Here is a 55,585-nt window from a genome sequence, read left to right as displayed (position 1 = left end):
CTACAACGTCGGTGCGCTGCCGCTGGCCGCCGCGGGGCTGCTGAACCCGATGATCGCGGGTGCGGCGATGGCGTTCTCGTCGGTCTTCGTGGTCGGGAACAGCTTGAGGCTGCGGGGATTCAAGCCGCTGTCCTGAGAGGGTTTCCCGCGATTTCTCCACACGTTTCCCCCGCCCCGGTGCGAGCGACCCGGCTCGCGCCGGGGCGTTCTGCGCGTAGGCTGTCAATTGGACTAGACCTATGTGGCCGACGTGTGCGGCCGACCTGTGTGGCTGTGACCGGGACCGCGACCAGAAGGAAGAGACATCCATGAGCAAGCGTGCAGTCCTGGAGGTGATCGCCCTCGACGCCGAGGACGCCGTCGCCGCCCAGGCCGGCGGAGCTGACCGCCTCGAGCTGGTGACCGACATGGCCGCGGACGGCCTCACCCCGTCCCGCGGGACCTTCGCCGCGATCCGCTCCGCCGTCGACATCTCGCTGCGCGTCATGCTCAGGCTGACCGACGGATTCTCCGCGGGCGACGAGCGCGACCTCGACGCACTGCTGCGCCGCACCCGCGAACTGCGCGATGAGGGCGCCGACGAGTTCGTGCTCGGCTTCCTCGACGAGGCGGGCGGCGCCGACATGACCGCCGTCGAAGCGCTGGTGGACGCCCTCGACGGCTGCCGCTGGACCTTCCACCGGGCCATCGACCGCGCCGCCGACCGCGACGCCGTGCGCAAGCAGCTCGCCGACCTGCCCGGCCTCGACACCTACCTCACCGCGGGCTCCGCCGACGGCGTCGACGACGGCCTGCCGACCCTGCTCGCCGAGGCGGCCCGGCGCGGCGAACCCGGGTACGAGCCGCAGCTCCTCATCGGCGGCGGCCTGCGCCTGGACCACCTGCCGCGGCTGCGGGCCGCCGGTGTCGACGCGTTCCACATCGGCGGGGCCGCGCGCCCCGACGGCTGGTCGGCGCCCGTCTCCGCCGCCGCCGTCGCCCAGTGGCGGGCCGCGCTCGACGGCTGACCGGTCCCCCGCGTGATCGTTCCGCTTTCCCGCCTGATCGTTCCACCGCGGGACGCGATAGAACTGGGTCGACACTGAGGGGACTTCATGCCGACACCAGAGAACACGCGTCCCGCGGAGCGGATGCTCGCCGCCGGAACGCTGCCCGTGGCCGCGACACTGCTCACCGGAACGATCGCGCTCTACATCGCGCTCGTCGCGTTCGGGAACATCACCGACTTCGAGACCAACCAGCAGTTCGTACGTCATGTCCTCGCGATGGACACGACCTTCAAGGACAACGGACTGAAGTGGCGCGCGGTGGAGTCCACCGCGCTCCAGGACGCGGCGTACGTCGCGATCATCGCCTGGGAGACCCTGGCCGCGCTGGTCCTCGGCACGGCGACGGTCCTGTGGGCGCGGGCCCTGCGCCGCCCCGCGGAGCGGCGCAGGGCACAGCTGACCGGCAGCATAGGCCTGCTGATGATCCTGCTCCTCTTCGGAGTCGGCTTCATCGGGATCGGCGGCGAATGGTTCGCCATGTGGCAGTCGGACGCCTGGAACGGGCTCGACGCGGCCATCCGCATGATCACGTTCGCGGGCATCGTGCTCATCGTCACGCACCTGCCGGCGGCGACGGGCGGCGCGGTGGACGGCGGGGCGGACGCCCGCGCCCGCAAGGAGGACAGACCCTAGACCGGCAGACCTTTAGGTCAACTGCTCCGGCAGATCGGCCGCGTGGACGACGATCAGGCCCGACACGGCACGGGTCAGCGCCACGTACAGACGGCGCAGGCCCGTGCGCTCGTCGGGTTCACCGGCCACGACGGCCGACGGCTCGTCGAGCACCACGTAGTCGTACTCCAGACCCTTCGCGAGGGACGCGGGCACGAGCGTGAGGCGGGTGTCCGGCGTCGTCTCCCGACCGGGGTCGAGATACGTGATCCCGGCGGCGGTCAGCGCGTCGGCGAGGGCGGGAACGCGGGCGTCGGCGGCGATCAGGCCGACGGAACCCTCCTGCCGCAGCGACTCGACGCAGGCGTCGAGACAACCGGCGTCGAGAGCCGCGCCGCCCCCGTCCGCCGCCACCCGGCGCACCGCGAGCGACCCCGGCGCCTCACGCACCGAGTCGACCGCCGTCAGACCGGGCGCGATGTCCGGCAGCAGCCGCGAGGCGTACGCGATGACCTCGCGCGGTACGCGGAAACCGGCCGTCAGCTCCTCCACCACGGCGCCGTCCTTGCCGAGGTGCGCCAGCGCCTCGTCCCAGCTCCGGGTCGCCCACGGGGTGGTGCCCTGGGCGAGGTCGCCGAGGACGGTCGCCGAGCCGGTCGTGCAGCGGCGGCCCACCGCGCGGTACTGCATGGGCGACAGGTCCTGCGCCTCGTCGAGCACCACGTGACCGAGGGAGTGGGTGCGCGCGACGAGGTCGGTGGCCTCGTCGATGAGGACGGCGTCCGCGGCGGACCACTTGGCGGACTTCACGCTCCGCGCGGGCCTGCTCCAAAGAATCGCCTTCTGCTCCTCCTCGCTCAGCACCCCCGCCGCGTGCGCGGCGAGGAACTCGGCGTCGGAGAGCAGCCGCAGCACGAGCTTCGCGGGCTCGACGGCCGGCCACACCGCCTTCACCGCCGCCTTCACCGCCGCGTTGCGGGCCACGGCGTCCTGCACACGGTCGTCCGGCGCCTCGCCCGCCTGCTCCATGCGGACGAGCACGGCGTGCGCGATGCGCTGCGGCAGAGCGTCGCGGGCGGCGCCGTACCGGATGTCCCGCGCGAGCAACTCCCGGACGATCTCCTCCAGTTCGTACGCGGGAATCCGCCACCTGCGCGAACCGCGCACGACCACGACGGGCTCGGTGGGCAGGGTGACGTGCGAGCGCACGGCGTTGCGCAGCACCTCGGCCATGCGGGCGTCGCCCTTGACGAGGGCGGCCGTGGGATCGTCCGTGCCGCGCACCTCCACGTGCGCGACGAGGTCGTCGACGGTGGCCTGCTTGACCTCCAGCTCGCCGAGGGCGGGGAGCACCTGCTCGATGTAGTGCAGGAAGGACGCGTTCGGCCCGATGACGAGGGTGCCCGTGCGGGCGAGGCGCTCGCGGTGGGCGTACAGCAGGTAGGCGACCCGGTGCAGCCCGACGGCGGTCTTCCCGGTCCCGGGCCCGCCCTGCACGCACACACTCCCGCTCAGCCCGCTCCGGACGATCTCGTCCTGCTCGGGCTGGATGGTGGCGACGATGTCCCGCATCGGCCCGACGCGAGGCCGCTCGATCTCCCGCTGGAGCAGCGCGCTGGTCCGCTCGGCCTCGTCCGGGTCACTGAGGTGCTCGTCCTCGTACGCGGTGAGGTCGCCGCCCGTGTACCCGAAGCGGCGCCGCAGCGCGATGTCCATCGGGTCCTTCTTCGAGGCGCGGTAGAACGGCTGCGAGACGGGGGCGCGCCAGTCGATGACCATCGGGTCCCCGTCGGCGTCGTGCACGTGCCGCCGACCGATGTAGAACTGCTCCCCCTCGGCACCTTCGGCCTGCTCGGCGCCGGGCGCGTGCAGGTAGTCGAGCCGCCCGAAGAACAGGGGGGTGTGGGCGAGATCGGCGAGGGACTTGATCCGCTCGTCGAGCTGCCGCGACAGGACGGCGGCGTTCACCCAGTTCGCGGTGACATCACGGATGTCGAGGGCCTCGGCGTCCTCGCGCATGGCGCGGAGGGCGGCGCGGGACGCGGCGAGGTGCCGGCGTTCCCTGGAGAGGGGGTCGGGGTGGACATCTTCCTGGGCGTGCACGGGGTGCCTCCGGCGGTTCTGCGGTGGGGTCAGCGGGCCCTCTGCTCTGCGGCTGCTCGCAACCAGCTGCCTGCTGGTTGCTGCTCGCAACTCGCTGCCTGCTGCTCGCTGCTCGAACGAGGTGGTCGACCGGTTTCCGTCCGGCCGACGGCGCTCCGCGGGGGGAGGCGGGAAGGGGGCATCCTAGGCGGGGGACGGCTGCGGGGGCCAACGAATTACCGGACCCTCCGGACGCGGCCGGACGTGCCCGCACCGTCGTGCCCGCCTCGTCTTCTCTTCCGGCCACGACGGGCCCGCACCCAGTCGACCGCGGGCCGGCACCGCCAAGACGGCGTCAGCCACACCGCTCAGTCGTCCGCGAGCTCCGCCACCCCCGTCACCCGGTGCAAGGGATACGTGCGGACCTCGTCCGCCGTGTGGTCGTACGCCGTGACGAACCCGCCCTCGACCCGAACCGGGGCGATGACCCGCTGGCTCGCCGTCCCCTCCGCGTTCACGTAGCCGATCCAGAGCGCCTCACCCGTGAGGACCGCCGCCTGCATCGTGGCGAGGGTCTCCGCGGCCGTCGTCCGAGGAAGACGGCCGTCCGACGGCGACGTGGACGTCGGCGCCTCCTTGCGCGGCGCCGTCGACGCCAGGTCGCCCGCCCGGATCGCCCGCACCGCCGCCCCGATGAGCGTGTCGCCGGGCAGCGGCGGCCCGTCCGGCACCGGCTCGGGGGCCGTACGGGGAGGCGTGCGGTGGGCGTGGGCGCGGGTGATCAGGACGTCGCCCTCCGCGCTCTCCGCCGCCGGTGCGAACCCCATCGCGCGCAGCCCGTCGAGGAGCGTGCCGGGGTCCGCCTGGGCGGCGAGCACGGTGGGCGCGAGGCGGCGCAGCCGCAGGCTCTGGGCGCGCTTGTCGGCGAGGATCTCGTTGAGGAGGGCCTCGTCGTCGCAGCGGACGTACGCGGAGGCGGCGCCGATCCTCAGGTGGCCGTGTTTCCGCGCCACGTCGTCGATGAGGTACGCGAGGGGCTGCGGGACGGGGGTGCGGGAGTGCGCGGCCAGGAACGCGTGCAGGTCGGACGCGGACTGTCCGGCGTCGAGCGCACGGCGTACGGAACCGGGCGTGAAGCGGTAGACCGTGGCGCCGCCCTTCGACTCCACGTCGGCGAGGACGGCGAGGGCGTCGGCGAGCGGCCGCTCCAGCGGGCCGGGGGCCACGGCGGTGAGGTCGGCCTGGAGCAGGACGTGGTCGAGGGGCTCGGGAAGAAGGGGCGCGAGGAGCCGCGCGGCGCGCGCAGCGGCGAGGCTCTGCTCTGCTGCCGTGCCCTCGGAGTCGGAGCCATGACCAGGTCCGTGTCCGTGATCGTGTCCGGACAGCAGTGCCCGCCCGTGCGAGGACACCGCCCCCCTCCCCGTGACACCCAGCAACTCCGCCTCGTTCAGCGTCCACTGTGCGATGCGGGAGCGCAGGTCCTGCGGGGGCGGGGGATCGGACGGGTTCGCGGCGCCGTCCGGGGTGGCGGGGCGGCTGCCGCGGGAGGCGGAGGGGCGCTCCCAGCGGAGGCGGGACAGGAGGGACTCGGGGGCGGGCGCCGTGCCCTCCGGCAGCGTGGCGGCGAGCGCGAGCACCCGGTGTCGTACCTCGGGAGCCGTCGAGCGGTCCAGGTGCGGGCCGAGCGCGGAGAGCGTGCGGTCCTTGCCGTCGCGGCCCCCCACGAGCCCCGCCGTGCGCGTGGCCGCGAGCCAGGCCGTGGCCAGCGCCGACCAGCGCTCGGCCGCGGGCAGCTCCTGCCACGCGTCGTACGCGGGCGTCGCGGCGTACCGCTCGTCGGCCTCGCCGTCGGAGGCGAGCAGCCCCGCCGCGTAGGCCAGTTCGACCCAGAACGCGGCGAGCGGCTCGGACGTGTCGAGCGCCACCGCGGTCCGCTTCAGGTCGCGCACGCTGAGACCGCCCGCGCGCAGCACCGCGGGCCCGCCCTCGTCCCAGTCCTTGAGGAGCTCCTCGACGGTGGCGAGGGCGGTGTAGGCCTGTCCCGCGGCGGCCGCGTCCACAACCTGTGGACGGTATTCGCGGGCGGCCTCGACGGGCGGCGGCACCGGCTCCGGCGTGCGGTGGGCGCGGCCCGCGCGCAGGTGCAGGGCCGCCTCGCGGGGCAGCACGACCGTGCCGGGTGCGGTGGGCAGGAGCAGGCCGCGGTCGAGGAGCCAGCGCAGGTGGCGTGCGGGGTCGGCGGTGACCTGGCCGTAAGGAGGGCCCCACACGAGGCGGGACAGCACCTCGACGGATTCCGCGGGCGCCTCGTCGAGCAGCGCCGACATCCGCGTACGGTCCGTGAACAGCGCGGTCAGCGACTGGACGGCCGACACCGGGTCGTGGGTGGTGGGCAGCCCGGCGGCCGTCACGATGTCCTGGACACGGGTCGGTGACATCCCGGCGGTGGCCTCGGTGACGGTGGGGCCGAGACCGGTCGGGGACGGGTGCTGCGGGGCGGGGGCGAGGAGCTCGCGGGCGGTGCGCACCAGACGCAGGCGGTCGTCGGGTCCCCACACCAGCGCCTGCTCGTGGAGGGTGGCGAGGGCGCGCGGCAGGGCGGCCTCGACGGCGGCGTCCCCGTCGTCGCCCGCGAGCAGGCCGCGCACTTCGTCGTACGAGGTGGGGTCCGACGCCACGGCGAGCGCCTCGGCGACCTGCTGCGCGAACCGGTCGAGCCGCTCCAGCGCACGCACCACGGAGGCGCGGGTGCCCGCGCGGGTGGCGAGCTGTGTGAGGTCGTTCGGCACGGGGTTGAGGAGGTCGGGCCTGGCCCGGAGCAGCCCGGCGAGCGCGTCGTCGTCCCGCGAGCGGAGCGCTTCGGCGAGGGATCGGGGCGCGTCCGCGCCACGCGACGGTGCGGGGGCGCTCGCGCTGTCCGTGGGCTGCGGCTGGGTGCTCATCCGGTTCACGGTAGCGGGTCGGGCCGGATCCCCGGTGTGCTGACGCCCGTGCGGGACCGTCCGCACACACGCGCCCCCCGGAGCCCCTACCCCTGCCGCCCGTCCAGCGGCCCGAACACCGCGAGCGCCTCCGTGTCGCTGTCGCGGGCCCGCAAGTAATGGTCGGCCCACTCCGCGACGCCGGGGTAGTCGCACTCCCGGGTCAGGCGGGTGACGGCGGCGTCGATGTCGTACGGCGTGGTGCGCAGGTCGATGCCGGGGCCCAGGAGGGCCCAGTGGGCGCCCGCGCGGCCGTAGGGCATGCCTACGCTGCCGGGGTTGACGACCGTGCGGCCGTGGGCGAGGCGGACGAACGGCATGTGGGTGTGGCCGCAGACCACCGTGCGTACGGCCGGGTCGACGCCGTCGAGGACTTCCGCCCACCGTTCGGGCCGGGAGTCGACCAGGACGACCTCCTCGTCGTCGCGGGGCGTGGCGTGGCAGAACAGGACGTCGCCGAGGCCGGCGAGTGTGAGGCGCGCCGACCGCGGGAGCCGGGCCAAGAGGTCCAGGTGGCCGGCGCGGAGCCGACCGGCCGCCCACGGGCCGATCGGGTCGGGGATCGTGTCGCGGTGGCCGCGGCGGTATTCGAGCAGCTCGCGGTCGGCGTTGCCGCTGATCAGGACGGCGCGGTCGCCCAGCTCCGCCAGCCGGTCGAGGACCTCGGCGGGCTGCGGGCCCGCCGTGATGTCACCGGTCAGCACCACCTTGTCCGCCGCCCGCACCTCCGGCTCCGCGAGGACGGCTTCGAGGGCGGGCAGGACGCCATGGATGTCGGAGAGGACGGCGACTCGGGTCAGCATGATCACCACCATGCGACGGCGCCCCGTCCCGGTACAGCCGCTTTCGCTCCGCGCGTACCGCCGCCGGTGCGGCACACTGGACGTTTGGCCTACGGAAAGGGCGCTCGCGTGAACGGTCCCCTCATCGTCCAGTCGGACAAGACCCTCCTGCTCGAGGTCGACCACGAGCAGGCGGAGGCCTGCCGTCGTGCCATCGCGCCGTTCGCGGAGCTGGAGCGGGCGCCCGAGCACATCCACACCTACCGGGTCACCCCGCTCGGGCTGTGGAACGCGCGCGCCGCCGGGCACGACGCGGAGCAGGTCGTGGACGCGCTCGTGGAGTTCTCGCGGTACCCGGTGCCGCACGCGCTGCTCGTCGACGTCGCCGAGACGATGGCGCGGTACGGACGCCTCACGCTCTCCAAGCACCCCACGCACGGACTCGTCCTCACCACCACCGACCGGCCGGTCCTGGAGGAGATCCTGCGGTCGAAGAAGGTGCAGCCGCTCGTCGGCGCCCGCCTCGACCCGGACACCGTCGCCGTGCACCCCTCCGAGCGCGGCCAGATCAAGCAGACGCTGCTGAAGCTGGGCTGGCCCGCCGAGGACCTCGCCGGATACGTCGACGGCGAGGCGCACAAGATCGACCTGGACGAGGCGGGCTGGTCGCTGCGCCCCTACCAGCAGCAGGCCGTCGAGGGGTTCTGGCACGGCGGCAGCGGTGTCGTCGTCCTGCCCTGCGGTGCGGGCAAGACCCTCGTCGGCGCGGGAGCCATGGCGCAGGCCAAGGCGACCACGCTCATCCTCGTCACCAACACGGTCTCCGCCCGCCAGTGGAAGCACGAACTGGTGAAGCGGACCTCCCTGACGGAGGACGAGATCGGCGAGTACAGCGGGACGCGCAAGGAGATCAGGCCCGTCACCATCGCCACGTACCAGGTGCTCACGACGAAGCGGAAGGGCATCTACCCCCACCTCGAACTCTTCGACTCGCGCGACTGGGGCCTCGTCATCTACGACGAGGTGCACCTGCTGCCCGCGCCCGTCTTCAAGTTCACCGCGGACCTCCAGGCGCGGCGCCGTCTCGGGCTCACCGCGACGCTCGTGCGCGAGGACGGGCGCGAGTCCGACGTCTTCTCGCTCATCGGGCCGAAGCGGTTCGACGCCCCGTGGAAGGAGATCGAGGCGCAGGGCTACATCGCGCCCGCCGACTGCGTCGAGGTGCGGGTCAACCTCACCGACAGCGAACGGCTCGCGTACGCCACGGCGGAGGCGGAGGAGAAGTACCGCTTCTGTGCCACCACCGCCACCAAGCGGAAGGTGACGGAGGCGCTCGTCAGGAAACACGCGGGCGAGCAGACCCTCGTCATCGGGCAGTACATCGACCAGCTCGACGAGCTCGGCGAACACCTCGACGCGCCCGTCATCAAGGGCGAGACGACCAACGCGCAGCGCGAGAAGCTCTTCGACGCGTTCCGCGAGGGCGAGATCTCCGTCCTCGTCGTCTCCAAGGTCGCCAACTTCTCCATCGACCTGCCCGAGGCGACCGTCGCCATCCAGGTGTCCGGCACGTTCGGGTCGCGGCAGGAGGAGGCGCAGCGGCTCGGGCGCGTGCTGCGGCCCAAGGCCGACGGGCACGAGGCGCGCTTCTACTCCGTCGTCGCGCGCGACACCATCGACCAGGACTTCGCCGCCCACCGCCAGCGGTTCCTCGCCGAGCAGGGTTACGCCTACCGCATCGTGGACGCGGACGAGCTGCTGGCCGGGGGCTGAGGGGCGGCCGGGACGGAGAAACGGCGGGGGCTGCCGGCGCGTTTCCCGGCCGCCTCCCGCGTAGGGCGTCCTTCGACAAGGCCGTCGAGATGCTCGCGCGCGATCCGTGCACCGAGCACTCCCGGCCGATCGGTATCGGCGAGCAGGACCGGGAGATCCGGCTGACCTCACAGCTCGTGGCTGAGTACACGGTGTCGCGCGGCCGCCCGCTCCTCGTCGTCCTTCGGGTGTTCGGCGACGCGGACATTCTGCTGCCCGAGGACTGAGGCCCACAGCACCGGCCAGGCCGCCAGTGCGAGCAGCGCGTAGGGGGACGCCAACGCCTGCTGCCACCACGGCAGGTGGAGGTCCAGGGCGCCTTCGTGCGGGAGCAGCCAGAACGTGCGGGCCGTGAAGAGGAGGGCCACCGTCGCCGCCGGGCGGGGGCGGCCCTCCGCGAGCAGGACGGCCAGGAGCGGTACGCACCACACCCAGTGGTGCGACCAGCTGATCGGGGAGACCAGCAGCGCCGTGAAGGCGGCCAGGAGCAGCGCGCGCGGCTCGTCCGGCGCGCGGCGGACCAGCCAGAGGCCGACGAGGGCCGTCACGGCCGCCGGGACCGCCCACGCCGCGCCCGGCTGCGCGTCGTGCAGGAGACGCGCGACGAGGCCCTGCAGCGACTGGTTGTCGACGATCCACGCCTTGCCGACCCGGCCCGTCTCGAAGACCCGCCGCGTCCAGAAGTCGACGCTCGCGCCGGGCAGCACCAGCGCGCCGAGCAGCACGGTGCCGACGAACGCGGCGGCTGCCACACCCGCCTCGCGCACGCGCCCCCGCAGCAGGAGATAGCCGATGAACACGGCCGGCGTCAGCTTGATGCCGGCCGCGACACCGACCGCGAACCCCTTGCCGACGGCGCCGGGCGGCCGGGTGAGGTCCCACAGGACCAGGCAGGCGAGCGCGAGGTTGATCTGGCCGAACAGGACGGTCTGGAAGACGGGTTCGAGCCACAGGGCGAGGGCGGTCGCGGCGCAGAGGAACGGCGCGCGGACGGGAAGACCGGCCAGCCTGCAGGAGAGGCGGACCAGGAGGGCGAGGAGGGCGACGTTGCCGACGAGGAAGACGGTCTTCAGGGCGCCCAGGGGCAGCCAGGTCGTCGGGACGAAGAGGATCGCGGCGAACGGCGGGTAGGTGGCGGGCAGTTCCCACTCGGTGACGGTGAACCCGTACAGGTCGCTGCCGTTGGCGACGGCGGCGCCCTCGGCCCGGTAGACCAGGGTGTCGGCCATCGGGACGTGCTGGACGGCGCAGAGAACGGCCAGGGCGGTCAGGGAGACCGCGAGCAGCACGCAGGCCGCGGGGAGTGAGCGAGTCGTCACGATCCGTGCTTTCACGGCGTGACTTTAGTGGACCGGGGTCCGTGGGCGGCGGTGGACGGGTCGGGCGTGCCCCGGCCCGGCGGACCGTCAGCGGGGCCGTACGCCCGCTTCCTCGGCGAACTCGCCGAGCACGACGACGCCGAACGCGGCGCTCACGAGGACCTTGGCGGCGCGCAGCGCGCCGCCGATGCCGCGCGGATGCGGGGCGCCGTGCGGCACGGATCCGGGGTCGGCGGACGGCTGGACGGACGCGGGGGTGAAGGTGGTTGCGCTCATGTGTCCATGATGGTTTTCGCGCGTCCCCCGCGCATCGGCCTGCGGTGCAACCCGCTCCTCGGCCTGGGGTGCAACCTGCGGGGGAGCCCGTACACCTTGAGACGGAGAGCGACCCCTAGGGTCCCCGGAGAAGGTACCGTCGAGAGCGCTGGGTGGTACAACCGCGGCGCGTCAACGCTGCCGCCCCGGAGGGGACTTCGTGGGGATCGAGAGCGATCAGCTGGTCTACGACTATCTGAGCCGGGTCGGAGACCTGGCCCAGCAGCGGCAGTTGCCGTCCGGCGACCGGATGCGGCTGGTCGCCGACCTGCGGAACCGGATCGACCGGGGCAGGGGCGGGGCCACCGGTGACAGCCCCGCCTCCGTCCGGCGCATCCTCGCCCGTCTCGGCACGCCGGAGGAGGTCGTGGAGGCGGCGGGCGGCACGTCCGGGGACGCAGCGAGTGACGTACCGGGACACACGCCGGGGACCACCCCCGGACACACGCCAGGTCACGCGCCCGGCGACGTACCGGCGAAACCGCGCGCCCTGCGCGTACCGAAGCCCCGCCGCCCCGCCAGAAGGGCGCCACGGACTCAAGGGGCCACGGAGACCACGGAGACCACGCAGGCCGCGCAGGTCCCCGACCCGCGCCGCGCACCGGACCTCTTCGAGGGCGCCGCGCCACCGCACCTCGCGGGCGTCGACGAACTGGGGCCCAGCGACGCGCAGCCCGACTGGTGGCGCGTGGACAGCAGCCCGTTCGGCCACGCCGACAGCGTCCCCGGCTTCGTCGGCGGCATCGAGATCCCCGAACTCCTCAAGCCCCCGGCCAAGGCGGGCGCGGGCGCCAGGAAGGCGGTCGAGGACGAGGAGGCGGCCGAGGAGGAGGAAGAGGGCGAGGAGGAGGCCGCGTACGAGGAAGCCGTGGAGGAGCCGGGCCGGCGCCGGTGGCGGCTGCCCCGGGTGCGGACCGGCGCCGACACGGGGCCGACGTTCAGCAATCCGCTGCTCCTGCTGGCCGCCGCGCTCCTCACGGTCGGCGCGGTCCTCGGCAACCTCGTGGTCCTCGGCGTCGGCTGGCTGATCGCGTACGCCTCCCGCAGGCTGACCCGCGCCGAGGTGAAGTTCGCCGTGATCGGGCTGCCGGTCCTCGCGGTGGCGGCGGGGATCACCTGGCTGTGGGGGCGGAGCGACGGACGGTGGGGCGACCCGGTCAGGGACGGGCACATGAGCGACGCCATCGCGGACACGTGGCCGTGGGTGGTGCGGGGGGCGGCCGTCGCCTCCGCGCTGTTCCTGCTGTGGAGGTCGCAGCGGCAACGGCCGTGAGCGGTCGCCCCGCTACTTCTTCTTCGTGAGGTCGGCCTGCATCTCGTCGAGGATGCGGTCCGCGGCGGTATAGCCGATGCCCTGGATCCACAGCTCGTCGTCGACGGTGTGGACGTTGCCGGACCTCACCGCCTTCATGTTCTTCCACAGGCCGCTGCCGACGGTCTGCGTCTCCTTGGACTTCTTCGGATCACCGTACGTGGAGCGGAAGATGACGTCGGTGTCCGCGAGGTCGATCTTCTCGGGGGACAGGTCGTAGGAGAAGCCGTCCTTGGCCTTGGCGGAGATGGGGGCGCGGCCGAGGCCGACGTCCTTGAGGAGGGTCGCGATGTAGCTCCGGTCGCCGTAGAGGCGGATGTCGGCGCCCTCGATGAAGCGCAGGACGTTGACCTTCGTCTGCTCGGCCTTCGCAGGCCCGCCGATGGCCCTGGTGACCTTCTTGGTGTGTGCCGTGTAGTCGGCGACGACCTTCTTCGCCTCGGCCCGCTTGCCGAGCGCGTCGGCGTGCACCTGGAAGTTCTCCTTCCAGGGGTAGCCGGTCGTCTCCGTCATGACGGTCGGGGCGATCGCCTTGAGCTGGTCGTACTTGGCGGCGTGCCGGATCTTCGACGTCAGGATCAGGTCGGGCTTCAGGGCGGCGATGGCCTCCATGTTGGGCGTCATCATCTCGCCGACGTCCTTGACGCCGCTGACCTCGTCCTTCGGCAGGTAGCCCGGGAAGCCGGACGACGCCTCGACGTGCGTGGCGCCGACCGGTTTCACGCCGAGGGTGATCGCGGAGTCCAGTTCGGCGGTGTCGAGGACGACGACGCGGCGCGGGTTCACGGGCACTTTCACGTCGCCCATGGCCGTCTTGACGGTGTGGGTCCCGCCGGAGCCCGCGGCCGTGCCGTTCCCGTCGGAGTCCGACGAGCCGCAGGCGGTCAGCGCGAGCGCGCCGGTGAGGGCCAGCGAGCCGGTGAGGAGCGCGCGGTGGCGATGGAGGGGGGTGCGGGAGTGGGGCATGGGGACGCCTTTCATGGGGTCAGGCGGGATCTCGTCGGTTCAGGCGGGATCTCACGGGGTCAGGCGGACGGGGGCAGCCGCCGGGGAGCGGTCGTGGACCACGGCGCCCCGGGGACGACCAGCGGGGAGCCGGTCACCGGGTCGGGGACCACCACGCACTCCAGCCCGAAGACCTCGCGCACGAGTTCCTCGGTGACGACTTTCGCGGGCGCGCCCTCCGCGACGACCTCGCCGGACTTCATGGCGACGAGGTGGTCGGCGTAGCGCGCGGCCTGGTTCAGGTCGTGCAGCACGACCACGACCGTGCGACCGCGTTCGTGGTTCAACTGGCGCACCAGGTCGAGGACTTCCACCTGGTGCGAGATGTCGAGGTAGGTGGTCGGCTCGTCGAGGAGGAGCAGGTCGGTGTCCTGGGCGAGGGCCATCGCGATCCACACGCGCTGGCGCTGGCCGCCCGACAGCTCGTCGACGGGGCGTTCGGCGAGCGGGACGACGTCGGTGCGCTCCATCGCCTCCGTCACCGCCTTCTCGTCCGCGTCGGACCACTGCTGCCACCAGCGCTGATGCGGCTGGCGGCCGCGCGCCACGAGGTCGGCGACGGTGATCGCCTCGGGCGCCACGGGTGTCTGCGGAAGCAGCCCGATCTGCCGGGCGATCCTCTTCGTGGGGAGCGTGGCGAGGGACGCGCCGTCGAGGAGGACGGCGCCGCTCCGCGGCTTGAGGAGGCGGCCGAGGGCCCGCAGCGTGGTGGACTTGCCGCAGGCGTTGGGGCCGACGATCACGGTGACCTTGCCGTCGGGGATGGTGAGGTCGAGGCGGTCCACGACCGTGCGGTCCTCGTAGGCGAGGGTCAGCTCGCGGGCCGTCAGGCGGGCGGCGGTCACGGCGTGCCTCCAGGGCGTACGGAGCGGCTGCGGACGATGAGCCAGATCAGGTAGGGCGCTCCGACGGCCGCGGTGAGGACGCCGACGGGCAGCTCGGTGGGGGAGAAGAGCCGCCGGGCGAGCAGGTCGGCGAGGACGACGATCAGGGCGCCGAGCAGCGCGGAGCACAGCAGCGGGAGCTGCGCGGTGCGGGTGAGTCTGCGGGCGGTCTGCGGGGCGAGGAGCGCCACGAAGTCGACGGGTCCCGCCGCGCCGGTCGCCACGGAGGCGAGGACGACGCCGAGGAGGACGAGCCCGAGGCGTACGCGGCCGAGGCGCGTCCCGAGGGCCGTCGCCGTGTCGTCGTCCAGGCCGGCCGCGCGCTGGGCGCGGGCCGCCCACAGGACGAAGGGCAGCAGCACGAGCAGGGTCAGGGCGAGCGGGTTCGCCTCGTTCCAGCCGCGGCCGTTGAGGGAGCCGGTCATCCAGATCTGCGCCTGCTGGGCGACGAGGTAGTCGCCCTTGGTCATGAAGAGCGTGGTGACCGAGCGGAGGGCGATGGCGAAGCCGATGCCGATGAGGACGAAGCGGGCGGCGTGCAGTCCGCCGCGCCACGCGAAGACGTACACGAGCGCGGCAGCGGCGATCCCGCCGAGGACGGACAGGAGGGGCAGGACGGTGTACGAGGTGACGCCGAAGGTCATCGCGCCGACGGTCAGCGCGCTCGCGCCGTGACTGATGCCGATGATGTCGGGGCTGGCGAGGGGGTTGCGGGCGACGGTCTGGATGAGCGCTCCGGCCACCCCGAACGCGGCGCCGACGAGCAGCCCGAGCACCATGCGGGGTTCGCGGAGCGTGCCCACGACCAGCTCGTCGGGGGAGGGCTGCCCGAAGACGACTTCGAGGGCGTCGACGGGATGGACGAAGGACTCACCGACGCAGAGGTACGCGAGACAGCTCGCCGCGAGCAGCAGGGCGAGGGCCACGGCGACACCGGCGGCCCTGCGGTGCACGAGGAGGGCGGCCCGGCGCACCCGCAGCACCGCGTACCCGGCGGGCCGGACCCCCTGCGCCCCGGTGACGGCGCTCATGCCGCCACCGTCTTCCTGCGGACGAGCATCACGAGGAACGGCACCCCGATGAGCGCGGTCATCACCCCGGCGGGCACCTCGCTGGGCGGGAAGACGATCCGCCCGAGGGTGTCGGAGACCAGCAGCATCACGGGTCCGATGAGGGCGGCGAGCGGCAGGACCCAGCGATGGTCGCCGCCGACGAGCGCGCGGGCGATGTGCGGGACGGCGAGGCCGATGAAGGCGATGGGGCCCGCGGCGGCCACGCCCGCGGCGGTGAGGACGGTCGCGCCGAGCCCGCCGACGATCCGTACCGCGGCCACGTTCTGGCCGATGCCTTTCGCGACGTCGTCGCCGAGCGCGAGCGCGTCCAGGCCGCGCGCGACCGCGAGAACGAGCAGGAGACCCACGAGCAGGAAGGGCCAGATCCGGCCGACGATGTCAGAGTCGCGGCCGGAGAGCGAGCCGACCTGCCAGAACCGGAACTCGTCGAGCGCGGACGCCTTGGTGGTGAGGACGCCGGTGGTGACGGAGACGAGCAGCGCGTTGACGGCGGCGCCGCCCAGCGCGAGCTTCACGGGTGTGGCACCGCCCCGGCCGCCGGACGCGATGGCGTGGACGGCGACGGAGGCGAGCCCGGCCCCGGCGAACGCCCACCAGACGTATCCGGTGAGGGTGTGGACCCCGGCGTAGGCGATGGCGAGGACGACGGCGACGGAGGCGCCCTGGCTGATGCCGAGGATGCCGGGGTCGGCGATGGGGTTGCGGGTGATGCCCTGGAGCACGGTGCCGGCGACCGCGAGGGAGGCGCCGACGAGGACGCCGGTCACGGTGCGGGGCACCCGCATCTCGCGTATCACCTCGGCGGAGTCGCCGTGCCCGCCGTGCAGCAGCGCGTCGAACACGGCGGACGGCGCGATGGCGCGGGCGCCGACGGCGAGGCTGAGCAGGACGGCGAGGAGCAGGGCCACGACGGCCGCCGCCAGGACGGTGACGCGTCGGACGGGCACAGACAGTCGGACGGGCGCAGACATCGGCTGGGCTCGTTTCACCGGGTCGGTAAGGGTGGGCTAAGTCTAGGGGCGGGCGGGGTGCCCGCCCTCGGCACAATGGGGCGCATGACTGCACACACGCTGACCGTCGGCTTCGACCTCGACATGACCCTGATCGACTCCCGGCCCGGTATCAAGGCCGCCTATCAGGCGCTTTCCGCGAGGACGGGGACGTACGTCGACGCCGACCTGGCGGTCACGCGGCTCGGCCCGCCGCTGGAGGAGGAGCTGCGGAACTGGTTCCCGGAGGAGAAGATCGCGGAGACGGGTGACCTCTACCGCGAGATCTACACCACACACGCCATCGAGCCGACCCTCGCGATGGCGGGTGCCCGTGAGGCCATGGCGGCGGTGCACGCGCACGGCGGGCGCGCGATCGTGGTGACCGCCAAGCACGAGCCCAACGCGAAGCTGCACCTGTCGCACCTCGGCATCGAGGCGGACGCCGTCATCGGCTGGCTGTGGGCGGAGGCGAAGGCCGAGGCGCTGCGCGAGCACGGCGCGACGGTGTACGTCGGGGACCACACCGGTGATGTACGCGGCGCACGTACGGCGGGCGCGCTCTCCGTGGCGGTGGCGACCGGACCGTGCGACGCAGCGGAACTGCGCGCGGCGGGCGCCGACGTCGTCCTCGGTGGTCTGGCGGAGTTCCCGGCGTGGCTCGACGCGTACGTGACGGGAGGAGCCGTCGGCTAGCGCGGGACGCCGTCGACCGGCGCGGGGCACCGTCAGCCGGTGCCGGTCCTGGCCTGCCGTCGCTGGAAGGCGATGCCGCGGAGCACCCCGATCCCGGCGATGAGGAACCCGACGCCCATCAGCATGCACACCGCGTACGCGATGGACGGAAAGGGATCGGTGCCCAGGAACAGCGGGGCCACCGTGACCAGTGTGGCCACGGCTCCGACGAAGAAGACGATTGCTCCGGTCCGGACCATTCCGTCGCCCGGCCCGGTGGAATTCGCTTGGGTTTTGTCACGCACCCGACCAGGGTAGTTCCCAGCCCGAAGGAAGAATCCAGGGACGTCTTGTCACCGGCCCACGGACCAATAGTCTTGGTTCCTGGCGGGTCGGGCGACCCGCTGTAGTGCTATCCAGAGCCGTTTTCGCCCCGTCGTTCCCCGACGGGCGGGCCCGGCACAGACGAGTACGACGAGTACGAGGACGAGGACTTCACGTGCCTACCGGCAAGGTCAAGTGGTTCAACAGCGAGAAGGGCTTCGGCTTTCTCTCCCGCGACGACGGCGGCGACGTCTTCGTGCATTCCTCAGTACTGCCCGCCGGCGTCGACACACTCAAGCCAGGCCAGCGCGTCGAATTCGGCGTGGTCGCGGGACAACGCGGTGACCAGGCCCTTTCCGTGGCGATTCTCGACCCCACGCCGTCGGTGGCGGCCGCGCAGCGGCGTAAACCCGATGAACTGGCGTCGATCGTCCAGGATTTGACGACCCTGCTCGAGAACATCACACCCATGCTGGAAAAGGGCCGCTACCCCGACAAGGCGTCCGGCGCGAAGATCGCGGGCCTGCTGCGGGCGGTCGCGGACCAGCTGGACGTGTAGGCCCGCGGCGGGACCCGCCCCGGGCTCGAGAGCCGCTAGGGAAACGACAGAGCGTCCGGTCCGAGGGGCGGTACGAGCCCCTCGGCCGCGGCGCGGGTCAGCAGCCCGCGGACCGCCGCGTAGCCGTTCTCGCCGAGGTCGGCCGTGAACTCGTTCACGTACAGCCCGATGTGCTGGTCCGCCACGGCCGGGTCCATCTCCTGGGCGTGCTCCAGGACGTACGGACGCGAGGCCTCGGGGTCGTCCCACGCCATCCGGACCGAGGTGCGGGCGGCGTCGGCGAGGGCGCGCAGCCGCTCCGCGCCCAGCGACCGCTTCGCGATGATCGCGCCCAGCGGGATCGGCAGGCCCGTCGTGGACTCCCAGTGCTCGCCCATGTCGGCGAGGCAGTGCAGGCCGTAGTTCCGGTACGTGAAGCGCGCCTCGTGGATGACCAGGCCCGCGTCGACCCTGCCGTCGCGCACCGCGGGCATGATCTGGTCGAAGGGCAGCACCACGATCTCGCCGACACCGCCGGACAGCGTGTCCGCGGCCCAGAGGCGGAAGAGCAGGTACGCCGTCGACTTCTCGCTCGGCACGGCGACCGTCTTGCCGGTCAGGTCCACCCCGGGCTCACGCGTCAGCACCAGCGGCCCGCAGCCGCGCCCGAGGGCGCCGCCGCAGGGCAGCAGCGCGTACGTGTCGAGGACGTACGGCAGCACGGCGTACGACACCTTCAGGACGTCCAGGTCGGACGTCTCGGAAGCGGACGCGGCGCGCTCCGCGATGCCGTTCGTGATGTCGATGTCGGCGAACGTGACGTCGAGGGCGGGCGCGCCCGGCACCCGGCCGTGCGCCCACGCGTCGAAGACGAACGTGTCGTTGGGGCAGGGCGAGTACGCGATGCGCAGGGGAGCGGCGGGGGTCTGGGCGCCGGCGGGGCTATCGGTCATGTGTGGTGCAACTCCTCAGTACCGGCGTGAACTTCCCGAACGCGTCGCTCAGCGCGGACAGCGCGTCGCCGATCCGCCAGGCCGCACGGTCGCGTGGACCGACGGGATTGGAGACGGCGCGGACCTCCAGGACGGGCAGACCGTGCAGGACGGCGGCCTCGGCGACGCCGAAACCCTCCATCGCCTCGGCGAGGGCGCGGGGGTGCCGCAGCCGCAGGGCGGCGGCGCGCCCGGCGGAGCCGGTCACGGTGGAGACGGTGAGGACGGCGCCGGTCGCGGCACCGCAGGCGTCGGCCAGCTCCCGTACGAGGGAGGGCGGCGGACGGTGGGTGACGGCGCCGAAGCCCAGGCCGGTGACGGGTGTGAACCCTTCGGGGGTCTCTGCGCCCAGGTCGGCGACGGTGATCTCGTCGGCGACGACGAGGGACCCGACGGGGGCGTCGGGCTGGAAGCCGCCGCCGATCCCGGCCGAGACGACGAGGGTGTAGGGCCGCCCTTCGGCGGCGCCACGGGCGAGGGCGGTCGCCGTGCCCGCCGCTGCGGCGGCGGGGCCGACGCCGACGGCGAGGACGTCGACCGACGGCCCGGTCGCCGCCCCTGTCAGCGCTCCGGCCACCGCGTCCCGTTCGGCCGGGACGGCGGTGGCGACGAGAACGCGCGGGGCGGACGCGGCGTGCGGGGTCAGGTCAGGAGTCCTTCTCGAACTTGAACGACCACAGGCCCGTCGCCTTGGACTCCGAGCCCTTGCCGCCCTCGAGGAGGCTGACGGTCGACTTCTTGCCGCCACCGCCGTACTGCTGGTTGAAGAAGACGCTGCCCGGGATGACGACGTACGTCTTCTTGCTGGCCTCGGTCAGCGGCTGACCGTTCATCAGCAGCGTCCAGCCCTTCTCGGCCATCTCCGGGTCGACACCGAAGCGGACCTTCTCGTCCGGGTCGATCTTCACGGACTTGACGTCCTTGTCCTGGAGGCAGGACTTGATCTGTGCCTCCTCCAGCTCCTTGCCGTCGTTGTAGCAGGAGGCCTCGGTGTTCACCGAGTTGCTGCCGACGGTGACGGTGGCGAGCGGCGTCGGCTTGTCGCAGGCCGAGAGGACGAGGAGTCCGGCGGAGACGGCGCCAAGAGCGGCCGCGGTGCGGCGGCGGCGCGCCGCGCTGTTCACATTCGCGGCTCCGCCGCGGAGCAGGGAGGTCATGGCCGAAGGCTATCGGGCGCGCCGGGGGGTGCTGTTACGCGGGGGGCATGGGCGTGCCGTTCGCGGTGGGGCGGGGTCAGAGGACCCGGGGGCGGGGACCCGTCCGGCGGGACGATGTGAGCAGGCCCCGTACGGTCGACAGCCAGCCCACCGCGACGATTCCCGCGGCCACCGAGAGCCCCAGCGTCCCGATCAGGGGCAGCGCGATGCCGATGCCGCCGCCGACCACCCAGGCCATCTGGAGCAGCGTCTCGGAACGGGCGAACGCCGACGTGCGGACCTGCTCCGGGACGTCCCGCTGCAGCAGCGCGTCGAGGGACAGCTTGGAGAGCGCCTGCGCGAAGCCCGCGCACGCGCCGAGACAGGCGACGCCCACCGCTCCGAAGAACACCGCGGACGTGATCGCCACGCCGAGCACCACCCCGACCACCGTCACGATGATCAGCTCCGGGGCCCGCGACTTCAGCCAGGCACCGACCGCCGTGCCCAGCGCGTTGCCCGCACCCGCCGACACGCCCACGATGCCGAGCGACACGGCCGCGCTCTGGCCCGCGAGCGGATGCTCCCGCAGCAGGAAGGCGAGGAAGAAGATGAGGAAGCCGGACAGGCAGCGCAGTGACGCGTTCGCGGCGAGGGCGTGGGTGACGGCGGGGCCGACCGTACGCAGCCCGAGGCGCCGTTTGCGGGACGTGTCGGACGCGGCCTCGGCGCGGGCGTGCAGATGCAGGTGCTCCTCGTCCGCGGCGAGCAGGGCCTTGCTCTCGCCCTTCGACGAGTCGACCTTGCGCGGCAGCGAGAACGACAGGAACATCCCCGACACGAAGATCACGAAGGCGCCGAAGAGCGGCCACCGCGGACCGACCGCCTGCAGCCCCGCACCCATGGGCGCCGCGACGGCCGTGGCGAGCAGGCCGCCGAGCGTGACCCGCGAATTCGCCTTGACCAGGGAGAACCCCGGTGGCAGCAGGCGTGGCACGACCGCGCTTCTGACCACCCCGTACGCCTTCGACGCGACCAGTACGCCCAGCGCGGCCGGGTACAGCTCCACGCTGCCCGAGACGACCGCGCCCGACAGGACGAGCGCGAGCAGCGCCCGCGCGAGCATCGCGCCCGCCATCGCGGCGCGGCGGCCGTGCGGCAGGCGGTCCAGGAGCGGGCCGATGACGGGGGCGAGGAGCGTGAACGGTGCCATCGTGATCGCCAGGTACAGCGCGACGCGCCCGCGGGCCTCGTCCGTCGGCACCGAGAAGAACACGGTCGAGGCGAGCGCGACGGTGATCATGACATCACCGGCGCCGTTCACGGCGTGCAGCTCGATCAGCTTGCCGAGGCCCGACTCGCCCGCTCCGTGGGCGTGGGTGGCCTTGCGGATGCCGCGGGCGGTGCCGGTGAAGGGCAGGTGGAGGGCGCGGCCGAGCGCGCGGGCGGTCCGTCTCGCCGGGCCCGGCGAGACGGTTCCTGTTCCTGCGGACATCGACCTGGTGGGGGCCACCCCGTCATAGTGCCCTGTTGGGGGCGCCACTAGTACGGATACTGGCTGTGAGCCCGTGGCGCCGTCTCTCCGCCGCTCCGCGGCGGGGGTGGGCCGGTTGCCCCGCACCGTGCGGCGGGCGTGCTTCGCCGCTCCGCGGCGGGGTGGGGGTGGTTGCCCTGCACCGCCGGGCCGGGGTGCTTCGCCGCTTCGCGGCGGGTTTCCCGCCCACCCACCCGTTTGCCCTGCACCGTGGGGTGGGCGGTGGGTTGCCCTGCACCGTGCGGCGGGCGTGCTTCGCCGCTCCGCGGTGGGGTGGGGGTGGTTTCCCTGCACCGCCGGGCGGGGGTGCTTCGCCGCTTCGCGGCGGGTTTCCCGCCCACCCACCCGTTTGCCCCGCACCGTGCGGTGGGCGGTGGGTTGCCCCGCACCGTGCGGTGGGCGGTGGGTTGCCCCGCCCCGCCGGGCGGGCGGTGGGTTGCCGCTTCGCGGCGGGGTGGGGTCGGTTGCCCTGCACCGCCGGGCGGGCGTGCTTCGCCGCTTCGCGGCGGGTTTCCTGCCCACCCACCCGTTTGCCCCGCACCGTGGGGTGGGCGGTGGGTTGCCCCGCCCCGCCGGGCGGGCGGTGGGTTGCCGTGTGTCGCCGTCGCGCGGCGGTGACGGGGCGGGATGTGGTGCCGGGTGCCGCGGGGTTTTGGGGGGAATCGGCGGGGCGGTGCCGTGGGTGCGGGTGGGGGGTGCGGGGGCGGATCGGGGCGTGGTGGCGTACGTCGGTGTAGGCCCAGGGGCCAGGAGAAGGTAGCGTGCGTAACGCGCCTGCGGCGGTTGTTCTTGGCCGCGCGCCTCTCGGTCATCCCGCAGAATGGGTGACGTAGGTGCGCCCCGGAACGTCGGGCGCGGACGTTGACGCGGCCCTCTGGTCCGCTCCGTCCGCACCCCCGCGTGAAGGGGGCGCACTCGTGAGACGGCGTAGGAGAGAAGCGATACTTGTGAGCGCAGCGACAACGCGAAGCCGTACCCCGCGCACCCCGCGTACCCCCGACCGCCTCTGCGCCGAGGCGGTGGGCCTGGCACGTGCCGCGGCCGAGGAGGCCGCCGCGCCCGGTGTGGTCGGTGAGCATGTCGAGGTCGTCGTCGAGGGCGACCGCGTCGTCACGCACTTGTTCGAGTGCAAGGAGTTCGGCTACCGGGGCTGGCGCTGGGCCGTGACCGTGGCCCGTGCCTCGCGGGCGAAGGTCGTCACTCTCGACGAGACCGTGCTGCTGCCGGGTCCCGACGCGCTCCTCGCCCCCGAGTGGGTGCCGTGGAGCGAGCGGCTCCGGCCCGGCGACATGGGCCCCGGTGACCTGCTGCCGACCGATGCCGAGGATCTGCGGCTCGAGCCCGGGTACTCCGGCGAGGAGGAGCCGCCGCCGAACTCCGTCGTGTCGCAGGAGATGGCCGAGCTCGTCGAGGCGGAGGACGCGGAGGTGACGGCGGTCCCGCCCGCCGAGCTGCCCGTCCCGCCCGCCCGCGGCTCCATCGCGGCGGTCGCCGAGGAGCTCGGCATGCGCCGGGCGAGGGTCCTCTCGCGGTACGGGCTGCATGTCGCGGCGGACCGCTGGGACGAGGCGTACGGCGCGAAGACCCCGATGGCGCAGGCGGCTCCCGCGGCGTGCGTCAGCTGTGGGTTCCTCGTGCGGATCGGCGGCTCGCTCGGGCAGGCGTTCGGTATCTGCGGCAATGAGTTCGGGCCCGCGGACGGTCACGTCGTGTCGCTGTCGTACGGGTGCGGGGGGCACTCGGAGGCCGCGGTCATGCCGAAGCCGCCGCGTCCCGCGCCGCCCGTCCTCGACGAGACCCGCGTGGACATGCTGCCGCTGCGCCCCGATGCCGACTCGGGCTCCGTCATCGCGGAGGGCCCCGGCGAGGACCTCGGCCACTCCTGAGCCCCGTCGCCGGGGGCGCTCGCCTCGGCGGCCGTCGGTTCGGCGGTGCGGAGGGGCCCTGCGCCGTGGGCCTGGCGTGTGCACCCGGGCTTCGCCGCCCCGCCAGGCCCGTGACGTGACCGTCGGCTCCTCGGGCGCCCTCGTGTCGACTCTTTGTCTCGTCGTCTCGCGTCGCCTTCTCGCCCCGTCACCCCTGTGCGGCGTTTCCCCACCCGTCAGCCCATGCTCCATGCCCTGCGCAATCGTGCCCCTGTGGAGCGGCGCAGTGACCGGGCGCCCCGGGATGCGGGGTGAACGGGCGGGTGCGTGGGTGGCTGACGTGCCGTGACACGGCGAGCGGCGGCCCGCCGGGGGAGTGGAGGGCGAGTGGAGAGGGAGCGTCGAGAGGACGTGTGATGCCCCGGGGGCCCTGCCCGTCACGCCCACGGCCTCCCTCCCCGAACGCGATAGCGTTCGCCCGCAAGGCACCGCGCCCCACCCGAGGCACCCCGGCTCCACCCCGAGGCACCCTGTTCCACCCACGCATGCCCCAGCCCCCAGAGGAGACAGTCGACCGTGAGCAAGACCGTGCGGCCGGCGGCCGAGGGTACGGACCCCTTCGGCACCGCCCGCCTCCGCCGCGGAGTACTCGACGCGTGGGCGGCGGCCCCGGCCCGCTTCCGTGAGGACGCCAACGCCGAGGAGGACCTCGCCCTCGGCGGCTACCGCGACCGCCTCGTCGTCGAGCTCGCGCAGAACGCGTCGGACGCCGCCGCCCGCGCGGGTGTCCCGGGCAGGCTCGCGTTGACGCTGCGCGGCGGGGTCCTCGCCGCCGCCAACAGCGGCGCGCCCCTCGACGCCACCGGGGTCGAGTCCCTCTCCACCCTCCGCGCCTCCGCGAAGCGGGCGCCCGAGGAGGCGGGCACCGCCACCGGCTCCGTCGGCCGCTTCGGCGTCGGCTTCGCCGCCGTGCTCGCCGTCTCCGACGAGCCCGCCGTCGTCGGCCGCACCGGCGGCGTCCGCTGGTCGCTGTCCGAGGCGCGGGAACTGGCCGCCGAGACCGCCCGGTTCAGCCCGGGGCTCGGGGACGAGGTGCGGCGCCGCGACGGCCACGTGCCGCTGCTCCGACTCCCGTTCGCCGCCGAGGGCTCGGCCCCCGACGGCTACGACACCGTCGTCATCCTGCCGCTGCGCGACGCCGCCGCGCAGGACCTCGTGACGCGGCTGCTCGACGGCGTCGACGACGCGCTGCTCCTCGCCCTGCCGGGCCTCGCGGAGGTCACCATCGAGACCTCGGACGGGACGACGCGCACGCTGCGCCGCCGTACCGAGGCCCCGTACACCGTCATCGAGGACAGCCGCGACGGCACGACCCGCTGGCGCACCGTCAGCAGGCAGGGGCCCATCGAGGCCGACCTCCTGAAGGACCGGCCCGTCGAGGAGCGGCTGCGTCCGCACTGGTCGGTCACGTGGGCGGTGCCCACGGACGCCGACGGCGCCCCGGAACGGCCGGTCACCAGCCCCGTCCTGCACGCGCCGACGCCGAGCGACGAGCCCCTGGGCGTACCGGCGCTGCTCATCGCCTCGTTCCCGCTGGACACCGCCCGGCGGCACGCCGCCCCGGGGCCGCTCACCGACTTCCTGGTGGAGCGGGCCGTGGACGCGTACGTCGAACTGCTCGCCGACTGGCGGCCGGTCACCGAGGGCATCATCTCCCTCGTGCCGGGGCCGCTCGGCAAGAGCGAACTGGACGGCGCGCTGCGCCAGGGCATCCTGGACCGGCTGCCCCGCACCGCCTTCCTGCCCCCGGCCCTTCCCCGCGCGGAGGGTGACGAGGACGAGCTTCCCGAGGCGCTGCGGCCGCGTGATGCCGAGGTCGTCGAGGGTGCCGGTGCCGAGACGGTCCGTGTCCTCGCCGAGGTGCTGCCGTGCCTGCTGCCCGCGGGTCTGGAGCGCCGCGCGGAGCTGCGCACGCTGGGCGTGGCGCGGATCGCGCTGACGGAGGCGGTGGACCGGCTCGCGGGTCTGGAGCGGGAGCCGGGCTGGTGGCGGCGGCTGTACGACACGCTCGCCGGGGTCGACCCGGACCGGCTGTCGGGACTTCCGGTGCCGCTGGCGGGCGGGCCGACGCCTCCGCGGCACGGTTACGAGGACGGGGCGGAGTCCGAGGCCGATTCCCGTGGGCGTGCCGCGCGCACCACCATCGGGCCCCGGCAGGTCCTCCTCCCCGCCCCCGGGGACGCCGGGCACGGGGGCGGTGACGCCGCGGACCCCGCCGTCCTCGCCCGGCTCGGCCTGAAGATCGCCCACCCGGATGCCGCCCACCCCTTGTTGGAGAAGCTGGGCGCGCTGCCCGCCACTCCCCGCGCCGTCCTCACGACGCCGCAGGTCCGTGCGGCGGTCGCCGCGTCGCTCGACGACGACACGTGGGACGAGGAGGCGCTGGACGCGGAGGAGCTGGCGGACGTCGTGCTCGCGCTCGTACGGGACGCGAACCTCGCCCCCGGCGACGAGCCCTGGCTGGCCGCTCTCGCGCTGCCCGACGAGGACGGCGAGCTCGCGCCGGCCGGTGAACTCGTGCTGCCCGGCAGCGACTTCGCGCGGGTCATGCGGGACGACGAACTGGCCCTCGCCGACCAGGAGCTGGCCGACCGGTGGGGCGAGCAGCCGCTCGCCGCGTGCGGTGTGCTCGCCGGGTTCGCTCTCGTACGCGCGACGGACGTCGTCCTCGACCCCGATGAACTGGAGCCCCGCGACGGGGACTTCCCGGAGCCGGACGACGCGGGTCTGCTGGACGCCGTGGACGTGTGGTGCGAGGACGTCCTCGACCGGCTGCCCGACACGCCGGTGCCGCCGGTGGCGACGGAGATCGTCGCCGTGCGGGACCTCGACCTGGTCGACGACGACTGCTGGCCGCAGGCTCTCGCGATGCTGTCGCGTCCGCCGCTGCGGGACGCGCTGACGCAGCCGTTGCGGGTGCTGCTGCCGGACGGGACGACCGAGGCGGTCCGTTCGTACACGGCGTGGTGGCTGCGCGGACACCCGGTCCTCGGTGGCCGCAGGCCCGCCGGGCTGCGGGCGGAGGGCGGCGATCCGCTGCTCGTCGGGCTGTACGACGCGGCGGACGCGTCCGGGTTCGAGGACGAGCAGGTGCTGCGGGCGCTGGGCGTACGGACGTCCGTGAGCGCCCTGCTGGCCGAGCCGGGCGGCGCGGCCGAGCTGCTCGACCGGCTCGCGGACCCGGAGCGGACCGTTTCGGCGGCGCAGCTCCACGCCCTGTACGGGGCGCTGGCCGACCTCGACCCGGAGCAGGTGACGCTCCCGGACGAGGTGCGCGCGGTGGTGGACGGCGAGGTCGTGGTGGTCGACGCGGCGGACGCGGTGGTCGCCGACGCCCCCGACCTGCTGCCGCTGGCGGGCGGGGTGCCGCTGCTGCCGGTGCAGCCGGGCCGGGCGGCGGACCTCGCGGAGCTGTTCCAGGTGCGCCGGCTCAGTGAGACGGCGGCCGTGGAGCCGTCGGGGGAGGGTGTCGAACACGACGTCCCCGACTCGGTGCGGATCCTGTTGGGTGACGGGACCCCGGAGACGTACGTCGAGTACGACGAGCTGGTCGCCGGGGGCGTGGAGCTGGACTGGCGCCGCACGCCGGACGGGGTGGTGCACGCGGCGACGCTGGAGGGCGTCGCGGCGGGCCTCGCCTGGGCGGCGGGCCAGTGGCCGCGCCGCTTCGAGGTGGCGGCGCTCCTGGAGGACCCGTCCCGCACGGAGGAGCTGGCGCGGGACCGCTGGTTCGACTGAGGGGCGGTCCGGCGGGGGGCGGCGATGTGACGCGGTCATATTTTCTTCACATCGTGTACAACCAGTCACCCCTGTCGAGAGTCTGATCTTGCGAGTCAACAGACTCCTAGATCACTTGGGACCCGCGTGACGCGCCTCGCGCTCCGCGGGACCCCTTCTCCACCTGGGGAAACACATGCGCATCCGTGCCACCGTGGCCGCACTGTCCGGCACCCTGGCCCTTTCCGCACTCGCCTTTCCGGCCGCGCACGCGGCCGACGCCCCGAAGGTTTCGGAAGCCACCACCTTCGCGGCCAAGGCTCCGGCCGACGCCGTCGAGGGCGACACCAAGATCACGAAGGTCACCGTCAACGGTGGCAAGGACATCGTCGTCGGCACCTCCGCCGCGAAGACGGTCAAGATCTCCGTCACCGCGACGGACCCGTCCGGCATCGAGGACGCCGCCGCGTTCCTGTGGCACGGCACGGACTTCGACGCCGAGGACGGCATCGACGGTTCGATGGTCCCCGACGTGATGGAGGGCGACTGCAAGGTCGTCGACGCGACCACGTCCACCTGCACCACCACGGTCGTCGCCGACCCGAACGTGAACATCTACAGCAACATCCTCGCCGGCAAGTGGAAGGTCTGGGCGATCGCCCAGGGCAAGGACGGCGACCACATCCAGAAGGACGCCTTCCCGGCCGGCGTCTCGGTGAAGCGCGCCGCCAAGCTCACCACCAACGCCTCCCCCGAGCCCGTCAAGAAGGGCAAGACCCTCACGGTGACCGGCGCCCTCACCCGCGCCAACTGGGACACCGCCAAGTACGCCGGCTACACGAAGCAGGACGTCAAGCTCCAGTACAAGAAGAAGGGTGCCAGCAGCTACACCACCCTCAAGACCGTCAAGTCCGACACCAAGGGCAACCTGAAGACCACGGTGAAGGCGTCGGCCGACGGCTACTTCCGTTACGTCTTCGCCGGTACGTCCACGACCCCGTCGGTGACGTCGACCGCCGACTTCGTCGACGTGCGGTAGTAGCCGCCGCACCACCCCCTACGCCGGGAAGCGGCGGTCCACCCAGCGGTAGACGACCTCGATGACCAGTGAGGCCACCGCCGCGATCGCGACCGCCGCCCACGGCATCGTCGTGCCCACCAGCTTCAGCTGGAAGAAGTCCTGGAGCCAGGGCACGGTCAGCACGAGCAGGAAGCCGAGACCCATCGCGCCGATGAGGCCGATCCGCCACCACGTGTAGGGGCGGGCGATGATGGCGAGGACCCACATGGCGATCAGGAACAGCGCCAGTGTGGCCGCGCTGGTCTCGGCTTCTCGCGCGCCCGCCCCGTCGTAGTGGTGCCGGGCCAGCAGATACGTCACGAATGTGGCGACACCCGCGACGACGCCGCCCGGAATCGCGTACCGCATGACCCTGCGGACGAAGTGCGGTTTCGCGCGCTCCTTGTTGGGGGCCAGGGCCAGGAAGAAGGCCGGGACGCCGATCGTGAGGGTGGACAGCAGCGTCAGGTGGCGGGGCAGGAAGATGTACTCGACCTGCGAGCAGACGACGAGCAGCGCGATGATCACCGAGTAGACGGTCTTCACCAGGAACAGCGTGGCGACGCGCGTGATGTTGCCGATGACGCGGCGGCCCTCGGCGACGACGGACGGCAGCGTCGCGAAGCTGTTGTTGAGGAGCACGATCTGCGCGACCGCGCGGGTCGCCTCGGAGCCGGAGCCCATCGAGACGCCGATGTCGGCGTCCTTGAGGGCCAGGACGTCGTTCACGCCGTCGCCGGTCATCGCGACCGTGTGGCCGCGCGACTGGAGGGCGCCGACCATGTCGCGCTTCTGCTGCGGGGTGACGCGGCCGAAGACGGAGTTGTCGTCGAGGGCCTGCCCCATCTCGTCCCGCTCGGTGGGCAGTTTGCGCGCGTCCACGGTGTTCTCGGCGCCGGGCAGGCCGAGCTTGCCCGCGACGGCGCTCACCGAGACGGCGTTGTCGCCGGAGATGACCTTGGCGGAGACGTCCTGCTCCTCGAAGTAGCGCAGGGTGTCGGCGGCGTCGGGCCGCAGCCGCTGTTCCAGGACGACCAGGGCCGTCGCCTCCGTGCCGGACGCCACGTCGGGGGCGTCCAGGTCCTTGTCCGCGCGGGCGAGGAGCAGGACGCGCAGGCCCTGCTTGTTGAGGTCCTCGATCTCGGCGAGCGAGGCGTCGCCGTCGGGCAGGAGTACGTCGGGGGCGCCGAGGAGCCACGTAGACGTGGTGCCGTCGCCCTCGCTGAAGGAGGCGCCGCTGTACTTGCGGGCGGAGGAAAAGGGCAGCGACTCCGTGCAGCGCCACTCCTCGCTGTCGGGGTAGGAGTCGATGATCGCCTGAAGTGACGCGTTGGGGCGCGGGTCGGACTCGCCGAGGGCGCCGAGCACCTTGCGTACGTACGCCTCGTCGGAGCCGTTCAGCGGGCGCAGCTCGGTGACGTCCATGCCGCCCTCGGTGAGGGTGCCGGTCTTGTCGAGGCAGACCGTGTCGACGCGAGCGAGGCCCTCGATGGCGGGGAGTTCCTGCACCAGGCACTGTTTGCGGCCGAGCCGGATGACGCCGATCGCGAAGGCCACGGAGGTCAGGAGGACGAGGCCCTCCGGGATCATGGGGACGATCCCGCCGACCGTGTAGGCGATGGACTCCTTGAAGTTGTCGTCCTTGACGACGAGCTGGGAGATGACCAGACCGATGGAGGTCGGCACCATCAGCCACGTCACGTACTTGAGGATCGTGGAGATGCCGGTGCGCAGCTCGGAGTGGACGAGGGTGAAGCGGCTCGCCTCCTCGGCGAGCTGGGCCGCGTAGGCCTCGCGGCCGACCTTGGTGGCGGTGAACGCGCCGCCGCCCGCGACCACGAACGAGCCCGACATCATTTTGTCGCCGGGCTTCTTGATGACGGGGTCGGCCTCACCGGTGAGCAGCGACTCGTCGACTTCGAGGCTGTCGGCCTCGACGGTCTCGCCGTCCACGGGGATCTTGTCGCCGGGGCCGAGCTCCACGAGGTCGCCGAGGACGATCTCGGAGGCGGAGATCTCGGCGGCCTGTCCGTCGCGGCGCACGGTGGGTTTGGCCTCCCCGATGACGGCGAGGCTGTCCAGCGTCTTCTTGGCGCGCCACTCCTGGATGATGCCGATGCCCGTGTTGGCGACGATCACGAAGCCGAAGAGGCTGTCCTGGATCGGCGCGACGAACAGCATGATCACCCAGAGCACGCCGATGATCGCGTTGAAGCGGGTGAAGACGTTGGCCCGGACGATCTCGCCCAGGGAGCGCGAGCTCCGTACCGGTACGTCGTTGACCTCGCCGCGCGCGACCCGCTCGGCCACTTCCGCGGAGGTCAGGCCGGTGGCCCGCCCCTTGGGGGGCGGCACCGGGTGGACCGGGTCGAGCTCGGCGCCCGCGTCGATATGCGTCATGCATTCGACGGTAAGGGGGGTCTTGCGGCTTCACCCCTTGAATGCCCCAAAGATCCGACCAGGGTAGGACGCATGCCGTCCCGTGGTTGTACGGACTACTGCGGCTGTGTGACCTTCGACCTCTTGATCGCGGCGTCGCGCTTGCGTACGTACCAGATGCCGATGAGGCCGAGGCCCGCGCCGGCCAGGCAGGTCCACACCCACCACGTCGCGTCGCGGTCGTCGAACCAGCCGTAGAACGGCAGCTGGACGAGGAAGAGGACGAACCAGAGGATCGTGCCACCGGTGATGGTGGAGACCACGGGGCCCTCCAGGGGCTCCGGCGCCTCGTGCTTGGGGGTCCACTTCGCCATGGGTACAGCTTACGAGGCGGGGCTCAGGGCCGGGCTGGGGGCTCGTACACCCGTTGCCCCGCAGGGGTCTACGCGCGGAGATAGCGATTTCGGCTTCATGTATTCATACTGAAACGGCTCGTTAATGGCCGATTGCTTTCGTATGAAGGTACAAGTTCGCGAAGCTCGGCACTTCACCTTCTTCATTCACAGGTCATGAGGTTTTCCATGTCTTCCTCGGCCAGCGCTCCGGTCGATGCCCGTAAAGAGCCGCCGAAGGCCCCGCAGAACGGCCTCGACGCGTTCTTCAAGATCTCGGAGCGCGGCTCGACCCTCGCCAGGGAAGTCCGCGGCGGCTTCGCCACCTTCTTCGCGATGGCCTACATCGTCGTGCTGAACCCGATCATCCTGGGCAGCGCGAAGGACATGTACGGGCACCAGCTCGACAACAAGCAGCTCGTCACCGCGACCGTGCTGACCGCCGCCTTCACCACGCTCCTCATGGGCGTCATCGGCAACGTGCCCATCGCGCTCGCCGCGGGACTCGGCGTCAACACCGTCGTCGCCCTCCAGCTCGCGCCGCGCATGTCGTGGCCCGACGCCATGGGCATGGTCGTCCTCGCGGGCTTCGTCGTGATGCTGCTCGTCGCGACCGGCCTCCGGGAGCGCGTGATGAGCGCCGTGCCGCTGGGTCTGCGCAAGGGCATCGCCATCGGCATCGGCCTCTTCATCATGCTGATCGGCCTCGTCGACGCCGGCTTCGTCTCGCGCATCCCGGACGCCGCGCACACCACCGTCCCGCTGCAGCTCGGCGGCGACGGGCACCTCAACGGGTGGCCCGTCCTCATCTTCGTGCTCGGCGTGCTGCTCACCCTCGTGCTGATCGTGCGCAAGGTGCCGGGCGCGATCCTGCTCAGCATCGTCGTCATGACGGTCGTCGCGATGATCATCCACGCCGTCGCCGGGCTCAAGGGCCAGGCGTGGGGCCTGACCAGCCCGGAGTGGCCCGGCAACCCCGTCTCGGCGCCCGACTTCGGACTCGTCGGCCAGATCAGCCTGTTCGGCGGCTTCGAGAAGGTCGGCGTCCTGACCGGCGTCCTCTTCGTCTTCACCGTGCTCCTGTCGTGCTTCTTCGACGCGATGGGCACGATCATGGGCATCGGCGACGAGGCCAAGCTGACCGACGCCGACGGCAACATGCCCGGCATCAACAAGGTCCTCTTCGTCGACGGCATCGCCGTCGCCGCGGGCGGCGCCTCGTCCGCCTCCGCCACCACCTGCTTCGTGGAGTCCACGGCGGGCGTCGGCGAGGGCGCCCGCACGGGCTTCGCGAACGTCGTCACCGGCGGCCTCTTCGCCGTCGCGCTCTTCCTCACGCCGCTCGCCACGATGGTCCCGTCCCAGGCCGCCACACCCGCGCTGCTCGCGGTCGGCTTCCTGATCCTGTCCGGGTCCATCGGGCAGATCGACTGGGCGGACCACACCATCGCGATCCCCGCGTTCGTGACGATGCTGATGATGCCGTTCACGTACTCGATCACGAACGGCATCGGCATGGGCTTCATCACCTTCACGGTGCTGCGGCTCGCGTCCGGGCGCGGGCGCGAGGTGCCGGTCGCGATGTACGCGGTGTCGGCGGTCTTCGCCTTCTACTACCTGATGCCGGCGCTGAACCTGACCTAGCAGGGCACGAGGCCGTGCGCCTCAAGCAGCGCCGTAGAACTTCTCCGTCGCCTCGACCGACGCCTTGAAGCGTTCGTCGAAGTCGTCCCGAATGAGCGTCCGGACCACATAGTCCTGGACGCTCATTCCTCTTTTGGCCGCGTGCTGTCGGAGCCGGTCGAGCAGCTCACCGTCTATGCGCAGGCTGAGCACTGGCGATCCCATGCCCGACAGGGTCCTCGGCACCCTCGGTCCGACGCGTCACTTTCCGAAGTCACCTCACTCGTTCGGGTGACGAAATGGTTCGGTGTCGTACTTCTGGGAATCCAAGTGGTCTTTAGCTAGGGTAATGAGTTACGCTAACAAACATGCCGGACCTCTCCCATGGTGACGATGCCGTCGCCGTGAACGCCCTGCGCTCCGCTGTGATGCGCCTGTCCCGTCGACTCAAGCACCAGCGGGTCGACGAGTCGCTGAGCCCCACCGAGATGTCGGTGCTCGGCACCCTCGCCCGCTGCGGCTCCGCCACCCCGGGCGAGCTCGCCCGCAAGGAGCACGTGCAGCCGCCGTCGATGACCCGCATCGTGGCGCTGCTGGAGGCCAAAGGGCTGGTCCGGCTGGAGCCGCACCCCGAGGACCGCCGCCAGAAGGTGGTGACCCAGACCGAGACCGCCGAGGCCATGCTCGAAGAGAGCCGCCGCAAGCGGAACGCCTGGCTCGCCGGCCTGGCCGAGCACCTCGACGACGACGAGTGGGCGCGGCTCCGCGCCGCCGCTCCCGTACTGGAGAAGCTCGCGCACCTCTAGGGGCCACGAGTCCCGCGGCACCTCGCGGGCACCCGTAAGTCCCGCGGCACCCCGCGGGCACTCCCGCCGCCGGTGGGAGCCGTACGTACGCCAAAGGAGGCGAACCTACTTTGAGTACGGGATCCGGAGCAGACTCCGCCCCCGCACCAACCGCCCTCGACAAACCCGACCGCCCCCACAAGACCTCGATGTTCAGCTCGCTGAGGATCCGCAACTACCGGCTCTTCGCGACCGGCGCGGTCGTCTCGAACACCGGCACCTGGATGGCCCGCATCACCCAGGACTGGCTGGTGCTGAGCCTCACCGGTTCCTCCGCGGCCGTCGGTATCACCACGGCCATGCAGTTCCTGCCGATGCTGCTCCTCGGCCTGTACGGCGGCGTGATCGCCGACCGCTTCGCCAAGCGCAACCTGCTCTTCCTCACGCAGGGCGCGATGAGCCTCAGCGGCCTCTTCCTCGCCGCGCTGACGCTGAGCGGACACGTCCAGGTCTGGCACGTCTACTTCGCGGCCTTCTTCACCGGGCTCGTCACCGTCGTCGACAACCCGACGCGGCAGTCCTTCGTGTCCGAGATGGTCGGACCCGACCAGGTCCGCAACGCCGTCTCGCTGAACTCCGCCAACTTCCAGTCCGCCCGCCTCATCGGCCCCGCCGTGGCGAGCGCGCTGACCGCCGCCGTGGGACCCGGCTGGGCGTTCCTCGCCAACGGCCTGTCCTTCCTCGCCCCGCTCACCGGCCTCATGCTGATGCGCACCGCCGAGCTGCACCACACCCCGCGCAAGCCGCGCGGCAAGGGGCAGCTGCGGGAGGGCCTGAACTACGTGTCGAAGAACCCCGAGCTGATCTGGCCGATCGTCCTCGTCGGCTTCATCGGCACCTTCGGCTTCAACTTCCCGATCTGGCTGAGCGCCTTCGCGGACGACATCTTCCACGGCGGCGTGGGGATGTACGGGCTGTTCAACACGCTCATGGCGATCGGCTCGCTGGCCGGCGCGCTGCTCGCGGCCCGCCGCGGCACGTCGCGGCTGCGGCTCCTCGCCGGGGCGGCCGTCGCCTTCGGCGTACTGCAGATCGTGGCCGCGTTCGCGCCGGAGCTGTGGATGTTCGTCGCGCTGATCGTGCCGATCGGCATCCTCGGCCTGACGGTGAACGTCACCGCCAACTCCTCCGTCCAGATGGCGACGGACCCGGAGATGCGGGGCCGTGTCATGTCGCTGTTCATGATGGTCTTCACCGGCGGTACGCCGCTCGGCGGTCCGCTCTTCGGCTGGCTGGCCGACGCGTACGGCGTCCGGATCAGCATGGCCGTCGGCGGCCTCGTCTGCGCCGTCGCCGCGGTCGGCGTCGGCCTGATGCTGGCCCGCGCCGCCGACCTGCGGCTGAAGGTGGATCTCCGCCGCGGCCGGCAGCACGTGCAGTTCGTGCCGAGGGAGCGGGAGCTCGCCACGGCCGCGTAGCCGCGCCGTGGGGCCCGGTCAGACGCGCTGTGCCAGCACCTGGCCGGGCCAGCTGCCGTCCGGGCCCGTGAAGGGCTCGGTGGCGGTGAAGCCGTTGCTCTCGTAGTACCTGACGAGGGCGCGGTCCTCGCCCCGGTAGCAGTCGACCCGCAGCAGCCGGACGCCCTGCCTGCGGGTCTCCTCGACGGCGTGCGCGAGCAGCGCGCGGCCCACCCCGCGGCCCGCGAAGCGGCGGTGGTCGGCGGCGAGCAGGTGGATGTACCGCTCGGGCTCGTCCGCCGCCGGGATGATGTCGCCGCCGGGCCCGTCGGTGAGTGTCACCGTGCCCACCACCTCGCCGTCGATCTCCGCGATCCACGGTTCGCCCGTCGTCAGGTACTTCTCGACGAGCGCGACGGCCTTCGGGTTCTGTGACCAGGGCCGGGTGCCCCACTGGCCCGTACGTCCCTGTGACACGAGCCACTCCACGGCTCCGTCGAAGAGTGCGAGGACGGCGGGAACGTCGTCGGCGCCGCCCTGCCTGATCTTTATGTGATCACTCATGGAGGGAGGCTAGCGTCACGTTCATGAGACTCTTCGCCGCGGTCCTGCCGCCGGACGCCGCGACCGCCGAACTCGCCACCGCGGCGCGCGCGTTGAAGGAGCTGCCCGGCGCCGACGGGCTGCGCTGGACGGCCCGCGACAGCTGGCACTTCACCCTCGCCTTCATGGCCGAGGTCGACGACGCGACGGTGCCGGACCTGACCGCCCGCCTGCAGCGCGCCGCGCACCGCACGCCGCCGTTCTCCCTCGCCCTGCACGGCGGCGGCCACTTCGGGGGCCGGGCGCTGTGGGCGGGCGCCACGGGGGACGTGGCGGCGCTGCGGCTCCTCGCCGCGCGGGCGGACGCGGCGGCGCGCAAGGCGGGCGTGACGATGGAGGAGCACCGGCACTACCGCCCCCACCTGACGCTGGCGCGCACCCGTGGCGAGGGCGACCTCGGCCCGTACGCGGACGCGCTCGGTTCCTTCGAGGGCACCGCGTGGACGGTGCGGGAGCTGACCCTCGTACGCAGCAATCTGCCGAGGAGCGGGGTGGCGGGGGAGCGGCCCCGGTACGAGGTGGTCGGGCGCTGGGTTCTGGGAGGCGGCGCCGGGGTGTCGGGCGGCGCCGGTTAACCTCGTCTGCGTGGACCCGAAAACCAGAAACCGGATCATGGCCGGTGTGCTCGTGATGATGTTCGTCGTGGTGGCGGTGGCGGCCGCGTTCGGCGGTTAGCCGTTCGGCGCTCGGCCGTTCCGTACTTGTCCGGTGCGCGCGCCGCCACCTGATCACTCCAGCGTCACCCCCTTGTCCTCACCAGGCGAAGGACTCCGGTGCGGGGCCGGGGCCGGGGAAGATCTCGTCCAGCGCGTCGAGGACCTCGCCGGACAGGTCGAGCTCGACCGCGCGCAACGCGGACGCGAGCTGCTCGGCCGTGCGGGGGCCGACGATCGGCGCGGTGACGCCGGGCCGCGTCAGGAGCCACGCCAGCGCGACCTCGCCGGGCTCCAGGCCGTGCTTGTCGAGCAGGTCCTCGTACGCCTGGACGCGCGCGCGGACCTCCGGCTTCGCGAGGTCGGCGGCGGCGCGGCCACCGGTGCGGCGCGACCCCTCGCCCTCCTTCTTCAGGACGCCCCCGAGCAGCCCGCCGTGCAGCGGGGACCACGGGATGACGCCGAGGCCGTAGTCCTGGGCGGCCGGGATGACCTCCATCTCGGCGTCGCGGGCGGCGAGGTTGTAGAGGCACTGCTCGCTGACGAGGCCGTAGCCGCCGAGGCGCCGGGCGGTCTCGTTGGCCTGGGCGATCTTGTAGCCGGGGAAGTTGGAGGAGCCCGCGTAGAGGATCTTGCCCTGCCCGACGAGGACGTCGACGGCCTGCCAGATCTCCTCGAACGGGGTCAGCCGGTCGATGTGGTGGAACTGGTAGAGATCGATGTGGTCGGTCTGCAGCCGCTTGAGGCTGGCGTCGACGGCGCGGCGGATGCTGAGTGCGGAGAGCCGGTCGTGGTTGGGCCAGGTCTCTTCCCCGTGCGGGGCCATGTTGCCGTACACCTTGGTGGCCAGTACGACCTTGTCGCGGCGGCCGCCTCCCTGCGTGAACCAGGTGCCGAGGATCTCCTCGGTGCGGCCCTTGCCGGCGCTCTGGCCGTAGGTGTTGGCGGTGTCGAAGAAGTTGACGCCCGCGTCGAGCGCGGCGTCCATGAGCGTGTGGCTGTCGGGTTCGTTGGTGAGCGGCCCGAAGTTCATGGTCCCGAGCGTGAGCCGGCTGACCTTGAGCCCTGTGCGTCCCAGCTGCGTGTACTTCATGGGGATCAAGCCAACGGGGTGGAGTGCGCTCCAGGCAAGAGGGACGGGGCGGCGGGGCGGGGCTGGGGCCGGGTCAGTCGCGGGGGAAGTTGTCCGTCTTGAGGACGAGGTCCACGACGGTGCCGGTCAGGTCGATCTCCTTGCCGAAGTCGGACTTCGACTCGGTGCGGTACTCGCCGTCCTTGGGGTCCGTGTGGACGTGGCAGCGGCCTTGGTACGGGTCGACGACGAGATACACGGAGACGCCGGCTTCGGCGTAGGTGGTCTTCGGGCCGTAGTCGTTCAGGCCGGTGCCGCGGGAGATGACCTCGGCGACGAACTCGACGTCCTGGTAGCGCCAGTGTCCTTCCTCGTCCGGCTCCGCTCCGTCCTTCAACTTCGCGAGGTCGGGGCAGAAGCCGTTCTGGTGACCGGGGAAGTCGATGCGCACGTCCGACATCACCAGCGCGTCCTGGCCGAACCTGTGGTCCAGGGCGTAGAGCACCTTACGGATGATCTGCCAGTGCACATTCCGCTGCGGCACCATATGGACGGCCCCCTCGACGACTTCCGCCTTGATTCCCTCGGGGACCATCCGCTCGATCAGCTCGAACCACTGGTCCAAGCTCCACTCGGCGTCGTCGTCGGCCATCTCGATCCTGTCGGTCATCACATCCACGACGGTCATCGTGGCGCTCCTCCCCGGCTGCCTTCGGTCGAACGCAGCCGCGCAGCGCAACGATACGCACGGTGACAAGGTCCCGTCCGGTCACGAGCCGCCCAGCCACCCCGCCGCGTCGAGGCGGAACGCGTCCGGCGGTACGAGCGTGCGGAGGGCCGACTCCAGGTCCGTGAGGCGGTCCGCGCCCAGGGTCGCCGCCCACTCCGCCCGCAGCTCGTCGAAGACCGCCGCCGAGCGGCGGAGCGCGTCGATTCCGTGCGGGGTGAGGCGGACGAGCTTGCGGCGGGCGTCCGCGGGGTCGTCTGTGCGGGCCGCGTAGCCGAGGGCGATCAGGCGGTCGACCGTCTTGCCCGCCGCCTGCTTGGAGACGCCGAGACGGCGTCCCACCTCGCTGGCGGTGGCGCCGTCCGGCCCGATGGCCTGCATGGCGAAGCCGTGGGCGGGGCGGACGTCGGGGTGGCCCTGGCGGGCGAGTTCGGCGTGGAGACGGTCGATGAGGGTGCGGAAACCGGCGAAGAGGAGCAGGGGCAGCTCATATCCCTTGCCGCCATCGACAACCTGGTTTACCTTTTTGTCGTCAACCATGTTGTCGATTTTACGGGGGTACGCATGTTCACCGCGCACACACTGGAGACCGCGCCGTCCGACGCCCGCCCCGCGATGGAGCGCACCGCCGCCGCCTTCGGGGGGCAGGTGCCGGACGCCGTGGCACGGCTTGCCGAGTCGCCCGAACTCCTCAACGGCTTCCTGGAGATGACCGCCGCCTTCGACCGGACGACGCTCGACCCCGTCGCCCGCGAGGTCATCGTCATGACCGTCGCCGCCCGCAACGACTGCCACATCTGCGTCACCCTGCACACCGGCAGGCTGCGCGGGCTGGGCGCGGCGCCGGAGCTGGTCAGCGCCCTGCGCGAGCAGCGCCCCGTGGACGACGAACGCCTGGAAGCGGTCCGGCGGTTCACGCTCACCGTCCTCGCGACGGCCGGTGGCGTTCCGGACGACGCCCTCAAGGCGTTCCTCGCCCAGGGGTACACAGAACGCAACGCCCTCGAAGTCGTCCTCGGCATCGGCGCGTACACGATGTCGACACTCGCGAACCGCCTCACGCGGGCGTCCTGACCGCAACGGCCGACACGCGTCAACTCCATTGCTTCTACGGCGACTTGACCGACAATGAGCCCATGGATGTCGTCACTGAAGCGGTGCGCGTGGTGGCCGGGTTCGCCGGTGGTGCGGCGGGGGCCGTGGGGGCCGAGGTGGGGCAGAGCGTGTCCGACCTCGTGCGGCGGCGCGTCGGGGCCGACCCGTCCGGGCAGGCCGCGCTCGCCGTCGTGGACGAGCGACCGCAGGACCCGGCGGCCCTGGCCGCGCTGACCGAGGCCGTACGGGAACGGGTCGCCGCGGACCCGGAGTTCGCCGCAGGACTGGCGCAGGCCATGGCGCGGGCGCTGGCGGGCCCGCCACCGGCGGAGCCGCCGCCCTCCGACCCGCCACCTCCCGACCCGCCGCCACCGGCCGAGCCGCCGCAGCAGTACACGGGCAGCATCGTCATCGACGGCGGCGCGAAGGTGCGGGGCAGCACGCTGTCGCTGGGGCCCGTGACCTTCCACAACACTCCGGCGGGCCGCACGGCGCTCGTCGCGTGCCTGGCCGTCCTCGCCGCCCTCGTGGTCCTCGCCGTCTACGGCGGCACGAAGGCGTTCAGCGGCGACGACTCGCCGGGCGGGGGAGGGGTGGCCGCGTCCGGTGCCGAGGCGGGCGACGCCGCGGTCGGCGGCACGGGCGATGGCGGCACGGCTGGTGGCGGGCCCGGCGGCGGGGACTGGAAGCCCGAGCCGCTCGCCGACGCCGACGCGGTCGAGCGGGTCCTGCCCGGCGCGACCGATCTGGCGTCGGGCTGGACCATGACCAGCGAGCCCACGGCGGACGTCTCCTCGCAGGACGACGGCTCGACGTACGAGGGAAAGGCCGCGTACCAGGGAAGCTTCGGCATGGACACCCGGTTCCGCGTCCTCGCGTACCCGAGTACGGGCAAGGCCTCCGCCGCGTTCCGTGCGCTGCGCCGGGAGGCGGACGAGGAGGGCGCGCGGCGGATGACGATGCCGGCCATCGGCGACGAACTCGTGGCGTTCTCCCTGTCCGAGAGCCGCGGCGAGGGATACGTCACCGAGACCACCAACTACACGATGGTCCGCACCGGCACCGTGCTCACCGTCGTCAGCGGCAAGGACAACGAGAGCCGCCGGTACGACAGCGACGACCTGCGGTCCGTCACCCAGCTGATGTCCGAACGGGCTCGGAGCGCTCAGTCGGGGTGAGGCCCTCCGTGGAGGTGTGGCGCGGGGGCGGGCGGTTCGCGATCAGCCGGTGGGTGTGATCGTGCGGTGATCAGGCGGTGGGAGTGACGAGCTGTCCGGCGTCGTAGGAAGCGCCGATGCCCCACGCCTGGGACATCGCGTCCGCGAAGGCCGCCGCGAGTTTGTGCTCGCCGCTCGCGTTCGGGTGCGTGCCGTCGTACGTGTCGGCGTGGATGTCGTACGCGGGCGGGCGCGAGGCCAGGAGGAGCGGGGAGCGGGGCGTGTCCAGGTCGGCGACCGCTTTCGCCAGGAGTTCGTTGAAGCGGGTGACCTCGGCGGCGAAGGGGGCGTCCGACGTGGCGCGGATGTTCGGTATGACGGGGAGCAGGACCATCCGCACGTGCGGGTTGGCCGAGCGGGCCGCGGTGACGAAGGCGCGGACGTTGTCCGCGGTCTGCTCCGCGTTCGTGTAGAAGCCGAGGTCGATGAGGCCGAGGGAGACGAGCAGGACGTCGGCGGGGTCACGGGTGAGCGCGCCGCCGATCCGCGGTGCCATGTGCAGCCAGCCCTCGCCCCAGCCCGCGAGGTGGTTGCGGGGGAAGTCCGGGGAGGCTGCGGGGTGGTGGTCGTGGGCCACCGGCTCTCCCGTCGCCTTGTCGTGGAGCGCGGTGCGCGGGCCGACCACGGCGAAGCCCCCGGGGCCGAGGGCGGCGCGCAGGTGCTGCCACATCCGGTGGCGCCAGGTGTGTTCCCCGGCGCTTCCGATGGTCATCGAGTCGCCGACGAACATGAACCTGAGCATCCGCTCATCATCGCGGATGAGGGCGGCCGGCTGCGATGTGAGGCTGCGCACGCTGCCCGCCCCGACGGAGGGAGCACCGGGGCTAGTGGCACGCTTGGCCCATGCGTTCGCTTCGGGCTGTTCCGTCTGCCGGGTCTGTTCCGTCTGCCCCGTCTCTTCCGTCTGTCCTCGCCGGTGCCGGCGCCGCGCTGGTCCTCGCCGTGGCCGCCGCCGTGCCCGCCGCGGCCGACGACCACGACGGGTTCACGATCGAGGACCCGCGCATCGTCGAGTCCAGCGGCCTCGCCGCGTCCCGCGCCCACCCCGGCGTCTACTGGACGCACAACGACCAGGACAAGGGCGCGTTCCTGTACGCGGTCGACTCCAGGACCGGGAAGACCGTCGCCACCGTCACGATGACCGGCGTGGGCGCGCCGCGCGACGTCGAGGCGATCTCGGTCGGCGGCGACGGCAACATCTACGTCGGCGACATCGGCGACAACCTCAACGGCACCTGGTCGAACGTCTGGGTATACAAGCTCCCCGAGCCGAAGACCCTGAAGGACCAGACGGTCCGCGCCACGCAGTACGTCGTGAAGTACGCCGACGGCGCGCGGGACGCGGAGGCACTGATGGTGCACCCGAAGACCGGCCGCGTCTACATCGTGAGCAAGAACGAGGACGGCGGCGGCCTCTACGAGGGCCCGGAGCGGATGTCCGCGTCCGGCACGAACGTCTTCAGGCGGATCTCCGAGGTCGACCTGTGGGTGACCGACGGCGCGTTCTCGCCCGACGGCGAACAGCTGGCGCTGCGCGGGTACTTCGGCGGCATCTGGTACGCGTGGCAGGGCGCCGGACAGAAGCCGCAGCGCAAGGGCCGGCTGAGCGTGCCGTTGCAGCGGCAGGGCGAGTCGGTGACGTACACGCCCGACGGGACCACGCTGATGTACGGCACCGAGGGCGAGCAGAGCGAGGTCAAGCCCGTGGAGGCGCCGGGCGGCGGGTCGGGCGACGGCTCCGGCGGGTCGTCGGGCGGTGCCGGGTCCGGTGACGGGGGCGGGAGCGGTGACTCCGGGGTCGAGGGGGGCTTCAGGACGGGCGCGATCGTCGTCGGGGCGGTGCTGCTCGCCGTGTTCGGGTGGCGGCGGCTCGGGAGGCGCGGGGGCGGGCGCGGGTAGCGGTGCCGCCGGGCCGAGGGCTCAGCCTTCGGCCCGGCGCCGGGCCACCAGGGCGTCCAGGCCGTCCAGAAGGCGTTGCAGGCCGAACTCGAAGTGGTCGAAGTCCGGGCCGAACGAGTCCTCGGTGAGGCCGGCGAGGGTCGGGTAGCGGCCGCTCTTCATGATGCGTTCGAGGGTCGGGGCCTGCGCCTCCCAGAAGTCCCGCTCCGACAGGCCGCTCCTGGTCACGGCCTCCGCCTCGTGCACCTGGGTGCGGGCGACCCCGGTGACGTACCCCTCCGTCATGACGATCACCCCGATCAGCTCGGGGTCGGTCAGACCCATCGGCTTGATGCGGGACAGCACGCGGTCGAGGCCGCCCACGGCGCCGGGGCCGAGGACCGGGCGGGCCTGGTTGACGTGGAGCAGCCAGGGGTGGCGGCGGTAGAGGACGAGGGTCTCGCGCGCGAACGCCTCGACGCCCTCGCGCCACCCGCCGGTGAAGGGCTCGTCGTCCTCCGGCGGCGTGTTGACGCGGTCCAGCATCAGGTCGACGAGGTCGCCCTTGCCGGGGACGTACCGGTACAGGGACATCGTGCCGGTGCCGAGCTCCGTGGACAGGCGCCGCATGCTGACGGCCGCGAGGCCCTCGGCGTCCGCGAGCCGCACCGCCTCGGTGACGATCCGGTCCAGCGTGAGCCCCGGCTTCGGGCCGCGGGCCGGACGGTCGCCCTCGCCCCAGAGCAGCTCCAGGCTGCGGGTGATGTCACTGCCGGTGCGCCGGTCGTCGCCGCCGTTCGTGCTCGTCATGGCGCTCAGCCTAATCGCAGACACCGAAACTGGGTACGGTGTACCCACGGAACTGGGTACGGTGTACTCTCAAATGAGTACGGCGTACCCAGTTGGCGTGGGGAAGGGGCAGTCGATGGACTCGGGCGACAGGAACGGCAAGGGGAACGGCAGAAGGAACGGCCTCGCGGTGCGGGCCGAGGGGCTGGAGAAGCGGTACGGGGAGAAGCGCGCGCTGGACGGCTTCGACCTGCACGTCGAACAGGGCACGGTGCACGGACTCCTCGGACCCAACGGCGCGGGCAAGACCACCGCCGTGCGCATCCTCTCCACGCTCGTCCGGCTCGACGGCGGACGTGCCGAGGTCGCGGGCGCCGACGTGGTGCGCGAGTCCGCGCTGGTCCGCGGCCGCATCGGCCTCACCGGTCAGTACGCGGCGGTCGACGAGATCCTCACCGGCCGGCAGAACCTGGAGATGTTCGGCCGCCTCTTCCACCTCGGCGCGAAGCGCGCGGCCCTGCGCGCCCAGGAACTCCTGGAGCAGTTCCACCTGGAGGACGCGGCGGAGAAGGGCGCGGGACAGTACAGCGGCGGCATGCGGCGCAGGCTCGACCTCGCCGCGTCGATGATCCTCGCGCCCGCCGTCCTCTTCCTCGACGAGCCGACCACCGGCCTCGACCCGCGCAGCCGCCTCGAAGTGTGGGACACGGTGCGGGGGCTGGTGGCGGACGGCACGACCGTGCTGCTCACCACCCAGTACCTGGAGGAGGCCGACCGGCTCGCCTCCCGCGTCACCGTCATCGACCGCGGTCGCGCCATCGCGGACGACACCCCCGACGGCCTGAAGAACACGGTGGGCGGCAGCCACCTCGACGTCGTCGTGCGCGACCACGCCGACCTGCCCGCGGCCGTCGAGGCGGTCTCCCGCGTCTGCGACGGCGAACCGCTGGCCGTCGACGTGGAGCGCCGCGTGCAGGGCGCGGTGACGGACCGCGTCGCCGCCCTGACGGAGGTGGCGCGGACCCTGCGGGACGAGGGCGTCGCGGTCGAGGACATCGGCCTGCGCAGGCCCAGCCTCGACGACGTGTTCCTGCGGCTCACGGGCCAGACGTCCGAACCGGTGGAGAAGATGAAGGAGGAGGTCGCGGCATGAGCGTCGCTCTGACGACAGGTCCGTCCCACGGACGGCTCTTCTGGGCCCTGTCCGACTGCTGGAACGTCACCCGCCGCTACCTGACGCACTTCCTGCGCCAGCCCGTCACCATCGCCTGGCAGCTCGGCTTCCCCATCATCAGCGTGCTGCTGTACGGCTTCGTCTTCGGCGAGGCGATGAAGGTGCCCGGCGGCGGGGACGACGGCGACTACAAGCAGTTCCTGATGCCCGGCATGTTCGTGATGACCATGGCGTTCGGCTTCATGAACACCGCGATGGGGGTCGTCACCGACGCCACGAAGGGCGTCATCGACCGGTTCCGCTCGATGCCGATGGCACCCTCGGCGGTCGCGTCGGGCCGCGGCCTCGCCGACCTCATCGTCGCCTGCGCCGAGCTGACCATCCTCGCGCTGACGGCACTCGCCATCGGCTGGCGCTCCAGCGCGGGCGTCGTCGACACACTGCTCGCCTTCGGCCTGCTGCTGCTCCTGCGCTTCAGTCTGATCTGGGTGGGCGTGTACCTGGGGCTGGTGGTCCCCACCCCGGAGGCCGCGGGCGGCCTCTACGGGGTGGCGTTCCCGCTCACGATGATCTCCAGCGTCTTCGTGGCGCCGTCCCTGATGCCGGACTGGCTGGCCCCGGTCGCCGCGTGGAACCCCGTATCGTCGACGGGCACGGCCACGCGCGAACTCTTCGGCAACCCCGGCGCGGGCGGCACGAGTTGGGTCGAGCAGCACGCGGTGCTGATGGCGGTGGTGTGGCCGATCGTGATCTCGCTGGTGTTCCTGCCGCTGGCGGTGCGGAGGTTCAGGCGGCTGAGCCGCTGAGGTGACATACGGAAAGGCGCCGGCACGTCACAGTGCCGGCGCCCTTCACGTACGTACGGCTAGAGCTTCTCGATCACGTAGTCGATGCACTTCGTGAGCGCCTCGACGTCCGCCGGGTCGATCGCCGGGAACATCGCCACACGCAGCTGGTTGCGGCCCAGCTTCCGGTACGGCTCCGTGTCGACGATCCCGTTCGCGCGCAGCGCCTTCGCCACCGCGCTCGCGTCGATCTCGTCGGAGAAGTCGATCGTGCCGATGACCTGCGACCGCTTCGCCGGGTCCGTGACGAACGGCGTCGCGTACTTGGACTCCTCGGCCCAGCCGTACAGCGTGCGCGACGACGCGGCCGTGCGGCCCGTCGTGAACTCCAGACCGCCCTGCGAGTTCATCCAGTCCAGCTGCTCGGCGAGCAGGAAGAGCGTGGCGAGCGCCGGGGTGTTGTACGTCTGGTTCTTGCGGGAGTTGTCGATCGCCGTGGGCAGCGAGAAGAACTCCGGGACGTGCCGGCCCGACGCGTGGATCCGCTCGGCGCGCTCGATCGCCGCCGGGGAGAAGGCGGCCAGCCACAGGCCGCCGTCGGAGGCGAAGGACTTCTGCGGCGCGAAGTAGTAGACGTCCGTCTCGGCGATGTCGACCGGCAGGCCGCCCGCGCCCGACGTGGCGTCCACGAGGACGAGGGAGCCGGCGTCGGCGCCCTCGACGCGCTTGATGGGCGCCGCGACGCCGGTCGACGTCTCGTTGTGCGTGAAGGCGTAGACGTCGACGCCCGCCTCCGCCTTCGGGTCCGGGTGCGTGCCGGGGTCGCTCGTGATCACGGTCGGCTCGGCCAGCCACGGGGCGAGCTTCGACGCCTTCGCGAACTTCGACGAGAACTCGCCGAAGTTGAGGTGCTGCGACTTGTTCTCGATCAGGCCGTGCGTCGCCACGTCCCAGAACGCGGTGGAGCCGCCGTTGCCGAGGATCACCTCGTAACCCTCGGGGAGGGAGAAGAGGTTGGCGACGCCCTCGCGCACGCGGCCGACCAGGTTCTTGACCGGGGCCTGCCGGTGGGAGGTACCGAGGAGGGAGGTGCCGGTGGCGGCCAGGGCGTCCAGCGCCTCCGTACGCACCTTGGAGGGGCCCGCGCCGAAACGGCCGTCGGCGGGCTTCATGTCAGCGGGAATCTGGATCTCAGCCACGGGGTGAGCCTAGCGGCTCAGGGCGCGGGGTTCCGGTGGTGTCCGTCGGCTGAGATCGTGCCCTCACCCGGGGCGGACGTCCCGGGGCTCCGCCCCGGACCCCGCTCCTCGATCGCCGGAGGGGCCGGAACTACCGCCGAGAAGGGCCCAAGACCACCGGCAGCTCGTACAGGTCGTTCTGGGTCACCACCGGCTTGTTGCGGAGTTCGGTGGGCGGGACCGCCAACGTCAGGTTCGGGTAGCGGGTGTACAGGGCCGGAAGGGCGACGCCCGCCTCCAGGCGGGAGAGCGCCGCGCCGGGGCACACGTGCGGGCCGTGGCCGAAGGAGATGTGGCGGGTCGGCGACGTACGCGTGATGTCGAACGCGTCCGCCGTGGGACCGTGCGCCTGCTCGTCACGGCCTATCGCGCCGTACGAGACGATCAGCGCGTCACCCTTGGGGATCACCTTGTCCCCGACGGGAACGTCCTCCACGGCGAAGCGGATCAGGACGTGCGAGGTGGGGGTCGCGTAGCGCAGGGTCTCCTCGATGACCGCGTCCCAGCCGACCTCGCCCGCGATGACCAGGGCGAGCTGGTCGGGGTGGGCGGAGAGGTTCACCACCGCGTTGACGATGAGGGAGATCGTCGTCTCGTGGCCGGCCGCGACCATCAGCTGGAGCGTGGAGAGGATCTCCGCGTCCGTGAGGTGGTCGCCGTCCTCGGAGGCCAGGATCAGCGCGCTGGTGAGGTCGTCGCCCGGCTCCGCGCGGCGCGCCGCGACGACCTTGCCCATCATCTCCGCGAGCTCCCCGAGCGTCGCCACGACCTCCTCCGGCGGCGTCTGCGTCGAGAAGAACTTGTCGAAGAGGACCTTCAGGCGCGGGTGGTCCGCCTCGTCGATGCCCATCAGGTCACTGATGACGTACATGGGCAGGGGGTAGGCGAACTCCGCCTTCAGGTCGACGGGTCCGGGGCCTTCGGGGAGCTTGTCCAGGAGGGCCGCCGTCAGTTCCGCGATGCGGTCCCGCATCCGCTCCACCCGCCGCGGCGTCAGCGCCTGCGCGACCAGCGTGCGCATCCTGCGGTGCTCCTCGCCGTCGACCGTCAGCATGGAGCGGCCGGGGTTGGCGAGGCCGATCAGCGGCCAGTCGGCGGGGATCTCGCCGCGCCGCCACGCGCCCCAGACGTCGATGTCCTTCACCAGGCGCTTGTCGGTGAGGAGTTGCCGCGCCTCGGCGTGGTGCGTGACCGCCCACACCGGTACGCCGCCCGGCAGCTCCACCTCGGCGAGCGGGCCCGCCGCGCGCAGCCGTGCGCTCTCGCCGTCGAGGTCGGTGACGAACGGATCCAGGGCGATACGCGTCATCTGGGGTCTCCAAAGGCCGAGGTCGGGGTCGGGGTGAAGCTCACCGGGAGGTCGGTCAGGCCGCGCAGCCAGGGCGAGGGGCGGCGGGTCAGGGCATCGGCCGGCACCGCGAGGTCGAGGTCGGGCAGCCGGTCGAGGATGACCTCGATGCCGGTCCGCGCGATGACCTCGGCGACCTCCTGCGCCGGGAAGGGGCAGCGGTGCTCGCCGTGGCCGAAGGAGAAGTGGGCGCTGTTGCCGCCGGTCAGGGCGGAGCCGTCGGTGCGGACCTGCGGGTCGGCGTTGGCGGCGGCGAGGCCGAGGAGGAGCAGGTCGCCGGAGTTGATGCGACGGCCGCCGAGCTGGGTGTCGCGCGAGGCCCAGCGCCCGGCGACGTTCTGCGTCGGGGTGTCCTCCCACAGGACCTCGTTCATGGCCTCGGCGACGCTGTGCCGGCCGCCGAACAGGGACGCGGCGAAGCGGTCGTCGGTGAGCATCAGGCGCAGCGAGTTGCCGATCCAGTCGGCGGTCGGCTGGTGGCCCGCGGCCATCATCACCATCAGGTCCTGGGCGATCTCCTCGTCCGTGAACCCGTCGGCGCCGTCGGCCGCCTGCGTCTCCAGCATGTACGAGGCGACGTCCGCGTCCGGCCGCACGTGCTTGTCGGCGATGAGCCGTGCCATCGACTCGCCCAGGTGCTGCGCACCGGCCAGGGCCCGCTCGCGGCCGTCGATCATGTCGTTCATGGCGGTGACGAGTCCGGGCCCCTGGTCGTCGGGGAAGCCGTAGATGCGGGCGAGGACGCGGACGGGGAGCAGCATCGCGTACTCGGCGACGATGTCGGTGGCGCCCTTGCCGCAGAACCGGTCGATGAGCTCGTCCGCGAACTGCTCGGCGTGTGCCTTCAGTTCGAAGGGGTCGACCGCTTCGAGGGCGTGCGCGATCATCGCGGCGCGCCGGGTGTGCCGCTCGCCGACGGTGTAGAGGATCGACGGCTGCCGGTGGCCGATCATCGGGAGCAGCGGCCAGTCGGCGGGGATGTTCGGCCACTGGTTCCACAGCTCGGAGTCGCGGCTGTAGAGGACCGGGTCGGCGGTGACCTGGTGCAGTTCGCGGTAGCCGAGGACCAGCCAGGCGGGTATGTCGCCGTCGAGCAGGACGGGGGCGACGGGGCCGTGGTCGCGGCGCATCTCCCGGTACAGCTGGGTGGGTTCGGTGGCGAACCGCGGTCCGGAGAGCGGTACGGGCGCGGCGCCGGCGCCGGTCACGGGGCAGGTCACTGGGCGGTCTCCTGAAGGGCGTCGCGTTGCGCTGCGTACAGCGACTGGAGGTGTTCGACGAGCCTGATCAGCACGTTCTTGCTGGACTCGCGGGAGCGGGCGTCGCAGTCGACGAGCGGCACGCCCGGGTCGAGGTCGAGCGCGTCGCGGAGCTGCTCGAGGGTGTGCGCGGAGCCGCCGAAGTCGTTGCGGGCCACGATGAACGGCGTGCCGTGGTGCTCCAGGCGGTCGATCGCGTACCAGGAGTCCTCCAGGCGGCGGGTGTCGACGAGGACGACCGCGCCGAGCGTGCCGGAGAAGAGACGGTCCCACAGGAACCAGAAGCGTTCCTGGCCGGGGGCGCCGAACAGGTAGAGGATGTTGTGCGCGTCGAGGGTGATGCGGCCGAAGTCGAAGGCGACGGTCGTCGACGTCTTGCCGCCGAGGCCTTCGAGGCCGCCCGTCTCGTCGATGCCCTGCCCGGCCTGCGTCATCGTCTCCTCGGTGTTGAGGGGACGGATCTCGCTGACGGAACGGACCAGCGTCGTCTTGCCGACGCCGAACCCGCCGACCACGACGATCTTCAGACCGTTGTCGGCGGTGGCGGTCAGTTCTCTTCGGGTGGCCCCGGTAGCGCTGCGTTCAGAGGTTGCGGAGTCCAACGAGCACCTGCTCCAGGATGTCGGGGTCGGGAAGGCTGTGGTCGGCGGCCGCGCGCGGGTGGCGGGCGCTGATCCGGCCCGCGTCGAGCAGGTCGGACAGCATGATGCGGATGATGCTCACCGGCAGGCCGAGTTCGGCGGCGATCTCCACCGTGGCGGTCGGCAGGTGGCACAGCCGCAGGATCGCGGCGTGTTCGGACTGCATGCCCGGCACCGGACCGGACTCGGCGACGACGAGGGTCACCAGGTCGAAGGGGGCGTCGGGCGCCGACCGGCTGCGTCCCCCGGTGAGGGTGTACAGCCGGTCGGGGGAGTCGTCCCGGCCGGGGCGGCTCATGAGGCGGGCAGCGTGCGGGGGGCGCCGTCGGCGCGGGGCGCGGCGCGCAGGTGCTCGCCGAGCTGCTCCACCAGCTCGGCCATGGTGTGGCCGACGAGGCCCGCGTCGGCGTCCTCGGCGGCGATGACCGCGAGGTGCGCGCCCTCGCCGGCCTCGACGATGAAGAGGATGCCGCCGTAGAACTCCGCCATCGCCGAGCGGACCCCTCCGCTGCCGTCGCCGAACTCGGCGGACGCGCCGTGCGACAGGGACTGGATGCCGGCGGCTATCGCGGCGAGCTGGTCGGCCTGGTCGACGGAGAGCTCGGGGGTGCGGCACAGCTTCAGGCCGTCGCGGGAGAGCACGAGGGCGTGGCGGGCGCCGGGGGTGCGCTCCAGGAGGCCTTGCAGGAGCCAGGTGAGCTTGGCGTCGGTGGTGGTGCCGGGGGCGGCGGCAGGAGTGGTGCCGGTGGTGGTGCCGTTGGTGGAGCCGGTGGTCATCGGGGGGTGTCGCCTTCCGGGTGCGAGGGGGTTGCGGTGGCGTCCGGGCTCACGTCCACGTCTGCGGACGGGGCCGAGGGGTCCGTGGGCGTGGTGCGGACGGCCTGGCGGAAGCTGCTGAAGCGGGCCGCGGTGTCCGCGGCGGTGGCGGCGCGGGGGCGCCGGGTCTCTCCCGTGTCGCTGTCGGCGCGGGCGCGTTCCGCCGCGGCGAGGGTGCGGCCTCGGGGGCGCTTGGGGAGGGGGGCGTCGGGGCTGCCTTCGGCTGTATGCCCGGGGTCCGTCTGTGGGCGCGGGGCCGCGGGGGGACGTACGTCCTCGCCGTCCCGGCGCCGCGTCGGGAGTTCCTGCACGTCGGGGTTGGCTCGGTGCTCCGTGCGCACATCTCCCTGCGTCCCCTCCGGCGCGCTCGGGGGTCTCGGGAGCGCCGTCGCCGCCGTGAGTGATGCCGGGACCGGGGTGGGCGTCGTCTCCGAGGGGCGGGACAGCAGCTCCTGCGGTATGAGCAGGAGTACGCCCGTGCCGCCTCGCGCCGAGGGGCGGAACGACACCGTCAGGCCGTGCTTGCGGGCCAGCCTGCCGACCACCGCGAGGCCGAGTCGCGTGCCGGAGAGGCCGCTGAGTCCCTTGGTCTCGCCGGAGACCGCCTGTTCGGCGCGGCGCTGCTGCACGGGGCCCATCACCAGGCCGCTGTCCTCGACGGAGATGATGACGCCGGCCGCGACCTCCTCGATGTAGACGTGCACTTCGGAGGTGGGCGGCGAGAAGTTGGCAGCGTTGTCGAGGAGTTCGGCGAGGGCGTGCATGACGCCCTCGGCGGCGTGGCCCGCGACGGCGACCTCGCTGGCCGAGTGGACGCGCACGCGCTGGTAGCCGCCGATGCGGCCCATCGCGCCGCGCAGGATCGACTCCATGACGATGGGGCGGGCCCAGCGGCGGCCCGAGCGGGCGCCGGTGAGCACGGCCACCGAGTCGGCGATGCGGCCGGCCTGCGCGGTCCTGTGGTCGAGGTGGAGCAGGTCGGTGAGGACGTCCTCGTCCGCGTGCCTGCCCTCCATCTCGCGCAGGTCGGCGAGCATGCCGGTCGCCAGGGCCTGCATGCGGCCCGCGGCGTTGGCGCTGGCGGCGAGGGCGGCGGCGCGCTCGGACTCGGCGGTGCGGGCGCGCACCGTCAGCTCGTTGCGCTCACGGACGAAGTGCTCGGTGAGGGCGGTGCGCTCGCGGTGGAACTCCTCGCTGCGGGCGGCCTGTTCGTGCACGAGCCGCTCGGCGTCCTGCTGGACGGCGGCCACGCGGCGGCGCAGCAGGGCGTTGGTGCGTATGGAGTGGAAGGCGAGCGTCACCGAGGCGGTGAGCGCGAGGGACGCGGCGCCCGCGCCCCAGGCCAGCGGGGTCTGTACGGATTCGGGCGCGAGGGCGACGGCGGCTCCGGTGAGCGCCGCGGTGACCAGGGCACTGGCCAGCAGGACGAACACGGACGGACGCAGCGGAGGTTGCTCCGTCCCGGGGCGCGCTAGGGGGGTTGGCGCGGTCATCAATCGGGGTCCTCGATCGGAAGCGACACACTCTGCTCAAGTCGAGATCACTATAGGAGAGTTAGTGACCGGGTTGGGAATCTTCCCGTCCGGATCGTGAAAAAACGGGTGAGGCGGGGTGGCCGGGAGGGGCCTGCGCGGGGGCATCCTGGACGGCATGAGCGATCTCGGCGGCGGCAGCGAAGGTGAGCTCGGCTGCGGCGAAGGTGATCCCGACGGCAGCCCCGCCGGTGCGGGCCGCGGCCGGAGGGAGCGGGCGGAGGGAGAAGGCGCGGAGCCGGAGCGGACTGTCCGTCAGCGGCCGGGGAGGCGTCGTTCGGGACCGCCCCCGAGGCATCAGAGGCCGGAGCCGGACGTCGCCGACGGAGATGGCCTCGCCGGAGACCTGCGCGCCGTCGTCCGGGGCGACGTGGACACCTCCGTCACCGCCCGCGCCCTGCACACCATGGACGCCTCCAACTACCGTCGCGTCCCCGCCGCCGTCGTCGCCCCGCGCGACGCCGACGACGTGGCCGCCGTCCTCGCCGTCTGCCGGGAACGCGGCGTACCCGTGGTGCCGCGCGGCGCGGGCACCTCGATCGCCGGGCAGGCCACCGGGACCGGCGTCGTCCTCGACTTCACCCGTCACCTGAACCGCATCGTCTCCCTCGACCCGGAGACACGGACCGCCGTGGTCCAGCCGGGCGTCGTCCTCGACGACCTCCGCGCGGCGGCCACCCGGCACGGCCTGACCTTCGGCCCCGACCCCTCGACCCACAGCCGCTGCACCCTCGGCGGCATGATCGGCAACAACTCCTGCGGCTCGCACTCGGTCGCCTGGGGCACCACCGCCGACAACGTCTCCGCCCTCACCGTCACCGACGGCACCGGCACCCCCCGCCGCCTCGCCCGCGGCTGGGACGGCGCACCCCAAGGCCTGCGCCCCCTGGTCGACGGCGCCCTCGCCCTCCTGCGCACCGGCTACCCCGACCTGCCCCGCCGCATCTCCGGGTACGCCCTCGACGCACTGCTCCCCGAGAACGGCACGGACCTCGCCCGCGCCTTCTGCGGCTCCGAGGGCACGCTCGGCGTCCTCACCGAAGCCGACGTACGCCTCGTCGAAGCGCCCCGGGCGCGGGCGCTCGCCGTCCTCGGGTACGCCGACGAGAGCGCGGCGGCCGAAGCGGCGGCCGGACTGCTCCCGCACGGCCCGCTCACCGTCGAGGGCATGGCCGCCGACCTCGTGCGCGAACCCGCGCAGCGGAGCGGACTGCCGAGGGGCGGCGCCTGGCTCTTCGTGGAGACCGGCGGCGCGGCCCCCGCCGAGGCACGCGCGCGCGCCGAGGCGATCGTGCGGGCGGCCGACGCGCTGGACGCCCGGGTCGTCGACGACCCGGCGGGTCAGCGGGCGCTGTGGCGCGTACGGGAGGACGCCAGTGGCACGGCGACCCGGATGAGTGACGGCAGTGAGGCGTGGCCCGGCTGGGAGGACTGCGCGGTGCCGCCCGCCCGGCTCGGCGCCTATCTGCGGGACTTCAGGTCGCTGCTCGCCGGCCACGGCCTGCGCGGCACCCCGTACGGGCACTTCGGGGACGGCTGCATCCACGTCCGCATCGACTTCGACCTGCTCGGCCGCGAGGGCGTCGCCCGTTTCCGTACCTTCTCCGAAGACCTCGCGGAGCTCGTCGTCGCGCACGGCGGATCGCTCTCCGGCGAACACGGCGACGGGCAGGCACGGGCGGAGCTCCTGCCGAAGATGTACGGTCCCGGACTCGTCGCCCTCTTCGAGCGCGTGAAGGACGCCTGGGACCCGGCGGGTCTCCTCAACCCCGGCATGCTCGTCCGTCCCGCGCCCCTCGACGCCGACCTCCGCTTCGCCCCTCTGCCGCGCGAACCCGTCGACGTCGTCTTCGGCTACCCGCACGACGGCGGCGACTTCGTGGCGGCGGTCAGGCGCTGCGTGGGCGTGGCGAAGTGCCGGACAGCGGCGCCGGGTTCACCGACCGCCGTGATGTGCCCGTCCTTCCGCGTCACCGGCGAGGAAGAGCACTCCACGCGCGGTCGCGCCCGGCTGCTGCACGAGATGCTCGCCGGAGAGGTGGTGACGGACGGGTGGCGCTCGACGGAGGTCAAGGACGCCCTCGACCTCTGCCTGTCCTGCAAGGGCTGCCGCTCCGACTGCCCGGTGGGCGTCGACATGGCCACGTACAAGGCGGAGTTCCTGCACCACCACTACGAAGGCCGCCGCAGGCCCGCCGCCCACTACACGATGGGCCGCCTGCCGCGCTGGCTGCGGGTCGTCGCGGCGACCCGCACGGCCGGCCTCGTCAACACCCTGGCCCGCGTCCGCCCCCTGGCCGCGCTCGGCAAGCGGATGGGTGGGATCGCCGCGGAGAGGGACGTGCCGGAGGTGGCGGCGCGGACCTTCCGGAGGTGGTGGGAGGGGAGGACGTGCGAGCCGGGGACCGTGACGGCGGGGCGTGCCGATGTCGTCCTCTGGCCCGACACCTTCACCGACCACCTCTCGCCGTCGGTGGGGCGGGCCGCGGTGGCGGTCCTGGAGGACGCCGGGCTCACCGTCGCGGTGCCGCCGCGGGGCGTGTGCTGCGGACTCACGTACGTGTCGACGGGGCAGCTCGACCGGGCCCGCGCGGTGCTGCGCGGCACGCTGGACCGCATGGAGCCGCTCCTGGACGCGGGCACGCCGGTCGTCGTCCTGGAGCCGAGCTGCGCCGCCGCGCTCCGCACCGACCTGGCCGAACTGCTCGGCGACGACCCGCGCGCGAGCCGCCTCGCCGCGGCCGTCCGCACGTTCGCCCAGGCCGTCGAGGAGCTGGCCCCGCGGTGGCGGCCCCCGCACATCGGCCGCCCGGCCGTCGGCCAGACCCACTGCCACCAGCACGCGGTCCTCGGCGACGCGGCGGAACGACGCCTGCGCACGGAGGCGGGCCTGACGGGCGAACTGAGCGGCGGCTGCTGCGGGCTCGCCGGGAACTTCGGTTTCGAGCGTGGCCACTACGAGGTGTCCAAGGCCTGCGCCGAGGAGCAGCTGCTGCCCTCCGTGCGGGGGGCGGGCGAGGACGCGGTGGTCCTGGCGGACGGCTTCTCCTGCAGGACACAGCTGGAGCAGCTGGCGGGGGTACGGGGGCGGCACCTGGCGGAGGTGCTGGCGGAGGGGATCGCGGCGAGAGGTTCCGGGAGCGCGCGGGACCAAAGTCCCGGCGACAGGTGACCTTTGCGGGCCCGGCGCGGTGTCCGTTTGCGGCAGGATCGAGATGGTTCATGATCATCTGCCGAGGCGTCAGTTCCGCTGGGCCCGCGAGAAGTCAGGTGTGCCACCGTGCCGGAAGAACCGAAGGCTCCCCGAGAGCTCGTCGTACGCAACCGGCGCGACTCCATACCCATGGATCTCCTCTTCCGTGGGGACACGGCCGAGCTGCCGAAGCCGTCGAAGCCGTCGAAGTCGACGGAGTCACCGAAGCCGCCCGAGCCGTCCCAGGCTTCGCCCGCCGCGCCGGAGAGCGCGCGGCTGCCGACCGGGGCTCCTCCCCGCCCCGACCGGGACGTCGTCGAGCGGCGCGGGCCCGCGTGTTCCGGGTGGTGGGCCGTGCTCGTGGCCTTGTTGGCACTCGCGGGGGCGGGGTGGCTGGCCTGGGCCGGCGGGTTCGTGCCCGGACGCGTCACGGAGTCCCTGCGCCTGCCCGGACCGCCGCGGCCGCGCCACGGGTTCGACGCGGCAGGGTGGGCGGCCGTCTGCGGCTGCTGGGCCGTCGCGCTCGTCGCGGTCGGCGGGCTCACCCGGGGGAGGGCCGGGAGCGCGTGGGTGCTGTCGCTCTTCGGGCGCTACCGGGGCAGCGTACGGCGCACCGGACTCGTCTGGATCAGCCCCCTGATGCTGCGCCGGCGCGTCGACGTACGGCTGCGGCACTGGCGCAGCGAACCCATGGTCGCCGTCGACGCGCAGGGTGTGGAGCTGCGGGTCGTCGTCCTGGTGGTGTGGCAGGTCAAGGACACCGCGCGGGCGCTCCTCACGGTCGACGACCACACCGCCTACCTGGCGGAACAG

The 55,585-nt window shown here is 72.7% G+C and carries 51 protein-coding genes (2 of these 51 only partly in view); 21 read left to right on the top strand and 30 right to left on the bottom strand.

The genetic code is table 11. The annotated features are described in order from the left end of the window. From DEJ47_RS17025 to DEJ47_RS17015, 3 genes are all read left to right on the top strand, one after another. Positions 1–136: the final stretch of a heavy metal translocating P-type ATPase gene (locus DEJ47_RS17025; protein WP_150169281.1), read on the top strand. 2,186 nt of this gene lie to the left of the window's left edge; only the last 136 of its 2,322 coding nucleotides appear in the window; its start codon lies off the left edge, out of view; its stop codon occupies positions 134–136. Between the two features lie 172 nt (positions 137–308). Further along, entirely contained in the window at positions 309–1,007 is a 699-nt protein-coding gene (locus DEJ47_RS17020) for a copper homeostasis protein CutC (protein WP_150169279.1), read from the top strand. 87 nt (positions 1,008–1,094) lie between these two features. Then, on the top strand, positions 1,095–1,682 hold the full coding sequence (locus DEJ47_RS17015) for a DUF2165 domain-containing protein (protein ID WP_150169277.1): 588 nt from the start codon (positions 1,095–1,097) through the stop codon (positions 1,680–1,682). A 12-nt stretch (positions 1,683–1,694) separates the two neighbouring features. On the opposite strand, the gene DEJ47_RS17010 is transcribed toward DEJ47_RS17015, so the two are convergent. From DEJ47_RS17010 to DEJ47_RS17000, 3 genes are all read right to left on the bottom strand, one after another. After that, positions 1,695–3,764 carry a HelD family protein gene (locus DEJ47_RS17010; RefSeq protein WP_223828390.1) on the bottom strand — a complete coding sequence of 690 codons (2,070 nt, stop codon included), beginning with the start codon at positions 3,762–3,764 and terminating at the stop codon, positions 1,695–1,697. A gap of 347 nt (positions 3,765–4,111) precedes the next feature. Continuing rightward, the gene (locus DEJ47_RS17005) at positions 4,112–6,685 is read right to left on the bottom strand and encodes a helicase-associated domain-containing protein (protein WP_150169275.1); all 2,574 of its coding nucleotides are present in this window, start codon (positions 6,683–6,685) and stop codon (positions 4,112–4,114) included. 86 nt (positions 6,686–6,771) lie between these two features. Next, entirely contained in the window at positions 6,772–7,527 is a 756-nt protein-coding gene (locus DEJ47_RS17000) for a metallophosphoesterase family protein (protein ID WP_150169273.1), read from the bottom strand. 108 nt (positions 7,528–7,635) lie between these two features. Here DEJ47_RS17000 and DEJ47_RS16995 point away from each other — a divergent pair, with 108 nt between their 5' ends. Beyond that, entirely contained in the window at positions 7,636–9,279 is a 1,644-nt protein-coding gene (locus DEJ47_RS16995) for a DNA repair helicase XPB (RefSeq protein ID WP_150169271.1), read from the top strand. A gap of 167 nt (positions 9,280–9,446) precedes the next feature. Here DEJ47_RS16995 and DEJ47_RS16985 read toward each other — a convergent pair whose 3' ends face one another. Both DEJ47_RS16985 and DEJ47_RS16980 read right to left on the bottom strand, forming a co-directional pair. Further along, positions 9,447–10,604, bottom strand: a complete 1,158-nt coding sequence (locus DEJ47_RS16985; protein WP_237528267.1) for a glycosyltransferase 87 family protein — start codon at positions 10,602–10,604, stop codon at positions 9,447–9,449. Positions 10,605–10,724: 120 nt separating this feature from the next. Continuing rightward, complete coding sequence (locus tag DEJ47_RS16980) at positions 10,725–10,913, bottom strand: hypothetical protein (RefSeq protein ID WP_150169269.1); 189 nt, start codon at positions 10,911–10,913, stop codon at positions 10,725–10,727. Between the two features lie 199 nt (positions 10,914–11,112). On the opposite strand from DEJ47_RS16980, the gene DEJ47_RS16975 reads away from it, so the two are divergent. Then, entirely contained in the window at positions 11,113–12,225 is a 1,113-nt protein-coding gene (locus tag DEJ47_RS16975; RefSeq protein ID WP_150169267.1) for a DUF2157 domain-containing protein, read from the top strand. A 12-nt stretch (positions 12,226–12,237) separates the two neighbouring features. Here DEJ47_RS16975 and DEJ47_RS16970 read toward each other — a convergent pair whose 3' ends face one another. The 4 genes from DEJ47_RS16970 to DEJ47_RS16955 are packed head-to-tail and all read right to left on the bottom strand — an operon-like array spanning position 12,238 to position 16,197. Continuing rightward, positions 12,238–13,230 (bottom strand): ABC transporter substrate-binding protein, encoded by a 993-nt coding sequence (locus tag DEJ47_RS16970; protein ID WP_150169266.1) that lies wholly within the window; start codon positions 13,228–13,230, stop codon positions 12,238–12,240. A gap of 59 nt (positions 13,231–13,289) precedes the next feature. Further along, complete coding sequence (locus DEJ47_RS16965; RefSeq protein ID WP_150169264.1) at positions 13,290–14,114, bottom strand: ABC transporter ATP-binding protein; 825 nt, start codon at positions 14,112–14,114, stop codon at positions 13,290–13,292. Continuing rightward, positions 14,111–15,184: a FecCD family ABC transporter permease gene (locus DEJ47_RS16960; RefSeq protein WP_150169263.1), complete on the bottom strand. Its 1,074-nt coding sequence runs from the start codon at positions 15,182–15,184 to the stop codon at positions 14,111–14,113. Before DEJ47_RS16960 ends, DEJ47_RS16965 begins: the two co-directional genes overlap by 4 nt. Further along, positions 15,181–16,197 carry a FecCD family ABC transporter permease gene (locus tag DEJ47_RS16955; protein WP_150169261.1) on the bottom strand — a complete coding sequence of 339 codons (1,017 nt, stop codon included), beginning with the start codon at positions 16,195–16,197 and terminating at the stop codon, positions 15,181–15,183. Before DEJ47_RS16955 ends, DEJ47_RS16960 begins: the two co-directional genes overlap by 4 nt. 84 nt (positions 16,198–16,281) lie before the next feature. On the opposite strand from DEJ47_RS16955, the gene DEJ47_RS16950 reads away from it, so the two are divergent. Continuing rightward, positions 16,282–16,911: an HAD family hydrolase gene (locus DEJ47_RS16950; protein WP_150169259.1), complete on the top strand. Its 630-nt coding sequence runs from the start codon at positions 16,282–16,284 to the stop codon at positions 16,909–16,911. 32 nt (positions 16,912–16,943) lie between these two features. Here DEJ47_RS16950 and DEJ47_RS16945 read toward each other — a convergent pair whose 3' ends face one another. Further along, positions 16,944–17,195, bottom strand: coding sequence for a hypothetical protein (locus tag DEJ47_RS16945; RefSeq protein ID WP_150169257.1), 252 nt, complete (start codon positions 17,193–17,195; stop codon positions 16,944–16,946). A gap of 194 nt (positions 17,196–17,389) precedes the next feature. On the opposite strand from DEJ47_RS16945, the gene DEJ47_RS37520 reads away from it, so the two are divergent. After that, positions 17,390–17,773 (top strand): cold-shock protein, encoded by a 384-nt coding sequence (locus tag DEJ47_RS37520; RefSeq protein WP_076685560.1) that lies wholly within the window; start codon positions 17,390–17,392, stop codon positions 17,771–17,773. Positions 17,774–17,808: 35 nt separating this feature from the next. On the opposite strand, the gene DEJ47_RS16935 is transcribed toward DEJ47_RS37520, so the two are convergent. The 4 genes from DEJ47_RS16935 to DEJ47_RS16920 all read right to left on the bottom strand — a co-directional run bounded on the left by DEJ47_RS16935 (position 17,809) and on the right by DEJ47_RS16920 (position 21,375). Next, on the bottom strand, positions 17,809–18,705 hold the full coding sequence (locus DEJ47_RS16935) for a 1,4-dihydroxy-6-naphthoate synthase (RefSeq protein WP_150169255.1): 897 nt from the start codon (positions 18,703–18,705) through the stop codon (positions 17,809–17,811). Then, positions 18,695–19,321, bottom strand: a complete 627-nt coding sequence (locus tag DEJ47_RS16930; protein ID WP_263398895.1) for a futalosine hydrolase — start codon at positions 19,319–19,321, stop codon at positions 18,695–18,697. Before DEJ47_RS16930 ends, DEJ47_RS16935 begins: the two co-directional genes overlap by 11 nt. A 70-nt stretch (positions 19,322–19,391) precedes the next feature. Continuing rightward, positions 19,392–19,901: a DUF2771 domain-containing protein gene (locus DEJ47_RS16925; protein ID WP_150169254.1), complete on the bottom strand. Its 510-nt coding sequence runs from the start codon at positions 19,899–19,901 to the stop codon at positions 19,392–19,394. A gap of 76 nt (positions 19,902–19,977) precedes the next feature. Further along, a complete protein-coding gene (locus DEJ47_RS16920) occupies positions 19,978–21,375 on the bottom strand; it encodes an MFS transporter (RefSeq protein ID WP_150175694.1) in 1,398 nt (465 codons plus the stop codon). Positions 21,376–22,361: 986 nt separating this feature from the next. Between DEJ47_RS16920 and DEJ47_RS16910 the strand changes: the two genes are divergently transcribed. From DEJ47_RS16910 to DEJ47_RS16900, 3 genes are all read left to right on the top strand, one after another. Then, positions 22,362–23,300 (top strand): DUF3027 domain-containing protein, encoded by a 939-nt coding sequence (locus tag DEJ47_RS16910; RefSeq protein ID WP_150169253.1) that lies wholly within the window; start codon positions 22,362–22,364, stop codon positions 23,298–23,300. A gap of 555 nt (positions 23,301–23,855) precedes the next feature. Then, on the top strand, positions 23,856–27,077 hold the full coding sequence (locus DEJ47_RS16905) for a sacsin N-terminal ATP-binding-like domain-containing protein (RefSeq protein ID WP_150169251.1): 3,222 nt from the start codon (positions 23,856–23,858) through the stop codon (positions 27,075–27,077). Positions 27,078–27,252: 175 nt separating this feature from the next. Beyond that, on the top strand, positions 27,253–28,095 hold the full coding sequence (locus DEJ47_RS16900) for a calcium-binding protein (RefSeq protein ID WP_150169249.1): 843 nt from the start codon (positions 27,253–27,255) through the stop codon (positions 28,093–28,095). Between the two features lie 18 nt (positions 28,096–28,113). On the opposite strand, the gene DEJ47_RS16895 is transcribed toward DEJ47_RS16900, so the two are convergent. Together DEJ47_RS16895 and DEJ47_RS16890 are read right to left on the bottom strand one after the other, a co-directional pair. Continuing rightward, a complete protein-coding gene (locus tag DEJ47_RS16895) occupies positions 28,114–30,516 on the bottom strand; it encodes a cation-translocating P-type ATPase (RefSeq protein WP_150169247.1) in 2,403 nt (800 codons plus the stop codon). 95 nt (positions 30,517–30,611) lie between these two features. Beyond that, on the bottom strand, positions 30,612–30,869 hold the full coding sequence (locus DEJ47_RS16890) for a DUF2530 domain-containing protein (RefSeq protein WP_055568429.1): 258 nt from the start codon (positions 30,867–30,869) through the stop codon (positions 30,612–30,614). A gap of 207 nt (positions 30,870–31,076) precedes the next feature. On the opposite strand from DEJ47_RS16890, the gene DEJ47_RS16885 reads away from it, so the two are divergent. Continuing rightward, positions 31,077–32,531 (top strand): NCS2 family permease, encoded by a 1,455-nt coding sequence (locus DEJ47_RS16885; protein ID WP_150169245.1) that lies wholly within the window; start codon positions 31,077–31,079, stop codon positions 32,529–32,531. Between the two features lie 21 nt (positions 32,532–32,552). Here the strand turns inward: DEJ47_RS16885 and DEJ47_RS16880 are convergent, their stop codons facing one another. After that, entirely contained in the window at positions 32,553–32,735 is a 183-nt protein-coding gene (locus tag DEJ47_RS16880) for a ribbon-helix-helix protein, CopG family (RefSeq protein ID WP_150169243.1), read from the bottom strand. A gap of 143 nt (positions 32,736–32,878) precedes the next feature. Here DEJ47_RS16880 and DEJ47_RS16875 point away from each other — a divergent pair, with 143 nt between their 5' ends. After that, the gene (locus DEJ47_RS16875; RefSeq protein WP_150169241.1) at positions 32,879–33,316 is read left to right on the top strand and encodes a MarR family winged helix-turn-helix transcriptional regulator; all 438 of its coding nucleotides are present in this window, start codon (positions 32,879–32,881) and stop codon (positions 33,314–33,316) included. A gap of 110 nt (positions 33,317–33,426) precedes the next feature. Continuing rightward, on the top strand, positions 33,427–34,773 hold the full coding sequence (locus DEJ47_RS16870) for an MFS transporter (protein ID WP_190415443.1): 1,347 nt from the start codon (positions 33,427–33,429) through the stop codon (positions 34,771–34,773). Positions 34,774–34,791: 18 nt separating this feature from the next. On the opposite strand, the gene DEJ47_RS16865 is transcribed toward DEJ47_RS16870, so the two are convergent. Further along, entirely contained in the window at positions 34,792–35,316 is a 525-nt protein-coding gene (locus DEJ47_RS16865) for a GNAT family N-acetyltransferase (protein ID WP_150169239.1), read from the bottom strand. 23 nt (positions 35,317–35,339) lie between these two features. On the opposite strand from DEJ47_RS16865, the gene thpR reads away from it, so the two are divergent. Beyond that, positions 35,340–35,930 (top strand): RNA 2',3'-cyclic phosphodiesterase, encoded by a 591-nt coding sequence (gene thpR, locus DEJ47_RS16860; RefSeq protein ID WP_150169237.1) that lies wholly within the window; start codon positions 35,340–35,342, stop codon positions 35,928–35,930. 178 nt (positions 35,931–36,108) lie between these two features. Here the strand turns inward: thpR and DEJ47_RS16855 are convergent, their stop codons facing one another. The 3 genes from DEJ47_RS16855 to DEJ47_RS16845 all read right to left on the bottom strand — a co-directional run bounded on the left by DEJ47_RS16855 (position 36,109) and on the right by DEJ47_RS16845 (position 38,347). Beyond that, complete coding sequence (locus tag DEJ47_RS16855) at positions 36,109–37,101, bottom strand: aldo/keto reductase (protein ID WP_150169235.1); 993 nt, start codon at positions 37,099–37,101, stop codon at positions 36,109–36,111. Positions 37,102–37,174: 73 nt separating this feature from the next. Continuing rightward, positions 37,175–37,768: a Uma2 family endonuclease gene (locus DEJ47_RS16850; protein ID WP_150169233.1), complete on the bottom strand. Its 594-nt coding sequence runs from the start codon at positions 37,766–37,768 to the stop codon at positions 37,175–37,177. A gap of 81 nt (positions 37,769–37,849) precedes the next feature. Beyond that, positions 37,850–38,347: a MarR family winged helix-turn-helix transcriptional regulator gene (locus DEJ47_RS16845; RefSeq protein WP_150169231.1), complete on the bottom strand. Its 498-nt coding sequence runs from the start codon at positions 38,345–38,347 to the stop codon at positions 37,850–37,852. A 24-nt stretch (positions 38,348–38,371) separates the two neighbouring features. Between DEJ47_RS16845 and DEJ47_RS16840 the strand changes: the two genes are divergently transcribed. Together DEJ47_RS16840 and DEJ47_RS16835 are read left to right on the top strand one after the other, a co-directional pair. Next, complete coding sequence (locus DEJ47_RS16840) at positions 38,372–38,881, top strand: carboxymuconolactone decarboxylase family protein (RefSeq protein WP_150169229.1); 510 nt, start codon at positions 38,372–38,374, stop codon at positions 38,879–38,881. Positions 38,882–38,943: 62 nt separating this feature from the next. After that, the gene (locus DEJ47_RS16835; RefSeq protein WP_150169227.1) at positions 38,944–40,080 is read left to right on the top strand and encodes a hypothetical protein; all 1,137 of its coding nucleotides are present in this window, start codon (positions 38,944–38,946) and stop codon (positions 40,078–40,080) included. A 70-nt stretch (positions 40,081–40,150) separates the two neighbouring features. Here DEJ47_RS16835 and DEJ47_RS16830 read toward each other — a convergent pair whose 3' ends face one another. Then, on the bottom strand, positions 40,151–40,861 hold the full coding sequence (locus tag DEJ47_RS16830) for a GDSL-type esterase/lipase family protein (protein ID WP_150169226.1): 711 nt from the start codon (positions 40,859–40,861) through the stop codon (positions 40,151–40,153). A 101-nt stretch (positions 40,862–40,962) separates the two neighbouring features. Between DEJ47_RS16830 and DEJ47_RS16825 the strand changes: the two genes are divergently transcribed. After that, on the top strand, positions 40,963–42,018 hold the full coding sequence (locus DEJ47_RS16825) for a WD40 repeat domain-containing protein (protein ID WP_150169224.1): 1,056 nt from the start codon (positions 40,963–40,965) through the stop codon (positions 42,016–42,018). A gap of 21 nt (positions 42,019–42,039) precedes the next feature. Here DEJ47_RS16825 and DEJ47_RS16820 read toward each other — a convergent pair whose 3' ends face one another. After that, positions 42,040–42,807, bottom strand: coding sequence for a TetR/AcrR family transcriptional regulator (locus DEJ47_RS16820; protein ID WP_150169222.1), 768 nt, complete (start codon positions 42,805–42,807; stop codon positions 42,040–42,042). A 115-nt stretch (positions 42,808–42,922) separates the two neighbouring features. On the opposite strand from DEJ47_RS16820, the gene DEJ47_RS16815 reads away from it, so the two are divergent. Next, the gene (locus DEJ47_RS16815; RefSeq protein ID WP_150175691.1) at positions 42,923–43,939 is read left to right on the top strand and encodes an ATP-binding cassette domain-containing protein; all 1,017 of its coding nucleotides are present in this window, start codon (positions 42,923–42,925) and stop codon (positions 43,937–43,939) included. Beyond that, positions 43,936–44,766: an ABC transporter permease gene (locus DEJ47_RS16810; protein ID WP_150169220.1), complete on the top strand. Its 831-nt coding sequence runs from the start codon at positions 43,936–43,938 to the stop codon at positions 44,764–44,766. The genes DEJ47_RS16815 and DEJ47_RS16810 overlap by 4 nt, the downstream gene beginning before the upstream one ends. A 59-nt stretch (positions 44,767–44,825) precedes the next feature. On the opposite strand, the gene serC is transcribed toward DEJ47_RS16810, so the two are convergent. The 7 genes from serC to DEJ47_RS16775 all read right to left on the bottom strand — a co-directional run bounded on the left by serC (position 44,826) and on the right by DEJ47_RS16775 (position 51,540). Continuing rightward, positions 44,826–45,944, bottom strand: a complete 1,119-nt coding sequence (serC, locus tag DEJ47_RS16805) for a phosphoserine transaminase (RefSeq protein WP_150169218.1) — start codon at positions 45,942–45,944, stop codon at positions 44,826–44,828. Positions 45,945–46,074: 130 nt separating this feature from the next. Further along, entirely contained in the window at positions 46,075–47,292 is a 1,218-nt protein-coding gene (locus DEJ47_RS16800; RefSeq protein WP_150169216.1) for a cytochrome P450 family protein, read from the bottom strand. After that, the gene (locus tag DEJ47_RS16795) at positions 47,289–48,551 is read right to left on the bottom strand and encodes a cytochrome P450 (RefSeq protein ID WP_223828388.1); all 1,263 of its coding nucleotides are present in this window, start codon (positions 48,549–48,551) and stop codon (positions 47,289–47,291) included. The genes DEJ47_RS16800 and DEJ47_RS16795 overlap by 4 nt, the downstream gene beginning before the upstream one ends. Beyond that, on the bottom strand, positions 48,548–49,192 hold the full coding sequence (locus DEJ47_RS16790; RefSeq protein ID WP_190415441.1) for a GTP-binding protein: 645 nt from the start codon (positions 49,190–49,192) through the stop codon (positions 48,548–48,550). The genes DEJ47_RS16795 and DEJ47_RS16790 overlap by 4 nt, the downstream gene beginning before the upstream one ends. Next, positions 49,173–49,529, bottom strand: coding sequence for a DUF742 domain-containing protein (locus DEJ47_RS16785; RefSeq protein WP_150169214.1), 357 nt, complete (start codon positions 49,527–49,529; stop codon positions 49,173–49,175). The genes DEJ47_RS16790 and DEJ47_RS16785 overlap by 20 nt, the downstream gene beginning before the upstream one ends. After that, on the bottom strand, positions 49,526–50,008 hold the full coding sequence (locus tag DEJ47_RS16780) for a roadblock/LC7 domain-containing protein (RefSeq protein ID WP_150169212.1): 483 nt from the start codon (positions 50,006–50,008) through the stop codon (positions 49,526–49,528). Before DEJ47_RS16780 ends, DEJ47_RS16785 begins: the two co-directional genes overlap by 4 nt. Then, positions 50,005–51,540: an ATP-binding protein gene (locus tag DEJ47_RS16775; RefSeq protein ID WP_150169210.1), complete on the bottom strand. Its 1,536-nt coding sequence runs from the start codon at positions 51,538–51,540 to the stop codon at positions 50,005–50,007. Before DEJ47_RS16775 ends, DEJ47_RS16780 begins: the two co-directional genes overlap by 4 nt. Before the next feature lie 445 nt (positions 51,541–51,985). Here DEJ47_RS16775 and DEJ47_RS16770 point away from each other — a divergent pair, with 445 nt between their 5' ends. Beyond that, positions 51,986–54,751: an FAD-binding and (Fe-S)-binding domain-containing protein gene (locus DEJ47_RS16770; RefSeq protein ID WP_150175688.1), complete on the top strand. Its 2,766-nt coding sequence runs from the start codon at positions 51,986–51,988 to the stop codon at positions 54,749–54,751. Between the two features lie 108 nt (positions 54,752–54,859). Then, on the top strand, positions 54,860–55,585 hold the 5' portion of the coding sequence (locus DEJ47_RS16765) for an SPFH domain-containing protein (protein ID WP_317850812.1). It continues 420 nt past the right edge of the window; the window shows 726 of its 1,146 coding nt (coding positions 1–726); its start codon is at positions 54,860–54,862; its stop codon lies off the right edge, out of view.

Origin of the sequence: Streptomyces venezuelae, assembly GCF_008642355.1 — a bacterium.
Lineage (GTDB): Bacteria > Actinomycetota > Actinomycetes > Streptomycetales > Streptomycetaceae > Streptomyces > Streptomyces venezuelae_B.
The sequence above is the reverse complement of the archived record's forward strand: the minus strand, read 5'-3'. Positions and strand labels throughout refer to the sequence as shown.

Excerpts from the sequence above, each read along its gene's own strand:
- DEJ47_RS17020 (WP_150169279.1), top strand. The coding sequence starts at position 309 with ATGAGCAAGCGTGCAGTCCTGGAGGTGATCGCCCTCGACGCCGAGGAC.
- DEJ47_RS17015 (WP_150169277.1), top strand. The coding sequence starts at position 1,095 with ATGCCGACACCAGAGAACACGCGTCCCGCGGAGCGGATGCTCGCCGCC.
- DEJ47_RS17005 (WP_150169275.1), bottom strand. The coding sequence starts at position 6,685 with ATGAGCACCCAGCCGCAGCCCACGGACAGCGCGAGCGCCCCCGCACCG.
- DEJ47_RS17000 (WP_150169273.1), bottom strand. The coding sequence starts at position 7,527 with ATGCTGACCCGAGTCGCCGTCCTCTCCGACATCCATGGCGTCCTGCCC.
- DEJ47_RS16980 (WP_150169269.1), bottom strand. The coding sequence starts at position 10,913 with ATGAGCGCAACCACCTTCACCCCCGCGTCCGTCCAGCCGTCCGCCGAC.
- DEJ47_RS16970 (WP_150169266.1), bottom strand. The coding sequence starts at position 13,230 with ATGCCCCACTCCCGCACCCCCCTCCATCGCCACCGCGCGCTCCTCACC.
- DEJ47_RS16960 (WP_150169263.1), bottom strand. The coding sequence starts at position 15,184 with ATGAGCGCCGTCACCGGGGCGCAGGGGGTCCGGCCCGCCGGGTACGCG.
- DEJ47_RS16955 (WP_150169261.1), bottom strand. The coding sequence starts at position 16,197 with ATGTCTGCGCCCGTCCGACTGTCTGTGCCCGTCCGACGCGTCACCGTC.
- DEJ47_RS16950 (WP_150169259.1), top strand. The coding sequence starts at position 16,282 with ATGACTGCACACACGCTGACCGTCGGCTTCGACCTCGACATGACCCTG.
- DEJ47_RS16935 (WP_150169255.1), bottom strand. The coding sequence starts at position 18,705 with ATGACCGATAGCCCCGCCGGCGCCCAGACCCCCGCCGCTCCCCTGCGC.
- DEJ47_RS16925 (WP_150169254.1), bottom strand. The coding sequence starts at position 19,901 with ATGACCTCCCTGCTCCGCGGCGGAGCCGCGAATGTGAACAGCGCGGCG.
- DEJ47_RS16920 (WP_150175694.1), bottom strand. The coding sequence starts at position 21,375 with ATGTCCGCAGGAACAGGAACCGTCTCGCCGGGCCCGGCGAGACGGACC.
- DEJ47_RS16900 (WP_150169249.1), top strand. The coding sequence starts at position 27,253 with ATGCGCATCCGTGCCACCGTGGCCGCACTGTCCGGCACCCTGGCCCTT.
- DEJ47_RS16895 (WP_150169247.1), bottom strand. The coding sequence starts at position 30,516 with ATGACGCATATCGACGCGGGCGCCGAGCTCGACCCGGTCCACCCGGTG.
- DEJ47_RS16890 (WP_055568429.1), bottom strand. The coding sequence starts at position 30,869 with ATGGCGAAGTGGACCCCCAAGCACGAGGCGCCGGAGCCCCTGGAGGGC.
- DEJ47_RS16885 (WP_150169245.1), top strand. The coding sequence starts at position 31,077 with ATGTCTTCCTCGGCCAGCGCTCCGGTCGATGCCCGTAAAGAGCCGCCG.
- DEJ47_RS16880 (WP_150169243.1), bottom strand. The coding sequence starts at position 32,735 with ATGGGATCGCCAGTGCTCAGCCTGCGCATAGACGGTGAGCTGCTCGAC.
- DEJ47_RS16875 (WP_150169241.1), top strand. The coding sequence starts at position 32,879 with ATGCCGGACCTCTCCCATGGTGACGATGCCGTCGCCGTGAACGCCCTG.
- DEJ47_RS16865 (WP_150169239.1), bottom strand. The coding sequence starts at position 35,316 with ATGAGTGATCACATAAAGATCAGGCAGGGCGGCGCCGACGACGTTCCC.
- thpR (WP_150169237.1), top strand. The coding sequence starts at position 35,340 with ATGAGACTCTTCGCCGCGGTCCTGCCGCCGGACGCCGCGACCGCCGAA.
- DEJ47_RS16855 (WP_150169235.1), bottom strand. The coding sequence starts at position 37,101 with ATGAAGTACACGCAGCTGGGACGCACAGGGCTCAAGGTCAGCCGGCTC.
- DEJ47_RS16850 (WP_150169233.1), bottom strand. The coding sequence starts at position 37,768 with ATGACCGTCGTGGATGTGATGACCGACAGGATCGAGATGGCCGACGAC.
- DEJ47_RS16845 (WP_150169231.1), bottom strand. The coding sequence starts at position 38,347 with ATGGTTGACGACAAAAAGGTAAACCAGGTTGTCGATGGCGGCAAGGGA.
- DEJ47_RS16840 (WP_150169229.1), top strand. The coding sequence starts at position 38,372 with ATGTTCACCGCGCACACACTGGAGACCGCGCCGTCCGACGCCCGCCCC.
- DEJ47_RS16835 (WP_150169227.1), top strand. The coding sequence starts at position 38,944 with ATGGATGTCGTCACTGAAGCGGTGCGCGTGGTGGCCGGGTTCGCCGGT.
- DEJ47_RS16830 (WP_150169226.1), bottom strand. The coding sequence starts at position 40,861 with ATGCTCAGGTTCATGTTCGTCGGCGACTCGATGACCATCGGAAGCGCC.
- DEJ47_RS16825 (WP_150169224.1), top strand. The coding sequence starts at position 40,963 with ATGCGTTCGCTTCGGGCTGTTCCGTCTGCCGGGTCTGTTCCGTCTGCC.
- DEJ47_RS16820 (WP_150169222.1), bottom strand. The coding sequence starts at position 42,807 with ATGACGAGCACGAACGGCGGCGACGACCGGCGCACCGGCAGTGACATC.
- DEJ47_RS16815 (WP_150175691.1), top strand. The coding sequence starts at position 42,923 with ATGGACTCGGGCGACAGGAACGGCAAGGGGAACGGCAGAAGGAACGGC.
- DEJ47_RS16810 (WP_150169220.1), top strand. The coding sequence starts at position 43,936 with ATGAGCGTCGCTCTGACGACAGGTCCGTCCCACGGACGGCTCTTCTGG.
- DEJ47_RS16800 (WP_150169216.1), bottom strand. The coding sequence starts at position 47,292 with ATGACGCGTATCGCCCTGGATCCGTTCGTCACCGACCTCGACGGCGAG.
- DEJ47_RS16785 (WP_150169214.1), bottom strand. The coding sequence starts at position 49,529 with ATGAGCCGCCCCGGCCGGGACGACTCCCCCGACCGGCTGTACACCCTC.
- DEJ47_RS16780 (WP_150169212.1), bottom strand. The coding sequence starts at position 50,008 with ATGACCACCGGCTCCACCAACGGCACCACCACCGGCACCACTCCTGCC.
- DEJ47_RS16775 (WP_150169210.1), bottom strand. The coding sequence starts at position 51,540 with ATGACCGCGCCAACCCCCCTAGCGCGCCCCGGGACGGAGCAACCTCCG.
- DEJ47_RS16770 (WP_150175688.1), top strand. The coding sequence starts at position 51,986 with ATGGACGCCTCCAACTACCGTCGCGTCCCCGCCGCCGTCGTCGCCCCG.